Raw genomic sequence first — 54,967 nt, forward strand, 5'->3', positions numbered from 1 at the left:
CGAATCAACAGAGGGTCGCAATCATGCCGGGGTCAGCAGGCCAGCACACCCATATCCTGCACCAGGAAACGGGCTACGAAAAAGGTAACGAGGGTTGGCTGGAAGCCCGCGGGAGGTGAGAGAGGGTGGAGCTAGGCGATAACCCCGTCCACCAGCGCCTTGGCCTCTTCCTGAACCTGCTTCAAGTGGTCCGCGCCCTTGAAGGACTCGGCATAGATCTTGTAGACGTCCTCGGTGCCGGAGGGGCGGGCCGCGAACCAGGCGTTCTCGGTAACAACCTTCAGGCCGCCGATCGAGGCACCGTTGCCGGGGGCTTCGGTGAGCTTGGCCGTGATCTCTTCGCCGGCAAGGGACGTGGCGGTGACGTCGGAGGCGGAGAGCTTGCCCAGCTTGGACTTCTGTTCGCGCGTGGCGGCGGCGTCGATGCGGGCATAAACGGGAGCGCCGAACTGGTCCGTCAGTCCCTTGTAGAGCTGCGAAGGAGACTGGCCAGTGACGGCCGTGATCTCGGACGCCAGGAGGGCCAGCAGAATGCCGTCCTTGTCCGTGGTCCAAACACTGCCGTCGAGCTTGTTGAAGGAAGCGCCCGCCGATTCTTCGCCACCGAAGGCACCTTCGCCGGAGAGCAAGCCGGGCACGAACCACTTGAAGCCCACGGGAACCTCAACCAGCTTGCGGCCGAGTCCACCGGCAACGCGGTCGATGATCGAGGAGGAAACCAGGGTCTTGCCCACCACGGACTCCGGGTTCCAGCCGCTGCGGTTCCGGTACAGGTAGTCAATGGCGACGGCAAGGTAGTGGTTCGGGTTCATGAGCCCGCCGTCCGGGGTCACGATGCCGTGGCGATCGGCGTCGGCGTCGTTACCTGTGGCGACGTCGTAAGCGGCGGTGCCATCTGCACCAGCGGCCATCCGCTTGATCAGGGACGCCATGGCCGACGGCGACGAGCAATCCATGCGGATCTTCTCGTCCCAGTCGAGGGTCATGAAGGCCCACTGCGGATCGACGGTGGGGTTCACGACGGTGAGGTTGAGCTGGTGGCGCTCGCCGATTTCGCCCCAGTAATCCACGGACGCCCCGCCCATGGGGTCGGCTCCGATGCGGACGCCGGCGTTGCGGATGGCGTCGAGGTTGAGCACCGAGGGGAGATCGTCCACATAGCTGCTGAGGAAGTCGAACTTGCCGGTGGTGTCAGCACTCAGGGCATCATTCAACGGGATGCGCTTGACCCCACGGAGGCCATTTTCCAGGAGCTGGTTGGCGCGGTCGGCGATCCATCCGGTGGCATCCGTGTCGGCCGGGCCGCCGTGGGGAGGGTTGTATTTGAAGCCGCCGTCGCCGGGAGGGTTGTGGCTGGGGGTGACCACGATGCCGTCGGCCTGGGGGGTGCCCGGCGCAGCTTCGCGGTTGTACTTGAGGATCGCGTGGCTCAGGGCCGGGGTGGGAGTGTAGCCGTGGCGGGCGTCCACCAGGACGGTCACACCGTTGGCGGCCAGTACTTCGAGAGCGGAGTTCTGCGCTGGCTCGCTCAGCGCGTGGGTATCGCGGCCGATGAACAGCGGGCCGGTGATGCCCTGGCGACCACGGTATTCGACGATTGCCTGCGTGATCGCAAGGATGTGAGGCTCGTTGAATGACGCCTTCAAGCTGGATCCGCGGTGTCCCGACGTTCCAAATGCCACGCGCTGCGCGGGATCGCCCAAGTCCGGAGCTACGTCGAAATACGCGTCCAGCAGGGCTGTGATGTCAACAAGGTCCTGGGGAAGGGCAACTGTGCCCGCTCGGCTAGCCATGGGGTCCAGCATGCCAGACCTTGGCGTCAGCTGACACGAAATGTCCGGGATCCGGCCCCTGTGACGCCGAAAGGCGGTGATACGTCAGGACAAAAACCGCCAAGCCAGTAAAGATTCATTCCCCGTTAAGACCGCACCCGGTGCATCCGTTCCCGCCAGGCGCGCCACTCGTTTACCCGGGGCGCACCCTTTCGCGCGCTTCGCTCCAGAGGTTACGGGTGCGATCGGGGGTAACGGTGGCGATGCCCCACCCTTACCCCCGGAAACCCACTTTCGTTCGCGGCGCACCTCTTTCCGCCCGGTGCACCCGTTCAGACCGCACCCGGGTGCACCCGTTCCCGCCTGGCGCGCCACTCGTAGCCCCGGGGCGCACCCTTTCGCGCGCTTCGCTCCAGAGGTTACGGGTGCGATCAGGGGTAACGGTGGCGAACAACCCACCCTTACCCCCGGCGGGAGCGGTCTCAAACCAGTATTAGACGGCCGTGTAACCGCCATCGACCAGCACATAGGAGCCGGTCATGAAGCTGGCCTTGTCGGAAAGGAGGAACGTGGTGACGTTCGCGATCTCATCGGCCTTACCCAGCCGACCCAGAGGGTGCTTGGCCTCAAGTCCGTTGATGACTTCCTTCGGGGCAGCGGCCAGCAGGGGAGTGTCGATGTAACCAGGGCCGATGGCGTTGACGCGGAGACCCTGCGCGCCGTATTCGGCAGCAGCGTTCTTGGTCAAGCCCACCACGGCGTGCTTTGCAGCGGTGTAGGCGGCGTTGCCGGGGGCAGCGACGGCGCCATGGATCGAGGCCATGTTCACAATGGCACCTTCGGAAGCGCCCGCGGCGAGGATGGCTGGGATCTGATAGCGCATGCCGTACAGGACGCCGCTCAAGTTGATGGCGATGACCCGGTCCCAGTCCTCAATGTCGACGTCGCCCACCGGAGCGCTGGCGCCGCCGATGCCGGCGTTGTTCACGGCGTAGTTGAGGGCGCCGTACGTTTCCACGGCGAAGTCGACGGCCTTCTTGCTGTCTTCAGCCACCGCAGTGTTGGCCTGGAACGGTACCGCAGTGCCGCCGTCGGCCGTGATCTGGTTGGCCACGCGGGTGGCAGCGTCGAGGTTGACGTCAGTGACCACTACTTTGACGCCGTTTTTGGCGAGGTCCTTGCTGATCGCTTCCCCAAGCCCTGAGCCGCCGCCGGTGACGAGCGCGGTCTTGCCTTCGAAGTTACCCATGATTCCTCCTTCGCGGGACGGATCCCGCCGATTTCTTTGGTGAGCGCTGCTTAAGTCGCTATTCGTATAAACCGAGTCTGACTCGAAAATATTCCATGCTTATGCATGAATCTTTGCTGATGGGTTGTTGTGCCCATGCCATCAATGCGCGCAACCTTATGCGGCGCCCCGGACGGCGGTAGTGTTGGGAGCAAAGACCACTTTCAGGGGGATTCCTATGTCAGATCAACCATCCAAGGGCAACGAGGACAAGCCGGCGGGCTACGAACCGCCGCAGTACGTCCCGCCGGCACAGTTCAGCGCACCCGAGTCGGGCGCGCCAGGCCAGGGCGCACCAGGTCAGGGCGCACCGCACCAGGGCGCCTCGGACCAGGGTGCATCAAGCGAGGGCGCCAACGCCACGCAACCCCTCCCGCCCTACGAGCAGAGCGCGCAGGGGGACTCCTACGCACAGGACGCCTACACGCACAATGCCCAGGGCCAGAACGACTTCTACGCCCAGCCGCAGCCGCCGGCCAGCGCGTACACGCCGGGCGACTACAGCCAGCAGCCGCCGTCGCCGTACGGCCAGCCGCCCAGCCCGTACCAGCAGCAGCAGACGTTCGGTCAGCAGCCCTATGGCCAGCAGCCTTACGGCCAGCCGCAGTCACCGTACGGCCAGCCCGCGTACTACGCCATGCAGGCCGAGCCCAAGGGCTTGAGCATTGCCAGCATGTGCTGCGGTATCGCCATCTTTGTTGGGTTCGGATTCTTCATCCTGCCGCAGATCGCCGCGGTGATCCTGGGCCACCTCGGCCTCAAGCGCGAGCCTGCGGGCAAGGGCATGGCAATCGCCGGATTGGTGATGGGATACATCGGCATTGCGCTGACGGTGATCTTCGGCATCATCTTCTTCGCTGCGATCGGCGCCTCCAGCAGCGGCCGCTACAACTACTAAATAACCGCGTACGACGGCGGCCCTTGCTTCAGGTGGGAATCCCACCCAACGCAAGGGCCGCCGTCGTCGTTTAACGTCGGTCCGTTACGGCTGTTACCGCACGCCACCCATCAGCTTCTTGATCGCGGGCGATGCCGCAGCCATGCCAACAGCCAGGACCACAGCCACGCCACCAATGCCCAGGAAGTACGGGAGCTCATCCTCGGGGTTGTACAGTCCGGCGAGGATGCCGGCCAGTGTGGTGCCGAGCGAGACGGACAGGAAGAACAGGGCCACCATCTGCGTGTGGAACGCCTGCGGGGCGAGCTTGGTGCTCACGGACAGGCCGATGGGGGAGAGGAACAGTTCCGCCAAGGTGAACATGAACAGGATGCCCACTAGTGCCAGGAGCGGGGTCTTGCCGTCGCCGGCCAGCGGGATGAACGCCAGGAATGCCAGGCCCATGATCAACAGGCCCGCGGCGAACTTCAAGGGGGAGCTCGGCTGCTTGGAGCCCAGCTTGGTCCAGAGGGCAGCCATGACGCCGGCAAAAATGATGATGAACACCGGGTTGATGGACTGGACCCAAGCCGCCGGCATTTCCCAGCCGAAAAGGTTGCGGTCCAGCTTCTCCTGCGAGTACACAGCGATGAAGGTGAACTGCTGCTGGAACAGTGCCCAGAACCCGGCCGATGCGATGAACAAGGGGATGAAGGCGATTACGCGCTTGCGCTCGACGCCGGTGACCAGCGGGCTGCGGAAGATCAGGAACAGGTAGACCACCGCGGCGCCGATTGCGGCGTAGGCCATGCTGCTGGCCAGGTTGTTGGCGTTGACGAGCCCCGTGCCGAGCAGGACGCCAATGACAACCAGGATGGCCAGGAAAATCAGGCCGTACTTGGTGCGGTCCTTGGCGGGGAGGGGGTTGGGAACACGGTGCGCTTCCTCGGGGAGCCTCTTACGGCCCAAGGAGTAGATGACCAGGCCGATCGCCATGCCCACGGCCGCGGCGCCGAAGCCGACGTGGAAGCCGTAGCTCGTCTGAAGCCAGCCGGTGACCAACGGGCCGATGAGCCCACCGATGTTGATGCCCATGTAGAAGATGGAGAAGCCGGCGTCGCGGCGCTCATCCTTCTCGCCGTAGAGGCTGCCGACCAGCGCCGTGGCGTTTGCTTTCAGGCCACCGGAGCCGATGCCCACCAGCACCAGGCCCGCGATCAAGCCCGGAATGCCGGGAAGCAGGGCCAGTGCGATGTGGCCGGCCATGATCATGATGGCTGAGCCGAAAAGGACCTTTTCGGAGCCGAAGAGACGGTCGGCGAGCCAGGCGCCGAGGATCGTCGACAGGTAAACGCCGCCACCGTACGCGCCCACCAAACCAGCGGCGAGGCCCTGGTCAATGGAGAGACCGCCCTGCTCGGCGGTGAAGTACATGTAGTAAAGCAGGATTCCCTGCATGCCGTAGAAGGAGAATCGCTCCCACATTTCCACGGAGAAGAGGCTGGCCAACATCTTTGGGTGGCCGAAGAATGACGTATCGCCCGCTGGCTTTGCGGACTCAGCCGTGGTTTGAGGTGTGCTCATTTTCTCAATGCTGGCACTGACTGCGGGCATTGTCACATCGATATATGCCCCGGGCAACCACTTTCCATATGTTAGACGCGCGGCTCAGGCAGGCTCAGACACGCCCAGCCGGCCTCAGCGGATCTCCAGGACGGCCGCGAGCTGGAGGAGCACCAGCTCAGATCCAGGCCGGCCAATAAACTGAATGCCCATCGGCAGTCCGCCCTGCGTCCTGTGTACCGGAATGCTGATCGCCGGGAGACCGCACACGTTCACCATGGAGGACCACGGCGCGTACTCGCATTGCCGCTTGTAATCCTCGTCCGCGTCACCGGCCCACTCGCTCGGCCAGAGTTCACCACTGTGACCGCCACCGGTAAACCAACCGATCGGCCGCGGCGTTTGAGCCAGCGTCGGCATGAGCATCAGGTCCCAGTCCGAGTACTGCGCGACGGTGTCGTGCTCGAACTGCCTCAGGAAACCCAGGGCCTCGTTGACCTTCAGCGTGCTCCGCTGTTGTGCCCGACGCCGGAACGTCCGGGTCAGCGGGGTCAGCAACGCCTCGCGCTGGGGTGCTATCCGGGCACTTCCGACGCCGGCCGTCCAGGCCGTGGTGAATGCTTCGGGATAGCGGTTGTCGTAGCGGATTTCGGCTTCCGTAACGCTGTGGTCCGCCTTGTCCAGCAGTCGGATCCCCAGGGAGAGTGCGTCCATCGCTTCCTGCTCGATCTGGAACGGGTAGATGCCGGCCCACGGACTATCCAGGGTCACTCCGATCCTCAGGGGCCCCGGTGCCCGCCCCACGTTGGCGAGGTATCCGCCGTCGGGCGCTTGACCGCGGGGGACCAGCGCGTCCATCAGCAGCGCCGCATCTGCAGCTGTTTTTGCCAGCGGTCCGGCAACCACCAGCTTGGCGGCGTCTCCCGCACTCGCGCCCGAGGGCACCACGCCCCGCCCAGGCTTCAGGCCGACCAGTCCGCAGGCTCCTGCCGGGATCCGGATGGAGCCCCCGCCGTCGGTCCCCGGAGCGAACGGCACCAGACCCGCGGCCACTGCAGCAGCGCTGCCACCCGACGAGCCCCCTGAGCTTCGAGCCAGGGAATGCGGATTGCGCGACGGCGGTGCAACGCGGTTTTCGCTGTAGGCCGTCAGTCCGAACTCTGGAACCTGGGTCTTGCCCAGTGAGATGACGCCGTGCGCTTTCAGGGTTGCGGCGAGGGCTCCATCCTCCAGTGCGGGCTTGTGCTCAAGGGCCGCGCTGCCGTGGGTGGTGGGAACACCGGCAACATCGGTGAGGTCCTTGAAAGCGGTCGGCATGCCATGGAGGGGAGGCAGCTCGTTGCGTCGGCCGCTGCGGACAAACTGTGCGTGGAGTTCATCCGCAGACCTGGCGTCTGTCATCGCCTGATCCGCGGTGACAGTAAGGAACGCACCCAGCTGCTTGTTCGTGGAGTCGATGGCCGCAAGGAAGTGCGAGGTGGCTTCACGGGCAGAGACTTCGCCCGAAGCCAGGGCATCGCGGAGCTCAACAGCCGTCAGTTGGGAGAGGTCCTGCAAGGAAGGATCAGCCAAGGAAACGAGACTCCAACCGTTCCTCCACGGCGACAGCATCCACGCTCTCGCCCGCTCCGGCGGTCACCCGGAAGGCGGCCTTGTTTTTCACTTCAGATACCACCTCTACAAGTTCCGTGCCCCGGTAAACCAGCCCGACGCCGTCGTCCGTGCAGTGCGTCTCGCCCAGCGTGCCGTTGGCCACCAGCTGGTGAATGGCAGGCGCGCGGCGCAGTTCTGAATCGTAGTGGACCCCGTTGCCGTAAGGGAGGAAGCCCAGGGCGTTGGTAACGGGCTTGAGTTCCGGGCCGAAGGAATCAGTCACGCCGCCTTGGTACCAACAGATGGAGCCAGCGGAGACCCCGGCCAGCACCACTCCACTCTCCCAAGCCCGCCGCAGAATTCCGTCCAGGCCATGCGCACGCCATACGGCCAGCAGGTTCACCACCGAACCGCCATTGACCCACACCACGTCCTGCTCCAGGAGATGGGCCTCCGGGTCCTCGATGTTGGGCATGGTGAAAAGGTTGAGGTGGCTGAAATCGAACCCTGCGATGCGGGCGGCTTGGTCCATTTCCGCGGCCCACCATCGCTGGTCGCCGGAGGCGGTACCGATGTGTGTGACGCGGGGCGACCGGCCGGTGACGCCGGCCAGCTCCACGGCGTAATGCATCAGGTGGTTGAACTCGACCCTGGTCCGGTCGCCGGGCTTGTAGCCTCCGGATGTCGCCAGGATGGTGGGGTGCCCAGCAGCCATGGGGTACTCCTAACGCGCGAATGGTGGGGGAGTGCTTGGGTCCCAGTCTTAGCGTCCCGACGCCGGGACGCAAGCGCCGTCCGCCTGTGAAGTTACGGTGCCACGCGGCGGGGACTAGGGTGGATCCTGGACTTAATCGATGGGAAGGGACCGCCATGAGCGACTTCGATACCGTGCCTGTGGGCGACATTCCGGCAGACGCCAGCATTCTGGACGTCCGCGAAGACTACGAGTGGGTGGCAGGCCATGCCGAAGGTGCACGCCACATCCCCATGGACCAGCTTCCGGCACGCCTGGATGAGCTTGATCCGGACGACGACCTGTTTGTCATCTGCCGCACCGGCGGCCGCTCTTTCCGCGCCGTGCAGTGGCTCGTAGGGCAGGGCTACTCTGCCGTGAACGTAGCAGGGGGCATGGATATGTGGTTCGAGACCGGCAAGCCGATGGTGTCGGACAACGGACTGAAGCCGGTTGTTCTCTAAACCGCGTATATAACCAGCAAGGAATATCTCCAGATGTCACCAGTGACGTACACGTTCCTCGGCCCCGAGGGCACCTTTACCGAGGCAGCCCTCCTGCAGGTGCCGGGTGCTGCTGACGCCACACGGATTCCCTGCACCAACGTCAACGTGGCCCTGGATCGGGTTCGTGCCGGCGAGGCTGACGCAGCCATGGTCCCCATCGAGAACTCGGTGGAAGGCGGGGTCACTGCCACCTTGGACGCGATCGCCGCAGGCCAGGAGCTCCGGATCATCCGTGAGGCCCTTGTTCCCATCACCTTCGTGCTCGTGGCGAGGCCCGGCGTCGAACTTTCCGACATCAAGCGGATCTCGACGCACGGCCACGCCTGGGCGCAGTGCCGCTTGTGGGTGGATGAACACCTTCCGAACGCCGATTACGTTCCGGGGTCGTCGACGGCGGCCTCCGCAATGGGTCTGCTGGAGGACGACGCGCCGTATGAAGCCGCCATTTGTGCCCCGTTGGTCGCTGCGGAACAACCCGGCCTGAATGTTCTGGCGGAGGACATCGGCGACAACCCGGAGGCGGTCACGCGGTTCATCCTGGTGAGTCGGCCCGGTGTCCTTCCGGACCGAACCGGAGCTGACAAGACCACCGTTGTTGTCCCGCTGCCCGAGGACCACCCCGGGGCCCTCATGGAGATCCTGGACCAGTTCGCCTCCCGCGGAGTGAACCTCAGCCGCATCGAATCCCGCCCCACCGGACAGTACCTGGGCCACTACTTCTTCAGCATCGACGCCGACGGTCACGCCACGGATTCACGGGTAGGCGACGCTTTGGCCGGCCTTCACCGCATCAGCCCGGCCACGCGGTTCCTGGGCTCCTATGCCCGCGCCGACAAACAGCCAGCGGTGGTGGCCCCGCATACTTCCGACGCCGCCTTTGCCTCGGCGCACGCGTGGGTTGATTCGATAATCAAGGGCTCCTAGGCGCTGTCCACAGCGTGGAATGCCCGCCCTTTCGCAGTCATGCTTCTGTGCGTATGCTTGCCTGATCCATCAACCGATGGCTGAATGCCAAATGAAGGGAGCGGTCATGACTGTCCACAGCGATGACAAAGACGGCCAGGGCATGATCGTCAATCCCAAGCCCTCAAGTGAAAACAAGGATGACTGGGACGGGGACGACGCCGACCGTGCGGATCGCCTGCGCTTCGAAGAGGAGCAGGCCATGATCAAGGAGCAGTCCGAGGCCCGTGCCGCAGCCAAGGCAGCGGCTGAAGAAGCCGGGAAGAATGCAGCACAACCCGAAAAGGGCGCTGTTTAGACGGTCTTGGCTTTGGGCACGCGCACCAGCAGGGACCCTGGCGCCACCTGGACGGTGACCGTAGTAGCCTCACCCGAGGGGTCGCCGTCCAGTTGTGTTGCCATGGGTTCCTGGCTGCGGATGACCACCTTGCCGGAGCGGTAAAAGCTCATCATCGGCAGGTTCGCGTTGTGCTTGAACAGGACCTTCGTGTACATGGCGAGCCAGCCGAATGCGCTGCGGGGACTCATGACCACGATGTCCAGCATGCCGTCGTCCACCATGGCCTGGGGGATGAAGTCGATGCCGCCGGGGATCAAACCACAGTTGGCAAACAGTACGCTGCGGATCTTCCGGGCCTGCTCGGGCTGGTCATCCATGGTGATGGTGACGCGCTTGCGGCGGCCGGGAAGGTGGCGGACGCCGGCTTCGGTATAGGCCAGCCAACCGACGCTTTTCTTGAGCTTGTCCCTGGTATCGCCAACAACTTCGGCGTCCAGGCCCATGCCGGCGATGACCAGGAACGTGTGCTCGGCGGACTCGCCGGTGATGTCGTTGTCCACGCCCATGGTGGCGGTATCGATGTAGCGCTGGTGGCCGAACAGCGCCACCTGGATGCAGTCCTCGAGGTCCGTGACGTCCAAATCAACGTTGCGCGCCAGCAAGTTACCGGTGCCCAGCGGGATGAGGCCCATGGCAACGTTCTTGTGCGCCAGGGACTCAGCCACCACGCGCACTGTACCGTCGCCGCCGCACGCCAGAACGACGTCGGCCCCGTACGCCAGAGCCTCCCGGGACTGGCCGTAGCCGGGATCCTCCACGGTGGTTTCGTAGAATTTGGGGGCGTCCCATCCCGCGAGGTCGCAGGCGTCGATGATGGCCTGCCGGGCCGCATCCGCGTTGTTCTTGACGGGATTGAGGATGACAGCCACCCGCTGGTCCCCGGCGTCGGGCTTGTGCGTATCCTCCCGAACAGCGCTTCTGATGTGCCGGGCCCTCAACCGGCGCACACCCCACCAACTGGAGACGGCAAAGGCCACGCCCCCAGCGAGAATCACGTACAGGATCCAGTCGCTCATGGTGCTCCAACACTATCCTCCTGGGCAGGTCCCTCTGTGCCGCGTCTCCGGGACGGGGGGCCTTTGCCCGCTGCGGGCCGGAAATCCGCGGCGGATTCGATACTCTTGTCTGGTGATCGACGTAAAAGACCTCAGCGAAAATCCGGACAAGTTCCGTGCCAGCCAGCGCGCCCGTGGCGCCGACGAGTCCGTTGTGGACGCGATCATCTCCGCTGACTCCGATCGCCGTGCCGCGCTGATCCGCCACGAAACGCTCCGCGCAGAGCAAAACGCTTTCGGCAAGAAGGTGGCGCAGGCCAAAGGCGAGGAAAAGCAGGCGCTTCTTGCCGAGGTCAAGGAACTGGCCAACTCGGTCAAAGCCGCTGCCGCTGAAGCCTCAGCCGCCCAGGCAAAGCAGGAAGAACTGCTCCGGGTCATCCCCAACCTGGTGGTGGACGGTGTCCCCGAGGGTGGCGAGGATGACTACGTTGTGGTCAAGACCGTCGGTACTCCGCGTGAATTCAAGGACTTCGAGCCCAAGGACCACCTGGAAATCGGTGAACTGATTGGTGCGATCGACATGGAACGCGGTGCCAAGGTTTCCGGCTCGCGTTTCTACTTCCTCCGCGGCGTTGGCGCCCGGCTGGAAATGGCCTTGCTGCAGATGGCCATGGAGCAGGCCATCGACGCCGGCTTCGTCCCCATGATCACCCCCACTTTGGTGCGTCCCGAGACCATGCAGGGTACCGGTTTTGATGTCAAGCACGACGCCGAGATCTACCGTCTCGCCGAAGACGACCTTTACCTTGTGGGAACCTCGGAGGTGGCCCTCGCCGGCTACCACGCAGACGAGATCCTGGACCTCTCGGCGGGCCCCATCCGCTACGCGGGCCAGAGCTCCTGCTACCGCCGTGAGGCCGGTTCGCACGGCAAGGACACCCGCGGCATTATCCGCGTGCACCAGTTCAACAAGGTGGAGATGTTCATCTACACCACGGTTGAGGAAGCTGCTGCCGAACACGAGCGCCTGCTCGCATGGGAAGAGGAAATGCTGGCCAAGTGCGAGCTTCCCTACCGTGTGATCGACACTGCCGCCGGCGACCTCGGCATGTCCGCGGCCCGCAAGTTCGACTGTGAAGCGTGGGTTCCCACCCAGAGCGCCTACCGCGAGCTCACCTCGACGTCCAACTGCACCACGTTCCAGGCGCGCCGCCTCAACATCCGCGAACGCGTGATCAATGACGAAGGTGTTGCCAAGGGAACCCGCGCCGTGGCCACGCTGAACGGCACGCTGGCCACCACGCGCTGGATCGTTGCCATCCTTGAGCACCACCAGAACCCGGACGGCTCCGTCAACGTTCCCAAGGCACTGCAGAAGTACCTTGGCGGGCTTGAGGTTCTGCCGGTTCTTTAGTTTCCACTGATCCCGTCCTTGTTCGCTCCGCCGGCCGTTGTACGGCTCGCGTGGCGGACTAGGGCGGGATTTTCTGTTGCCACTTGTCCTCCACATCCTTGGTTGTGCACATAGCGGTATTCTGCAGCTGAATGACGGCCTGCGCCGGGGCAAGGTGGAGTGATGGACGTACCACCTGGCCTCATTGAAACCCCGGCGATTCTCCGCTCTCGGGGGCGGACGGATGCAATACACAGCAGCTTCATGGCGGGCACACTGGTGAGAATTCGCCGCGGCTACTACGTAGAGACATCCCGATGGTTGGCGGCTCAGCCGTGGATTCGCTTCGCTTGGACGGTTGCCGCAGCTGCCAGATCCATTCCAGGCCTTGTCCTTTGCCGGGAAACTGCTGCCTTCGCCATGGGGATACCGATCCTGCGGACCCCGTCCTATGTGGAATGTGTTGCTCCGAATCCAAGCCGCGCGGGACGACGCAGGCCCACGTTGTCCATGGTGAGTGCGGGCAATGACAGTCAGCAGGTCCTTAGGGATCGAGGCTTCCCCTTGCGATACCACGTGAATCCTGAGGTTGCCCCCGAAAGGGTCGGAGAATTCATGGGCACGGGACTCTTGAATACAGCCCTGGACGTAGCGTTCTCTTCGACGCTTAGCCAGTCCCTGGTGGTGGCAGACGGAGTAGCCCGGAAGCTCTGGAAGATGGGAAGGATGGCGCAGGAGTCCAACCTTCTGGATGTGGACCGGGTTGCTGCGGCCATCCAAGCTCACCCGCATGCTTCCGCCCGGCGTCGTGCGGAGTTGGCGTTGTCACTGGCGTCTCCTTTGACTGAATCTCCTGGAGAGTCGTTCAGCCGGGCAGCGTTTCAGTTTCTTGGCATCGAACAGCCGGAGCTACAGCACGATTTCAGCGATATAGACGGGTTCATTGGCCGAAGTGATTTTTGGTGGCGCGGAATGGACGGGCGGAAGGGTGTTGTGGGGGAGTTCGACGGAAAGGCGAAATACACCACTCCGGAACTACGCAACGGCGCCACGATTGAGGAAGCGGTGTACAACGAGAAGCTGCGGGAAGATCGGATTCGTGCTTTGGGCTTCGGATTCGCACGCTGGGGATGGGCAGACGTGGAGAACCCGGAGAGGCTACGCCGGAAGCTGATCGGTGCCGGACTGCTCCCGGGCGTCCGGACAGGACTGCTGTCGGCGGGCCGTGGATAACGCTCAAACCCTCATTCGTTCGTCACGCTCCATGTTGTGCGGCGGGGGATTCGAACCAGGGCGGGAATCTATGCGGGCTTGTGTGCAATCACGATCAGTTCGCCATTCCCACTTCCCACGTCCTCGCCGGCCCAGCCGCCGAACATGCGGTCCACCGCGAAGCCAGCCGAGCTCAGATCGTGGCGGAGCTGATCTTCCGTGCGGAACGCCAGGACCGAGGTCTCCGTGTCCTCGGTGCTCCCGTTCACCATGCGGTGCTCGGTAAGGGTAACGAGCCCATCTTTTTCTGCGGCGCTTTCGATCCAGGCTTCCACCCGGGAGCCATCAGGAAGAGTGTGTACGCGGCGCGTCGTGGCCGGAGTCCAGTCTTCCCACGCGCGCGCCGCAATGTCACGGGAATCGAAGGCCAACCTGCCTCCGGGGACGAGCGCACTGTGGACGTCGGCAAGCGTTCGGGACCAGTCGCCGTCGTCGTTAATCGCCTGGGCCACGTGCGCTGTCATGATTGCCACATCAAAAGTGGCCTCTTGGGGGATCGCCGCCGACGTACCGTCAATCCACGTGACGGCTTCTGCCCCGCGCTTCCTTTGGGCGGCCGCAAGGGAGTCAGGGTTGGGGTCGATGCCAACAACGGAGTGGCCTGCCGCGGCAACCGCCAGGGTGATCCGGCCGGTGCCGCAGCCCAGATCCAGCACCCGGCTGTTCGGCCGCTCATTCACGAAAGCCAGGAAAAAGTCGTCATCCTCGGCCCATTGATTCCCGGCGTCGTAGAGGGCTGATAGCTGAGCTCCGGTCATTCCTGAAGGCATCCGACTACCCTAGCCCGCGCCCCTTAAACTCGCTGCTGTTCGGCACGCTCGGCGTCGTGCGGCGGGGATTTCGAACAAGAGCGGGAAAGGGCACAAAAAAGGAAGGGAATAATCCCTTCCATACTCAATTTATAACGCACCCCGGGGCTTGCGGCAAGGCCCCCCACGTGCCGAACAATTGGTCCACGAACCCCATCGCCCAAAGAAAAGGGAGTCGTGCCGTGCCCGAAACCAGCCCCTTGAAAACCAGTGCCTTTGCCCTGCCTGCGCACCTCTCCCGCAAGGCCGATTCGAAGCTGATCAGCACCGACGAGCAGCAATTCGAAGCCATTGCAACGAGCCTGTCCGAATCTACGGAGGAGTTGTCCAGCCGCCTCGAAGCCGTACGTAAACAGCCTGGCCGCCGGGGCCAGGCCGCCTTGGACCGGGACCAGGAAATTCATCGGATCACGGCGCGGCTGCGGGCCCTGCGCCGGTTCGGCCTGGATCTTTGCCTGGGCCGTATGGTCACCGCTGACAGCCCGGAGCCCATCTACGTAGGTCGGCTGGGACTCAATGACACCGAGGGCCGCCGACTCCTGATCGATTGGCGGTCGCCGGCAGCAGAACCCTTCTTCGGAGCGACCCACGCCCACCCGATGGGCTTGGTAAGCCGCCGCCGCTACCGCTGGACCAGGGGACGAATCAGCGACTACTGGGACGAAGTGTTCACGGCGGATGGCTTGGAAGGCAATGCTGCCTTGGATGACCAGTCCGCTTTCATCGCCAGTTTGGGCAGCAGCCGCACGGCTCGAATGCGGGACGTGCTGGGGACGATGCAAGCTGACCAGGACCAGATCATCCGCGCCGGCTCCCGCGGTGCCTTGGTGGTGGACGGCGGCCCTGGTACAGGTAAGACGGTGGTCGCCCTGCACCGCGCGGCATACCTGCTCTATTCGGATCCCCGCCTGAGTCACCGCGGTAACCATCGAAGGAGCGATGTCCTGTTCGTCGGCCCGCACCAGCCCTACCTCGCCTACGTTGCGGACGTTCTTCCCAGCTTGGGCGAAGAGGGAGTGCAGACCTGCACGCTGAGGGACCTGGTCCCGGAAGGTGCCACGGCCGTCGTCGAAAGTAATCCCGACGTTGCCCGGCTCAAATCGTCCGTGGAGATGGTGAAAGCCATTGAGGCCGCTGTGAGGTTTTACGAGGAACCGCCGTCCGCGGGCATGGAGGTTGAGACGCCGTACGCCGACGTCTGGCTCAGCAGTGAAGACTGGGCCGAGGCCTTTGATGCCCCAGAGCCCGGCACCCCGCACAACGAAGCACGCGACGACGTGTGGGACGCGCTGCTGGAAATCCTCATGGACAAGCTGGCCGGGCACGACGTTCCCGCGAGCTTGGTCCGCAGGGTCTTCGCCCACCATGAGGAGCTGCGGGCAGCATTTGCCAAGGCATGGCCCCTCCTCGATTACGGGGCGCTGGTGGCCGACCTCTGGCGCGTACCTGCCTATCTGCAGCTGTGTGCACCATGGTTGCAGCCCGATGAAAGGGCGATACTGCGGCGTCAAGACCGGGAGGAATGGACGACGGCGGATCTGCCGCTTTTGGACGCAGCCCGCCAACGCCTGGGCGACCCTGAAGCCTCCCACCGCAGGCGAAAGCAGGAGGCCGCGCTGGCCGCCGAACGGGAGCTGATGGACCGGGTGGTTGATGACCTGATTGCAGCTGACGACTCAGAAAACCTGGAGATGTACATGTTGCGGGGCGATGACATGCGGGACAAGCTGGTGGGCGGTGATGCGGTACCCGCGGCTGATCCCGATGTCCTGGCAGGACCGTTCGCGCACATCGTGGTGGACGAGGCGCAGGAGTTGACCGACGCTGAGTGGCGCATGCTGCTTCTGCGCTGCCCTTCGCGGAGTTTTACCGTGGTGGGGGACCGCGCCCAAGCCAGGCACGGGTTCACTGGGACCTGGGAGGAACGCCTGGAGCGTGTGGGCCTGGGTGCCGTTACCGTGGCCAGCCTCAGCATCAACTACCGCACGCCGGAAGAAGTCATGGCGGAAGCTGCGCCGGTCATCAGGGCCGCCCTCCCGGACGCCAACGTGCCTGTTTCCGTCCGCAGCACTGGCATCCCTGTGCGCCACGGAAAGGTGCGCGAACTCCAGTCCGTCCTGGATGCGTGGCTCGCTGAAAACCCGGAGGGCACGGCCGCCGTCATCGGCCTGCCCGATGGGACAGCAGTGAACCAGGCCTTGGATGGCGTCAGCCGGCTTACTCCTGGGTTGTCCAAGGGCCTGGAGTTCGACCTCGTGGTCATCATCGATCCGGAGGACTTCGGGAAAGGTGCAGAAGGTGAGGGCATTGAAGGCGCCGTGGACCGGTACGTGGCCATGACGCGGGCCACCCGGCAACTCGTGATCCTGGGGAGTGACGGGCAACCACCCGAATGATTCATCGTCCGTTAATCCACAGCTGTGGCGCCGGTCCTAGTTCAGTGTCGGAGGTGTCTGCTCTACTGTAAGCATGACTATTTTGACTGATACTCCAGTTGCTGGCATCGATGACCAGCCAAATAACAACAACAACCTCATGATCGCTTTGGACGTTGACGGAACCCTGGTTGACCACGACGGCCACATGTCACCGGGTGTTCGCTCTGCCGCCCAGGCAGTAGTTGCCAGCGGCCACGACGTCATGATCGCCACGGGCCGCTCACTCAACGCAACGCTGCCCATTAGTGAACAGATCGGCCTTGAACGGGGTTACGCAGTGTGCTGCAACGGCGGCGTGACACTTCGACTGGATCCCTCGCTGGACAAGGGTTATGAGATCATCCACAAGGCCACCTTCGATCCTGCTCCGGCTCTGAGGGCACTGCGGGAACGCCTTCCCAACGCCAAGTACGCGCTGGAGGACGAGGACGGCAACTTCCTCTCCACCGAGCGATTCCAGGATGCCAGCTTCGGTGTGGAGTCCATCGGTGTGGATTTCCAGACCATGTTGGATGCCACCGCGGTCCGTGTGGTGGTCTTCAGCAGCGAGAACACCTCGGATGAATTCAACGAGGCCATCAAGCACATCGGCCTGTCCGGCGTGACCTACTCGGTGGGCTGGACCGCCTGGCTGGACATCGCCGCCGAGGGCGTCACCAAGGCAAGCGCCTTGGAAGCCCTGCGCCAGAGGCTCGGCACGGACAGGGCCAACACGGTGGCCGTCGGTGATGGCCGCAACGACATCGAGATGCTCACCTGGGCAGGCCGCGGCATTGCCATGGGCCAGGCCCCTGACGAGGTCCTCGCCGTTGCGGATGAGGTCACCGCGTCAGTGCTCGACGACGGCGCGGCGCAGGTTTTGCGCGGCCTCCTGTAACTGCGCATTAACGGGCGGCGGGGTACCTAGACTGGGGCTGTGTTCTACGAAGAGTGCCCCGCGCCGCCCGGACTGCAGCCGTTCGTTACCCAGCTGTGGTTTGTCCGTGCCCAGCCACAAGCCCGTTACGAGAAGATCCTCCCCGGACCTTCGGCGCACCTGATTCTGAATCTGTCTGACCCATACCGGCTGATCACCCCGGCTGAGGGCGGAACAGCCTCAACCCTGCCGGAGGCCGGTGCAACTGAAGTTTCCACGGGCTTCTACGCGGGCCTGCAACGCAGTTATGTCATCAGTGAAAACCCGGATCGGCTCTTCAACGTTGGTGCCCGCCTGACTCCCTATGGCCTGGCAGCGTTCACCCACCGGCCGCCGTCGGAATTCCAGAACCGGGTGGTGGATGCTGAAAGCATCTTTCCCGGCTTTTCCGAGCTCCGCTCTCAACTGACCACCGCAGAGCCTGAACAGGCGTTCACAACACTGGCAACTTTTCTGGAAGCGCAGCTCAGGCCGGGGTACACGGCCGACCCCCGGACGCTGAACGCCGTGGAAACCCTGGCCAAGGGGGACGTTGAAATCAGCGTGGTGGCTGCGGGATTGGGAATCAGTGCGTCCACGCTGGAGCGCATCATGATGAGGGACTGTGGGACCACAGCCAAGGCTTATTCGGACGTGTGCCGGTTCAACAGGCTCGTGAACCAGGCGGCGGCCCTGCCCATGGGCTCCATTCCGGGCCGGGAACTCCTTCACTTGGCGGATTACTACGACCAGCCCCATCTGATCCGGTCTTTCCGGCGCTTCAGTGGTTTCACTCCCACCGAGTACCTTCAGGTGGTGCAGAACTATGGCGCGGAATATGCCACGTTTGTCCCGCTCGAGGAAGTCGCCGGGTAGCCTGCGGGTTTTTTACAAGACCACGAGCTTGACCGGGCGTACTGTCCCTTCAGGAACTCACGTTGGAGAGGACACTGATGGACGTTCAGATCAATTGGCTCGCGGTGTTGTTGGCTGCGTTGGCCACGTTCGTCGTGGGTGGGCTCTGGTACTCGCTGCTGTTTGCCAAACCGTGGCAGAAGGCGGCCGGGGTGAGCGATGAACAGTTGAAGTCCGGAACGGCCCGCGTCTTTGTGGGCTCGTTCCTTCTGGCAGCTGTGATGGCCGTTTTCCTGGCAGCGTTCATTGGCCGGGGCGGGTTCGCGTTCGGGACCTTTGCGGGGTTGGCCGCGGGCTTGGGATGGGTAGCGACAGCGCTGGGCGTGAACTACCTGTTCGAGCGCCGTAGCCTCACACTTTTCGCCATCAACGGCAGCTACAACGTGGTGGTTTTCACGGTGATGGGCGCCATCATCGGAGCCATGCAGGGCTAGCGCCTGGCAGCAACAAGACCTATTTGAAGACCGTCTGGACCGGACCTCCTCCGGCGGACTCAACAATGGCCTGCGCAACCACCCGCAACTTGACGTTCCGGTTGCTGGAGGCCTTTTTGATGAGTTCAATGGCATCCTCCTGGGTACAGCGGTTTTGGGCGATGATGATGCCGGTGGCAATGTCGATCACCGTCCGCGATTCCATGGCCGCCCTCAGGTTGGCGGCGGTTTGGCTGTGCTGGGCAATCAACACGGCCAGCTGGAGACCCTTCGACGCCTGCTCAACGTAGTCGTTGGCGCGTTGTACGGCCGCTTGGTCGAAGGCGTTGGGGCGGTCGGAATACAAGTTGAGGCCTGCCCGGGAAGTGGCATCCGGAAGCGGGAATGGGACTGCCAGTACGGAGCGAAGCCCATGGCCGGTGATGGCCTCGTTGTAGTCGGGCCAGGTGTTGTCTTTCTCGAAGTCAGGCACGTGCACCTGGGTGCCTTCGCGGCAGGCGCGGAGGCAGGGCCCGTCGGCAAACGCGTACTGGACCTCGTCCAGTTGCCTTGCGCGTTCGCTGCTGCTGGCCACGGTGCCGGCTGTTCGATGACGCATGAGGGTGATGCCGCAGTAGACCTCGTGGTCGGGATTGCTGAACATACTGGCCGAGTGCCGGGCCAATTCCTCAAGGAATGCCTCGACGTCAGGCGTGCTCAGCAGCAAGTCCTGGATATCGGCCAGCACCGTTGCCTCGGCGAGTTGGGGGTCTTCCATGTGGATCTCCGATCCGTGGAGGTGGCTACCTTTCGAGACTAACTCCCGGCACCCGTTGAAAGCTAATAGTAAGTGTGCTTCTCTTTTTAAGGAGTCTTGCCGTGGGCTCACTTTCAGCCGGTCAGAGGATTGAAGCCCCATGGGACAGACCCAACTACTTGGCCTCCACAACAGGACAACTGCAGGAAAGCCTGAAGGCAGCATCCGCCAGAGTTTTCAGGACAGCTTGGTCCTGGACCACCTCAATCTGGCCAAGTCCATCGCTGCCAGATACTCAGCGCACACCCACGACCTCGACGACGTCAGGCAGGTCGCGTACATGGGCCTCATCAAAGCCGCACGCGGTTACGACGAGTCCAAGGGCGTCAGTTTCCCCGCCTACGCCGCACCTACCATCGCCGGGGAGGTCAAACGATATCTCCGCGACCATTGCTGGGTTGTCCGTCCGCCGCGGACCATCCAGGATGTCCGGCGCCAGGTGCTGGCGCGGACGGAGGAATTGACCCAAGCCCTGCAGCGGACGCCTTCCCCGGAGGAAGTGGCCGAAGACCTGCACCTGGAGCCGTGCCAGGTACGCGAGGCGCTCATGGCCGGAACCAGCAAGCGCCCGGATTCCCTGGACGCCCCGGCATCCGATGGCCGGGATGGCCTGCAGGGCACCCTTTCCGCCTTCGGCTGCCCGACTGACAGGCTCGAGGACGTGCTGGCTTTGCGCAACGTCATCCGGGAACTGAGCCCGGAGGACCGCCACCTGCTGTACAGGCGCTACTACCGCGAGGAAACGCAGTCCACCATCGCCGAAGCCCTGGGGATGTCGCAAATGCAGGTATCGCGCAAGCTCTCCAAGATCCTGGTGTCCCTCCAAACCCAACTCCTGGACAAAGAGGCCCACCTGCAGGACGGGACGGCTCCCTGACACGACGGCAGCCAAGGGCCGCTAGCAGCCCAGCCGCTCCACGGCGTCAACAACGTCGCCGACGCTGACGGCCAAAAGTGCCGGATCAGGATCGGCGGAGAACACGTCACCGCGGCGGAGTTCGACGGCGGTAAGCACCACGTGCGGCCCCGGCGGCGGACCCCACTCTTCGGCGGGCGCCGGTCCGAACAGCACCACGGAAGGACGTCCGTAGGCGGATGCGAGGTGTGCCGCGCCGGTGTCGGCCGAAACTACCAACCGGGCCCCGGCAATGGTGGCCGCAAATTCGGCGAGGCCCTGCCGCCCGGCCAGCAAGCCGTCGTCGAGGTTTGCTCCTTTGAGCTTGGCCAATGCGGCAGTCTCCTCTGCCCGGACGCGCTCGGAGGTGCCGCCCGTGAGGACAACCTGGTGCCCCGCCGCGGCGAGGTGGACGGCAACGTCCGCGAACCGCTCCACCGGCCACAAGCGGCTGCCATAGGCCGCGCCCACGTGGATTACGGTGGCACCGGGACGCGGCGAGGGAACAGCTGGACGGTTCAGCCGGTAGTCCAGAGGATCGGCGTCGATGCCGTGCCAGCCCAGCAGCCGGGTCCAGCGCTCGCGTTCGGGGATCCCGGTGATCCATGCGGGTCCGTCGATCCCCGGTGACTCATGGGCAATCACCCTGTTGGCCTGCAACTCCTCGATCCGGAGCCGGCTCTCAGGACCATTTCCGTGCAGGTTGATTGCGATGTCCACGGTTCCGCGGGGGACAGCCAGGGGGTCATCGAGCCCCGGCGTCGGCAGATGGTGGATGCCGCCCACCAGCTCCACGGCTTCGGCGATCCAGGCGGGCGCGGCGTACAGGATCCGGTGCCCGGGAAAGGCCCTGTGCAGGCCACGGAGGGCCGGAACTGCGACCAGGAGGTCGCCGAGTTTCAAAGCCCGCAGGGCAAGCAGCACGGGTTGATCTTTGCTCAAGTTACTGTCCGAAGCTGTGGTCATGGTGGCCTCCCGCTAGGAGTCTAACGGCATCAAACTTCTCGCCGCCGCACTGTTTAGCGTCCGGAGAACCGGGGAACGTTGCGGGTATGGGAGGATCCGGAACGTTGAAGGCGGTCCTGTTTGACCGCGACGGAACACTGGTTGTTGACGAGCCCTACAACGGCGATCCGCAGCTGGTGCGGCCCATGGACGGCGCGCTGTCCGCCCTCGAAAAAGTGCGCCGCGCGGGACTGGCCACCGGAGTGGTGACCAACCAGTCGGGCGTGGCGCGGGGGCTGCTCACGCTGGAACAAATGCACGCCGTCAACCAACGGGTGGAGCAGCTGCTGGGTCCGTTCGACGTATGGGAGTTCTGTCCGCACGGACCGGAGAACGGCTGCGACTGCCGCAAACCTCAGCCGGGAATGATCCTGGCGGCCTGCAGTGCTTTGGGCATCACCCCGGAAGAAGCTGCTGTTGTTGGCGACATCGGCGCTGACATGGAGGCGGCCGCCGCAGCGGGTGCCAGGGCTGTATTGGTGCCAACGGACGTCACCCGGCGTGAAGAGATCGAGGCCGCCGGCAGTGTTGCCGCGGACCTGGGGCATGCAGTGGAGCTACTGCTCTCCGGGGCACTGGAAGAACAGGATGCCCGTGTATGAGCCGCGTCCTGGTGGCCCGCTTGGACGGCATGGGAGACGTCCTGCTGTCAGGACCGGCCTTGCGCGCCGTGGCCAACGGAAGCAGGCCCGATGGCAGCCGTCCCAATGACGTAGTGCTGCTGTCCGGTCCCGAAGGATCGAGCGCGGCGGAGATGCTGCCCGGAGTGACCCAGGTGCACACGTGGGAGTGCCCGTGGATTGTGAACCCGGCACCCCCTGTCACGGAAGAGATGACGCGCGGCCTGATCGACTTTGTCCGCAGCTCCCGGATCCAGGAAGCCGTCATCCTTACGTCCTTCCACCAGTCCCCGCTTCCACTGGCGATGCTCCTGCGACTGGCCGGCGTCAAAAAGATCACGGGCGCGTCCACGGACTACGCAGGCTCCCTGCTGGACGTCCGGCTCAAACCGGGCGAGGACTTTCCGGAGGACCAGCCGGAAGTGGTCCGGGCGCTCACCATCGCAGCGGCCGGCGGCTACGTGCTCCCCAACGGTGACGACGGAAAGCTGCGCATCACCTCCGGCCCGGATCCTGAAGGGGTGGCCGGGCAACTGGCTGACGAAGGACCGTACATTGTGGTCCACCCGGGATCCGCTGCGCCGGCAAGGGCCTGGCCCGCGCTGCACCACGCAGCAACCGTGGAACTCCTGGAAGCCTACGGGCACCGGGTGGTGGTCACGGGCGGCCCGGGGGAGACCTCACTGACGGCAACAGTGGCCGGCCCCTCCGCCAGGAACCTCGGCGGTGGAACCAACCTGCGGACGCTGGCAGCGGTACTGGCGGGAGCCGCCGTCGTGGTCACCGGCAATACCGGTCCCGCGCATCTGGCAGCAGCGGTGGGAACGCCGGTGGTGTGCCTGTTCGCCCCGGTGGTTCCGGCCATCCGATGGGCGCCCTACGGGGTGCCGCTGGAACTGCTGGGCGACCAGGACGCTGCCTGCAAGAACTCCCGGGCCCGCCTCTGCCCGGTGCCCGGGCATCCCTGCCTGAGCTCGGTAACCCCGGAGCAGGTTGTCGAAGCCGTTGAAAGGCTCCTGGGAGGCGTGTCCTCCCTGTCCACCCGACGAAAGGTTTGGAAACCATGAGGATCCTGGTGTGGCACGTCCACGGCGGATGGATGGAGGCATTCGTCCGCGGCCGGCATGAGTACCTGCTGCCGGCATCGTCCGACGGCGGTGCGTGGGGTTTGGGGCGCGGCGGCCGTGAGTGGCCTGCCGCCGCCCAGGAAGTGGATTTGGACACGTTGGACCCTGCCAGTGTTGACGCTGTTGTCCTGCAGAGGCCCGAGGAAATCGCAGCGGTGGCCCGCTCACTCGGCCGCCGCCCGGGCGTGGACCTTCCCGCCGTGTACCTGGAACACAACACTCCCAAGGGCGACGTCCCGTTCACGCTGCACCCTTTGGCGGACCAGAGCACCATACCCGTGGTCCACGTGACCCATTTCAACCAGCTCTTCTGGGATATGGGGACGGCAACCACTACGGTAATCGAGCACGGCATCCCCGACCCCGGGCACCTGTACACGGGCGAACGGGAAGAGATGGCGGTGGTTGTCAACGAACCCGTCAGGCGTGGCCGTGTCACGGGAACCGATCTCCTGCCCGGATTCGCCGGGGTGGGGCCGTTGCGGGTCTTCGGGATGGGCACGGAAGAGCTGCCCGGGGCGCTGAACCTCAAGGGCTACGGGCTGAGCGAGGTCCGGCTGCACATTGCCGGCGACGTGCAGGCGCCCAAACTCCACCAGGAACTGGCCCGCTGCCGCCTGTATCTCCACCCGCTCCGCTGGACCTCGCTGGGCTTGGCGTTGCTTGAAGCGATGCACCTAGGCATGCCCATCCTGGCGCTGGCCACCACCGAGGCGGGCCGAGCCATCCCGCACGGTGCAGGCCTGGTCTCCAACGACGTCGACGATCTCCAAAAGTTCGCCCGGCGGCTGCTGGACGATCCGGACGACGCCTACGCCATGGGCATCGTTGCGCGCGAGGCGGCACTGCAGCGCTATGGGCTGAACAAGTTTCTTCGGGCCTGGGACGAACTCCTGGCCGAACTCCCCCAGGGCGCGCGACGGGGAAGCCGTCCGCAATCCGGAACAGCTCTCAGCTGCCACAACACCGACGCCCGGCATCATCCCGACGCCCGCCACGACACCGAGAGGACGCACCCATGAAAATCTCCATGGTCTCCGAACACGCCAGTCCGCTGGCTGCCTTGGGAGGCGTTGACGCCGGAGGACAGAACGTCCACGTGGCGGCCCTTTCATCCGCCTTGGCAGACCGCGGCCACCAGGTCACGGTGTACACGCGGCGCGACGATCCCGAACTCCCCGCGAAGGTGCAGGTTGGCCCGGGACTCACCGTGGTTCACGTGGACGCCGGCCCGCCCCGGCGCATCCCCAAGGACGACCTCCTGCCGTTCATGGGCGAACTGGCGGACGGTATCTGCGAGGACTGGGGAGAGCAGATCCCCGACGTCGTCCATGCCCACTTCTGGATGTCCGGCCTCGCCGCCATCCAGGCATCCAGGCGGGCAGGGGCTGCCAACCCCGTTCCCGTGGTGCAGACTTTCCACGCCCTCGGCTCCGTAAAACGCAGGCACCAGGGCGCTGCCGACACCAGCCCGCCGGCCAGGGCATGGCTGGAACCATGGGTGGGGCGCACCGCCGACTGGGTCATTGCCACCTGCCCGGACGAGGTCTTTGAACTTAAGGCCCTGGGCGTCAGCCGGTCCAAGATTTCCATCGCGCCCTGCGGCGTTGACCTCACCCTGTTCCCGGGAACGTCCGACGCCGAAACCAAGTCCCGCACGCATCGGATCCTGAGCGTGGGACGCCTCGTGCAACGCAAAGGCGTGGACCTGATCATCCAGGCCCTGCCCCTTCTGGCCGAGGCGGGCTTCACCGACGTCGAACTCCTGATTGTTGGCGGTTCCGGCGACGCCCTGACCCTCGAGGAAGACCCGGAGGCCCAACGGCTCCACGCCCTGGCGAAGGAGCTGGGCGTCGAGGACAAGGTGACCATGCGGGGACAGGTGCCCCGCGACGCCATGCCCGGCATTTTCCGGAGTGCGGACGCCGTGGTCTGTGCGCCCTGGTACGAACCGTTCGGCATTGTGCCCCTTGAAGCCATGGCGTGCGGGGTCCCGGTGGTGGCGGCAGCCGTGGGCGGCCTGCGGGAAACAGTGGTTGACCAGAAAACCGGCCTGCACGTCCCGCCGCGTGATCCGGAAGCCCTGGCCGGTGCGCTCGGAAGGCTGCTGGGCGACCCGGAGCTGCGGGCCGACATGGGCCGCGCCGGTGCACGCCGGGCACGCTCCCGCTACTCCTGGGAACGAATCGCAGCCGACACGGAGAAGGCGTACCGATCCGTCCTGGCGGCCGGGCTGTCCCGGCAGGCCGACGAAGGGTTGGAACCATTGGAAGGAACGGCACTGTGAACATCAAAGGCTCCTTGACCGTCACAAGCAGCGCTCCTTCCACCGGGGACAGCGTCCCGGACACTTTGCCAGCACGGTGGGCTCCCGATCCCACCGATTCCAACCACACGGCCGAGGTCACCAAGCACCTGGACAACGTCCTGCCCGCGCTGGACTCGCTGCGCTCGCAGTCAGGGCGATTAGCCGAGTGGGGAACGGAACTGGCCAAGCGGCTGCTGGCCGGGCAACGCCTGCTGGCGGCCGGCAACGGCGGTTCAGCGGCTGAGGCGCAGCACCTGACGGCCGAGCTCGTGGGCAGGTTTGATGAAGAACGCGCACCATTTTCCGCCATCTCGCTCCACGCCGAGTCCTCTGCCGTTACGGCACTCTCCAACGACTACGGCTACGAGGAAGTCTTTGCCCGCCAAGTCAGGGCCCACGGCCGCACAGGCGATGTCCTCATGCTGCTCTCCACCAGCGGACGCAGCCCCAACCTGCTCAAAGCCGTCCGTGCAGCCAAGGAACGCGGCATCACCACATGGGCACTGACCGGCAGCGGCCCCAACCCGCTGGCCGACTCCTGCGATCAAGCCGTCACCGTTGAGGCCATCTCCGCAAACGCCCAGGAAGGCCATCTCATCGCCATCCATGCCGTGTGCCGGGCCTTTGATGCCGAGGTCGCCAAGCGCGCGGGCTCGGGCCCACACACCTACGGAAAACGGCAGCCATGAGGATCACAGTGGTGGGCGACGTCCTCCTGGACGTGGACATCAACGGGGTCGCCACCCGGCTCAGCCCCGACGCGCCCGTGCCGGTGGTGGACGTCGCCGACATCCGGCGTCGTGCTGGAGGCGCTGGACTGGTGGCCACGGTGCTCGCGCAGGACGGCCACAGCGTCTCGCTGGTCACCGCGGTATCGGACGACGACGGCGCCAGCCACCTCCGGCGCGCACTGTCCGGTGTCTCGGTGCTCGCCGGCGCCCCGCTCGCCCCAACGCCCACCAAGACCCGGGTGCGGATCGGGACGCACCCCATGGTCAGGTTCGATGAAGGATGCGCACCCGCTCCCGCTCCCGCCAGCACAGGGGAGATGCTTGCAGCCATTACGTCGGCGGAGGCCATTGTGGTGGCCGACTACGGCCGGGGCATCACCGCCAATGCCGGGATTCGTGCCGCGCTTGCCGACGCCGTACACCGCGTCCCCGTGGTGTGGGACCCGCATCCTGCCGGTTCCGAGCCTGTGGCGGGGGTCGCCGTCGTGACGCCGAACCTTGCCGAGGCCATGGCGGCAGCGAAAGCGGCCGGGCTGGAACCGCCCACGGATGCCGAAGAAGCAGGCCGTTACCTCCTTGAAAAGTGGGGAAGTGGGGCCGTTTTGGTGACGAGGGGTGAGGACGGGGCGCTCCTGATGTCAGCCGGTGCCGTGCAGGGTATCCCCGCCCCCAAAACCAACGTCAGTGATCCCTGTGGAGCAGGCGACCGGCTGGCCGGCAGCCTTGCCGTTCACTTGGGATTCGGGCTGGACCTCGCGCAGGCGGCAACCAAGGCAGTGGGGGATGCGTCGGCGTTCCTGGCAGCGGGTGGGGCAGCGGCGTTGGCGGTGGTGACCGAAGCGGCAGCGTCGGATGAAGCGCCTGAAGTGAGTCCCGTCGTCGAACCCGGTCCTTTCGTCGAGCTGAAGGGCCTGGAATTGGTGGGCGCCGGCGACCTTGACCCCGACGGCGTCCGGCTGGCTCACGCCGTGCGGTCCACGGGCGGCACGGTGGTGGCCACCGGCGGATGCTTCGATCTCCTCCACGCCGGTCACGCCCGGACGCTGGCTGCCGCGCGCAGCATGGGCGACTGCCTCATCGTTTGCCTGAATTCCGATGAATCGGTCAGGCGGCTCAAGGGCGCACACCGGCCAATCGTCAGCGTGCAGGACCGGGCGGAGTTGCTGCTGGCTCTTGAGTGCGTTGACGCCGTGGTGGTGTTCGACGAGGACACTCCCGAAGCCTGCCTCGCTGAAATCAAGCCCGATATCTGGGTCAAGGGCGGCGACTATATCCCCGAAGAATTGCCGGAAGCCCGCTTGGTGGCGGGTTGGGGAGGGCGCTGCGTCACTGTGCCCTTCCATCCGGCACGCTCCACCAGTGGCCTGGCTGCAGCCCTGGCCAAGGTCAGCTGACAACAAGCAACCGATCAACCAAGCACCGATCAACCGAGAGGAACCGCATGAACACGCAAACACCTGGTCGCGTCATCGTCACTGGAGGCGGCTCCGGCCTTGGCGCTGCGATCGTGGAAGCCATCCGCGACGCCGGGGGCACGCCCTTCGTCTTCGACCGCGATGTCAGCAACGTGTCCGGGGCCAAAGCCCTGGAAGTGGACGTCTCCAACCGTGAAGCAGTGGAAGCCGCCGTCAAAGAGGCCGCCGAAACCCTGGGCGGCCTGGACGGAGTGGTGACGGCGGCGGGCATCGATCGCTGCGGCAAGCTGGGCGACGTCCCGGCGGAGGAATGGGAAAAGGTCATTGGAGTGAACCTCCTCGGCACGGTGTCCGTGGTCCGTGCGGCGCTGCCCTATTTGAAGGGATCCCGGGGCAGGGCCATCACCATCGCCTCCACGCTGGGTCTCCGGGCGCTGCCCGATGCCACGGCGTACTGCGCCTCGAAGTTCGGTGTCATTGGCTTCAGCCGTGCACTCGCCGCGGAAACCGGCGGCGTCATCGGCGTCACCACCATCATCCCCGGTGGCATGAAGACCCACTTCTTTGACGACCGCGACGAACAATACAAGCCACAGGACGACTCCAAGCTCAACGATCCCGCCAACGTAGCGCAAGCAGTGGTGTTTGCCCTCTCCCAGCCTTTCGGCAGCGAGGTCCGCGAACTCCTTATTTGCCCCGCAGAAGAAGGCTCGTGGCCGTAAGGTCCAGCACGTCCTGAACAACGTCGGCCACGGCGATCCCCTCAATGAGGGTGTCGTCGTGGCCGCAGTGCGGTGCGGTCCATCCCACCTGGGTGACGTCAGCTCCGCATCGTGGACACTCCGTAACCCACGACATCCGCACGCGGTGCAAACCCCTGCCGCGCGGCCCTGCATTGAGTACGTTTCCCACCCAGAAAATTCCCACTGTGGGCGTTCCCAGCGCTTGGGCCAGGTGCCGGGGACCGCTGTCACTGGCGAGCATGACTGTTGCCTCTGACAGGAGAGCCGCCAGGTCCCCCAGGTCCAGCTCGCCGGCCATGGAGCGCACGGCGTTCCGGTCACCCTCAGGCAGTTGGCGAACTGCCACTTCAGCTACTTCCTGCGCCAACGCCTTCTCGGTGTGGTCGCCCACGATCAGCACCTGGGCACCTTCCCGCGCCAACCCCGCCGCAGCTTCAGCAAAATACCACGCCGGCCACCGCCGTCGTGGATCGGTGGCACCCGGGTGGACCACCACCAGCGCTGTCCGCTGCGGGTCCCGTATTCCCGCCATGTTCTGCTGATGCTCAGGCCTGGGGCGCAAGGGAGGGGAGATGATGCTTGGAGCTCCGGCGAGACCCGCCACCTCCAGCCAGCGGTCCGGTTCATTCTGGTAGTAGACGTAGTCAAGGTTCCGCTCCAACGGCTCCGCGTCCTTGGTGCGCGTGCCCACGGTATGCCGTGCACCCAGACGAAGCAGGAACGGGTTGGAAAACCGTCCGCCGCCGTGCATTTGAAACGCAACATCGAATTCCCTGGACCGCATCGATTCGAAGAACACCTCCTGCGCAGCCAGGTCCTCAGCATCGTCCCCAAAGCGCTCGCCGTTGAGGGGACCGTCATGGACGCCGCGGGCGACGGGCAGCATCTCGACGGCGTCAACAGGACCTTCCGTCGCGGCAGCCAGGGCCGCATGGATCGGCGTGCCCAGAAGCGTGATGGCGGCGGCGGGGTACGCGTTCTTCACCGCGTGGAGCGCCGGGTAGAGGTACATCAGGTCGCCCAATCCACCGCCCCTGAGGACCGCAATCCGCGTGACGTTACTGAACTTTGCCAGCACGGGACCGATGCCGGGGCTCGCAGGAACATCCATGGGTGATTCCTTCTTCACGGTGGCGGAAACCAGCGTACCCGGCGTGTGAAGCCCGTGCCGCGGGGTACCTGAGGGGAACAGGAAACTGTAAGCCCAACCGGAAGGTACCCCATGGCACGCCTATCCAATCACGAGGGTCCGGACCATCAGGAAAGCCTGGCTCATCAGGAGGGCCTGGTCCATCAGGAGGGCCTGGCTGACTGGTTGCCGGGTCGCCTGGCCGAGGCGCATCCCGTGGTGACGGTCATCGGCGACTCCATCCTTGATGGCTGGTGGGATGGAACCATTGAGCGGTTCTGCCGCGAAGCCCCAGCCCCTGTGGTCCAGGTCCAGCGCCGTGACTTCGTCCCGGGAGGTGCGGCCAACACGGCGATGAACCTCGCCGCCATGGGTGCGAGGGTTCGTTTCGTGTCGCTCGTGGGAGAGGACGCAGGAGGCCGCACGCTCCTCGAGCAGCTCACGTCGGCCGGCGTGGACGTTTCGCAGGTGGTGTCCCATACCGGCATGACCACCACCACCAAATTCCGGGTGAGCAGCGGCGGGCAGGTGATGCTGCGCCTGGACGACGCCGCGGAAAAGGTTCCCGCAGATGGCCTACGGCAGGTGGCTGGTGCCATTCCCGAGGCACTCCGGGGAGCGTCAGCCGTGGTGCTCTGCGACTACGGGGCAGGGGCGTTGGAAGGTGCGGTACGGGACACGATTTTTGAGCACCTGGGTTCCCGGGGCTATAGCCCCGCTGAAGCCGGCCCTGCCAATGCCCGCCAGGACACCCTGGTAGTAGTGGACGCCCACTATCCAGGGCGCTGGGCCCAGCTCCATCCGGACTTGGCAACCCCCAATGCGCAGGAGGCCGCCAGGCTGCTGGGGGCTGAATTTCCCGGTGGTGCTGCCCGGTGCCCCTTTGTGGAAGCCCACGCGGCCCAGCTCCTGCGCGCCTCAGGTGCGGCCGCCGTCGTCGTGACGCTGGACCGGGAGGGGACGCTGACCATCGGCCCCAACGGTGACGCCCACAACCCGGCCACCCACCGGACGTGGGCGCGGCCGCAAGCGGAAAAGCAGGCTTCGGGCGCCGGCGATACGTTCGTGGCGGCTTTGACCATTGCCCGCGCCGGCGGACTGCCGCTGACCACCAGTGTGGATCTGGCCCAAGCCGCGGCCGATGTTGTGGTGCACCGGCCAGGTACCTCCGTCTGCACCACCGACGAGCTGGCGAAACACCTCGGCGGGTTCGCCGATACGGCACTAACCGACGCCGAGCTGGCGCGGTACGTGGAGGAGCATCGGCGGGAGGGCAAACGGATTGTGCTGACCAATGGGTGCTTCGATGTCCTGCATCGTGGCCACACCCGTTACCTCAACCAGGCCAAACAACTGGGCGACGTGTTGGTGGTGGCACTGAACAGCGATTCTTCCGTGCGGAAACTCAAAGGCCCGGACCGCCCGGTCAACCATGAGGCCGACCGCGCGGCAGTCATCGCCGCACTGAGCTGCGTGGACCATGTCACCGTGTTCGACACCCCTACGGCCATCCCGCTCATCGATCTCCTGCGGCCGGACGTTTATGCCAAAGGCGGCGATTACACGCCGGAAATGCTCCAGGAAACCGAAGCCGTGGAACGGTATGGCGGCACAGTGACCATCCTGGATTACGTGCCGGAGCACTCCACCACAGCAGTCCTGGAACGCATCCGTTCCACGGGCGAAACCCCGCAGGGCTAAGGAACCATCATGCGTATTGTGATCATCGGTGCAACAGGGCATGGCGGCACGGAACTGCTGAAGCGGCTCCAGAAGGCACGCTCAGAAGAAGGCGCGGATCTGGAACTCGTGGGCGTCGTCCGCCGACAACCGGATCCCGACGCCGCTCCCTATCACGGTGTGGAGTGGCACACCCTGGACATCAGCGACGCCGGAGATCAGCCCGCGCTGGAAGCAGCTTTGGCAGGAGCCGATGCTGTGGTTCATCTGGCGTGGCTCATCCAACCGAACCACAACCGGGAGATGCTTCGTCGGACCAATGTGGCCGGGACTTCCCACATGCTGGCCGCCGCGCGCAAAGCCCGGGTGGGACACGTCGTGTGCGCATCGTCCGTGGGTGCCTACTCGCCTGCTCCCAAAGACCAGCGGACCAAGGAAGACTGGCCGGTGGGTGGGATCAGCAGCTCGCACTACAGCGCTGACAAAGCAGCGCAGGAAAGGCTCCTGGACGGTTTCGCCGAGGAGAACCCGGACGTGGTGGTGGCGCGTCTCCGCCCGGCGCTGATGTTCAGCGCCGGAGGCGGCAGTGAGGTTGGCCGCTACTTCCTGGGCCGGGTTCTGCCCCGGCTGGTTCCGCGTAAGCCCTGGCTGCCGTTCCTCGCCATCCCCAAGGAAATGGTGTTCCAGGCCGTCCACACGGCCGACGTCGCTGATGCCTACTGGCGGGTGCTGGAGCGCAAGGCGGAAGGTGCCTTTAACATCGCCGCCGAGCCGGTCATCGACCCCAACGCCTTGGCGTGGATTCTCAACGCCAGGCGGGTCATGCAGTTCCCGCTGCCGGTGCTCCGCGCCGTCGTCGAGGTCAGTTGGCGGCTCCGGCTGCAGGTGACCGACGGCGGATGGGTGGACATGGCGGCCAACGCCCCCATCATGGACACGGCGCGGGCCCACGCTCTGTTGGGCTGGTCGCCCAAGCATTCCTCGCTGGAATCGCTGGCGGAAATGCTGGACGGAATCGGTGCAGGGAAGGGGCGGGAAGCCTCCCCTCCGCTGAAACCTCGATAGAACTTACTCGGAGGACAACACTACGGTCAGGATCCGGCGCAGGCTCATGGCCACCGAGGCCGGAGCGTTCACCGGGGCCTGGTCAGCGGCGGCCCCGGCCACGGCATCGCCAAGGGCCGTAATGCTGTCCTTCGCCTGCGCCAGCCGGTTGGCCAGCTCACCGTTCTCGGCGTCCCGCCAGTGGTCCACTACGGCCGCCACGGATTCCAGGGCTTCCGAGAGCGGGGCAACCACGGCGTCCGGGATGACTGTCCCCGCACCTTCTTCCCAGATGGCGCTGGCCAGGACGTCGGTGATGTCCTGGACGTGGAAGGTAAGCCGTTCAAGGGTTCGCAGGCCGGCGAGGTCGCTGGGCAGGCGGGTTGCACGACGACGGGACCTGGGGTTCGCTTTGGCGCTCAGTTCTGCTTGATGCACCGCAGTCCGGACCCCGGCTGCCGTGAGCGAGAGTTCGTCGCTTCGGCTGGCCCAGGCCTCATGGTTGGGCGGCCAGGACTCCTCCATGGCCTTGGCCATGTCCTTGAGCTGGCGGGACAAAGCACCTTGGTGTCCGGCGATGGCGGGATCGATGTCGTCCAGGTGCAGGGGCGGGAAGATCAGCCAGTTCACGGCAAACCCAACCGTGACACCCAAGGCCATCTGGAGGACGTAGGCAAAGGAGAATCCCTCCGCGTTGGAGTCGCCCAGCACCAGGACGAACAACGCCGCCATGGGAATCCATTCAGATGCTGTGCCCAGCCGGGGAAGGCCGCCGATGAGCACGCCAAGACCCACCACCACGGCAACAGCCAGTGCAGTAGGAGCGGCCACGGTGGTGATGGCGAAGGCCATGCCGATGCCCAACACCAGCCCCACCAGGCTCTGGAGCCCATGTTTGGCGGAGTCGGCCACGGTGGGGTGCATGCTGACCAGGGCGCCCAGCGGCGCGTAGTACGGGTAGGCGGCCGCGGGGCCGGGCATGAAGGGAGCAAGGTACCAAGCGAGGCCTGCTGCGACGGCCGTTTTGGCGGCGAACAGGAGTCGGTGGCGGGTGACAGTTTTTCGAAGCGCGGGAATCAGCCGTCGCCTCGCGGGCAGTTGGCTCATCACCCCAACATTCGCAGGTATGGTCCCGGCTGTCGAGCGGAAAGTGCAGAACGTGAGCAGGGACATCAATTCGTTCGATTGGGTGATTAGATCCCCGGCAAGCGGGTACACACCCATTGATAGTAACGATACTTACTATCCCGGCTGCTGTCCGCAGCCTGCCAACTGTGGAAAGAGAGCGATAATGACTGAGAGCAAATCGCCGCAGGACGGAAGCTTCGCGGCGCCAAACACCGGTGCCCATGCAGGTACCGAACCGTTCACGGGAAACTACTTGGACTCCGCCGATGGTGAGACTCACACTGCTGGAACCACGGGAATCAGTGGGACCCCCGCTGGTTCGGGAACCGGTTCCGACTATTCAGGCACTTCCGGCACGTCCGGCACGTCCGGCAAGGTGGACACGGCCAAGGAAGAAGCTGCGGGCGTAGCAGGCGCCGTCAGCGACGCCGCCGGGGGAGTCGTGGACACCGCCAAGACCGAGGCCGGACACGTTGCCCACGAAGTCAAGGTAAATGCCCGCCAACTGCTGACGCAGACCAAGGGTGAACTGACAGACCAAGCCCACGTCCAGCAGCAGCGCGTAGCCGAAGGCTTGCGGTCCATCTCCGACGAACTGTCCACCATGGCCAATTCAACGCAAAACGGCGGCGTCGCCACCGACCTGGTCCAGCAGGCAGCACAACGCTCCTCCTCCGTTGCCCAGTGGTTGGAAGGCCGCGATCCCGGCTCGCTGCTGGATGAAGTCAAGGGCTTCGCACGTCGTAAGCCAGGAACCTTCCTCCTGCTGGCAGCTGGAGCCGGTGTCCTCGCCGGTCGCCTCGGCCGGGGTATGGCAGGCAACGCCTCCGACGCAGGCTCCGCAAGCGGCACACCTGCCACCACGGAGACGCCTCGCGCCGTGTACTACCCGACTCAGGGTGGCGCGGTAACACCTCCGGCAGTGGACCTCCCGGGGCCGACGGCAACAACCGCCGGATACGGAGCGGCCACCACCACCGGCTATGACGCAGGTACTACGGGTGGCTATGACGGTTCCACGCTCCCTTACCCGGAGACTGAGGCCGGTGGCGTCAAGGCACAGGGCGATCCACTGGCAGGACCGATTGACCCGGAGAGCCCCCTTGATCCCGATGACCCCCAGTATGGAGGTCACCGATGAGCAGTCCCGCCGATCTACCTCCCACAGAAGCCCACGTGAAGGCGGAGACCCTTCCCCTCGGTGAGCTCCTGAGCGACCTGACGCGCGACGTTTCCACGTTGATGCGCCAGGAAGTGGAGCTGGCCAAAGCGGAACTCAAGGAGTCCGCCACCAAGGCCGGTAAGGGCGCGGGGATGCTGGGCGGAGCTGCATACGCCGGCCACATCACCGTGCTGTTCCTTTCCATTGCCCTGTGGTGGGCCTTGGGTCAGCTTGTTGGCCTGGGATGGTCCGCTGTCATCGTCGCGGTCATCTGGGGCATCGTGGCAGCAGTGCTGGCTGCCAAGGGCCGCAAGGAACTCAACACCATCAAGGGCATGCCACAGACCGCTGAGACGGTCAAAGAAATACCCCCCGCTTTGAAACCGAACACTGAGGAGACACGATGACGCAGAACCCCGACGCCCTGCGCGCCGATATCGAAGAAACTCGCCGGCGGCTCAGTACCAACGTTGATGCCGTGGCGGACAAGGTCACGCCTTCGCACATCGTCAATCGCAGGGTGGACAAGATCAAGTCCGCTGTGTTCGGCGCCCGCGACGACGTCAGTGACAGGGCCGGAAATGCGGCCCATCATGCACAGAATGCTGTTTCCGGAGCCGTCTCGGACATCGGTGATGCACCGCAGGTGATCACACGGAAGGCCCAGGGCAGCCCGATCGCCGCCGGCCTGATTGCGTTCGGCGCAGGCTTGCTGGTGTCCTCGCTGTTCCCGGCCTCGGAAAAGGAGCGGGAAGCCGCCCAGGCCGTCAAGGAAGCAGCCCAGCCCTTGACCGACGAACTGAGCCACGCGGCCCAGGAAGTTGCCGAGCATCTGCGCGAGCCCGCTCAGGACGCAATGCAGAACGTCAAGGACAGCGCCACGGAAGCCGCAGCCAACGTCAAGGATGAAGGCCAAGCCGCGGCAGCCGACGTCCAGGACCGCGCACACACGGCCAAGGACAACGTCAGCAACCAGTAAGTTCCCCCGCTGACCCAACTGAGTCGCAGCAGATGCCGTTTTGGGCCCTCAAAACGGCGTCAACTGCGACTCAGTTGGGTCAGTCTGTGCTCCGGGGATTTCGGGTGGGGTCTTGGATCAGCGCACTTCCAGGATCATGTGCAGCAAGCGGGCTGCGGCCGGCCGGGCGGCGTGTTCCTCGGACCACTGCGCACGGGCCAGGGCCTTGCTGACGGCCTGCGTGGTGATGCCCAGCTCCTGGGCCACGGCTTTTTGCTGGCCTCGGACGCCCGGTGTGAGCAGGTCAAGGACCCGCCATTCCGCCGCGCTGCGGTGTTGGACGATGTGTCCCAGGAGCCGCAGCACAGCTTCAGCTTCTGAAGCCAACGCGGTCAGAGGTCCGTCCACAGCCACCGGGATCCGCTCTTTGCCGTTACGCAGCCTGTCGACGGCCCGGCGCGCGTACACCAGGCCGTGGCCCGAGGCGTCCTTCACCAGGTTGGGCAGCGGCTCATTGATGGGTCCAACGCCGATTCCTACGTACCACTGGCTGGACCGAAGCGCGATCAAGGCAGTCTCCACGGCCTGGTGGCCCGATTCGACGATGCCCTGCACCTCATCCTCAACCGAGCGGTCAAAGTCGAGCCGCGCAGGAATGTGCCGCAGGTCCTTGAGCAGCTGCGGCACAAGGTCGCCGTCGCGGCGGCTGTCGCGTTGGTTGATGGTGAGAGTGAACATAGTGGATCACATGCTACCGGCTGGTAGACGGTCTGCAAGGGCAAAATTCGCCCATTGTTCAGTCCAGTCGGTCAGTCGAGCGCCATCCGCCCGGTAAGTACGACGGCGGGCAGGGCACCTGCCGCTGCCCGTGCGGCGCCGGGTGTTCCTGCATCATTCATGGCCCCGTGGACAGCGAGGACCAAGGGCGCGGGGTCCCGGTTCGAAGTGAAGACCCAGAACGTGTCGCGCGCTTGGAAAACCACGGCATTCCGGCCCCCGGCGCCCAGGGAAACTTTCCGGCGTGCCACCAATCGGCGGTCGGGATCAGTGCCGTCGGGAGTGGTCACGGCTTTGATGGTTCCGGGCGTGATGTCGGCCCAGGGGATCACCACGAGGGTGTGTTTCTGCGAGTACTTGGCGACCATCCCGCCGTCGAAGACCAGCAGCTTCCGGAAGCTGCCCAGGAGCGTCATGGACCACAGCACCAGACCCGTCAGAATGCTGGTCAGCACAAAGAAAGCGGGATCGTTGAAGTGCCCGGCTTCCCGGGAGGACCGGATGGGGCTGACAAACTCTGCGATGGTCCCGAAAATGAACCCCACCACGAGGCAGGGGATGAGGACCTTCCAGTAGAGGTGTCGTGAGGACGCTACATAGCGGAGCTGGCCCAGGTCGGGGGCGAGCTTCCGCTCGATACGGCGGACCAGCCAGTTACGGCCGTGCATCCGGACGCTGGCCATAGAGGTTGGGCAGGTTCTGCCGATCGGCCGCAGCGGCTTGTTCGGCGGCAGTGACCTTGGGGTCCGGAACCGGTGCCTGGCCTTGCGCAATGCCGGAGCGGCGGTCGATGGCGGCGAACTTTGGATCCCAGGTGTCGTCTCCGCCACCGCTGACGGCGGAGGCGATAAGCATCACCACGAAGAACGGAAAGAAGGACCAGCAGATGGCACGCCATCCGCCCAGCCAAGCGCCCGCCGTCGTGCCGTTCTTGATCCGAACCGAGCGCATGCCCGCAGCGGCGTCGCCCACGCTGCCCACGGTTCCCCAGATCATTCCGTAGACCAACAGGCCCACGAACCACAGGACAACGTAGAGGGTCAGCCACAAACCGTCGTTGTAACCGAGCGCCGAGCCGCTGTTCATCATGGACTCACGGACCACCGCGACAATCGCGGCCAGGATCACGTAGCCCACCAGGAAGACGACTGCGTCCAGGACGCGACCCCAGAAGTGGGCACTACCCGAAGCCTTGACGAAGTACGCGCCGGTCTCAGGATGGCGGCGAACAGGGCGGCCGTTGACAGGGTCAAGCAGCCCAGTGAGGGTGGTGGACTTGGAAGTACTCATGAGGGACTTTCAGCTCGACGGCGGTGTGCGGCTTGGGTGCAGAACGTCAGGCCAGTCCGGCCAGTCCGCCCAGGACGCGGGCCAACGATGCCGCGGAGGTTTCCTGCAGCTCGAACGTTACGGATTCTGCCTGCTCCGGGCCGGATTCAGGCGAGCCCTCCACGCGCGGGGTGAGCACGTGGACGCCGGACGGGCCGGTGTACACGGTGATCGTGGGGAATTCGTTGGTATTGGAATTGAAGGCCACGACGTTGCTTGCGGCCTGGGTGTCGGCCAAGGCGGTGGCGGCGTGCGCCTCGAACTGGGCTTCCGTGTAAAGGGCAGGTTCGGTGTCGCGGACGGCAGCTTGCTGGGGGTCCACGAATTCGGCCAGGCGCGGAACCAGCTGGTCGCGGGTCACCACGGTGAAGCCGTGCAGGCCGCTTTCGTCCACTTCCTCGAGCAGAACACCCTCGTCATGAAGGTAGCCGTAGAGCCAACGCTTGCCGGTGGAGACGGTGCGTTCCACCGAGACAACGCTGCTGCCGCTCCGGCGCAGGGTGAGGGCGCCGGTGATTTCCTCCGTGGCGTGCAAGCGGGACGGTTCAGTCTCGCCCTCGAAGACCACCGGATACACGATTTCCTTGGCGAGCAGGCCGCGTAAGGCGATGGCGCACATCAGTTCCTTGCTGGCGTCCTGGGCCGAAAGCCACGGCAGTGCCACCAGCTGTTCGTGCTGAACGCCGTCCAGGGCCACAACTTCTTCATCGGTCAGCGTAGGCAAAGGCGCGCCGACTGCGCTGGCCGAGGCCAGGACCTTGGCTGCGGCCTCGATGTCCCGCTGGGTCCATTTCATGGTGCTGGTGGTCATCCGAATATCCCTCCGACAAAGTTTCCGACTGACTTGGCGGCGTCACTGACCCCGTCTGCCACCTTACTGCCTACGTCCTTGGCGAAGCCCGCCACCTCTTTGGCGCCATCGGCGATGTAGCTGCCAGGGTTGCGTGCGAAGTTGCTGATGGAGTCCCAGTTGTCAGCTACGAGGTTGCCCAGTGCCCACGCTCCGGCGACGATGCCCGCACCGATCACGATCGGAGCGCCGATCGGCCCCAGCAGTGCCGCGCCGCCTGCCGTCATGAGCATGATGCTGCCTACGCCACCCACCACGGACAGGCCACCGGCAACGCGGTCGCCAGTGCCGCGCCATCCATCGTGCTGGGGGTTGATCATGTCGCTGATACCGCCCACGATGTTCAGCGGTGCCGCCAGCGCTCCGGCCACGCGGAGGCCCTTGGAGAACTTGCTGGCGTCCTGGAACGCCTGGCTGTAGGGGATGTTGGCTTTGAGGTCGGTGAGGACGTCAGTGACTTTCTCACCGTTCCGCAGCGCGGTCATGGCGTCGCGGACAACCGTTCCGCCGGCCCGCCAGTTGGTCAGGACCTCGCGGGTCTTCACCCATTCCGCATTGCCAAGCTTGAGGTATTTGTAGGCCGTCCACAGCGGGGCAGCCAGTCCCTTGACGCCCATCGCGGTGTCATAGACGTCCTTGAGGACACCTACCGACGAGCCCGAACCATCATTGTGGCTGGCGAACTCCTGCTGGTTGGCGTGCTTCTTCAGTTGGCTGGCATTCTCGCGCAGCATATTGGCGGCCTTGACCAGGCTCTGCCGATGCTGGGAGTTCCAATCGCCCTTGAACACCGTTGCGTCCCGGCCCTGCCACGCTGTTGTGGAATTGATGGCGTTGGACAACTGCGTGCTTTGCAGGCTGATGGCGTCGGCAGCTTTGCCCATGACGCCGGCCAGACTGCGAAGCTGCGTGATGTCCGCGCCGTAGAACCCAGCCATATGAACCCCCTGTGTAAGGCATCGAAAAGTCTCGTCCCAGCCTAAGCGGACCCGGGAGCTACCGCGATGGGGAGACATGCCCATGTGCACAACCCGGGTAAGGAACGTTAAAGAACGACGGCGGCTGGTGCGGTTCGCAGGGAACCGCACCAGCCGCCGTCGGGCATCACGTACAAGGCGCGCGACGCGGAAGCGTAAGCCTTAGTGTGCTGCCGGAACGTAGCGCTTGATGGAAGCTTCCAGCTCGGCTTCAGCAGCGGCGCGGTCGCCCCAACCCTCGGCCTTGACCCACTTGCCGGGCTCCAGGTCCTTGTAGCGCGTGAAGAAGTGCTCGATTTCCTTGATCAGGAATTCGCTGACGTCGCTGACTTCCTGGATGTGGTCGAAGCGTGCGTCAACGGGGACGCAGAGGACCTTGGCGTCTCCGCCGCCGTCGTCGGTCATGTTGAAGACGCCGATGGGGCGGGATTCAACGATGACGCCCGGGTGGAGGTCGAAGTCCTGCAGGAGCACCAGTGCGTCCAGCGGGTCGCCGTCTTCGCCCAGGGTGTTCTCGAAGAAACCGTAGTGCGTGGGGTACTGCATGGAGGTGAACAGGACGCGGTCCAGGCGGACACGGCCGGTTTCGTGGTCAACTTCGTACTTGACGCGCGATCCCTTGGGGATCTCGATGGTCACGTCGTGCTTCATGGAATGCTCCTTGACGGGTGTGGGTGGGGCGTCGCTCCGCCGAAGCGGCCGTCACGGGTGACGGTGCCTCAGGCAGGCTGCTCAGCCCGGGGCTGGCGGCAGGCAAAAGGACAGCCGGTGCCGCCGACTACTATTGAGGATATAGCGAGAGGCCCGGGTTTCTTGAACCGGCGGGGACATTTCAGGACTGACAGGACCAAGCAACTTACATGATGGGCGTTAAAAACGGGGGTGCCCGCTGGGTATCTTCGGCGTGGGGACGCTTGAAATGGCCGGTGCTGTTGGCCGGAGTCCTGCTGTGCCTCAGTGCCGTAGTGGTGGCCGGTATGGTGCCGGGCCTGCTGACCGCGCCCAAGCCGTCCCCTTCGGTTCCCGCTTGGCAGCAGGAGCCGGACCGCCTGGCTGACGTCAGCGGAGTGCTTCCCCTGAACGCCGATGCTCCACTTCCACTGCCCGACGAAGTTGCCCGGCAGCTTGATGCCACGCTGAAACCGGCCGGCGGGGGCAGTATCAGCGGCATGGTGATGGACGCTTCCACCGGCAAGGTCCTCTTTGACCGCGACGCCAACGCCAACCGGATCCCGGCCTCCAACATGAAGTTGCTGACCGCCGTGGCTGCGCTGAAAGCCCTCGGCCCCGAGTCCCGCTTCACCACGCGCGTTCTCGCTTCCGATGACCCCTCCACTGTGGTGCTGACCGGGGGAGGGGACGTCCTGCTGGGTGCTTCCGCGTCGGATCCGTCGGCGGTTCTTGGGCGTGCCGGTCTGGCTTCGCTGGCCTCGGATACTGCGGCGGCTTTGGCTGCAGCAGGCGTCAAGGGGCCGATCACCGTGAAAGTGGACGATTCCCTCTTCACCGGCGCACCTCTTAACCCTGCGTGGAGCCTGGACGACGTCGCCGCCGGCGAGACAGCACCGTTGTTTTCCCTCGCGCTGAACTCAGGCCGCTACGCTCCGGAGGTCTTGACCGGTCCGCGCCCCCAGGATTCCGCCGTCGCAACCGCACAGGCGTTCGCCGAGCAGTTGGCGGCTGCAGGCGTTGCGGTGGTTCCCGGCGTCGAACGCGGCAAAGGCCTCCCCGCCAAGGTGTTGGCGGCCGCGGAATCGGCGGCGGTCAGCGAGCAGGTGGACCTCATGCTCGAGTCCTCGGACAACTTCCTCGCCGAAGCACTGGGGCGGATGAGCGCCCTGGCTTCCGGTCAAAAGGCCACGTACGACGGCGCCACCGCGGCCGTGCGGCAACGGCTGGGGGAGTTGGGGATCGCCACCGGTTCGATGCTGTTGGCCGATGTCTCCGGACTTGCCTTGGAAAACCAGGTCAGTGCCCGCCAGTTTGTCGAGGTGGTCCGTGCGATCACCAGCGGACCGGACCTTTCTCTGCGCACCGCGCTGGACGGGTTCCCGGTGGCCGGGCTGACCGGAACCCTGGATGACAGATACGGGGATGCCTCTACCGCGGAGGGTGCCGGGTTGGTCCGGGCCAAGACGGGGACGCTCAATACGGTGATTGCGTTGAGCGGTTACGTGGTGGACGCCGACGGGCGTTTGCTGGTGTTCTCCTTTATCGGCAATGACCTTGAACCGGGATCTGCTGCCAACAAGGTGGCCATGGACCGGTCGGCGTCGGTGTTGGCTTCGTGCGGTTGCCGGGGCTGAAAGCTCCGCGTGGAGCGAACTTAAGAGCCCACTGTCAGTCTCGTGTGGTGTGATGGTCCGTATGGTGTCATCTGCCCGCGATTCGTCAGCAGGGGCCCCGTCCCTGATCAATTGGGACCTGGCCGCCTCTACGGCTGCCCGGCTTGCCCCTCCCGGTCCGGAGCTTAGCGCCGGGGAGATTGGCAAGGCGGTGGAGAACCTGCGCTTCAACGCGGATATCTCCGTCCCGCACGTCCACGACATCACCGGGCTGGACGCTGCCCGGGACCTGCGTGACTCGCACGTCCTGGTGGTGGACCGCGCTTCCTGGTCCAAGGCGAACACCCAGAGCTTCGCGGTCATGCTCCAACCCGCGTTGAAAACGATGCTGGACAGCCGCAGCGGAGTGTCCATGACCCCAGCCGCAGCCGCTGCCAGCGGTGCCATCACAGGCACACAGCTTGGCGCTGTGCTGGCCTTCCTTTCCAGCAAGGTCCTGGGCCAGTACGATCCCTTTGCCGCCCTGGCCCCTGGGTCCAACGTTCCGCCGGGCGGCCGGCTCCTGCTTGTAGCGCCGAACATCATCTCCGTGGAGCGCGAACTCAACGTCCACCCGGACGACTTCCGCCTCTGGGTCTGCCTGCATGAGCAAACCCACCGCGTGCAGTTCGCCGCTGCGCCGTGGCTCCGGCACCACATGCTCGACGAAATCGAGAAGCTCAGCGGCAACCTCCTGGGCAACATGGATTCCCTGGTGGAGCGTGCCGGCGCGGTGGCCAAGTCCCTGCGCGACCGCACTCCTTCAGACAAGACTCCGGGTCGCGGCGCCATCCTGGACCTCCTCCAGAACCCTGAGGAGAAGGCGTCCCTGTCCCACATCACGGCCGTCATGAGCCTCCTCGAGGGCCATGCCAACGTGGTGATGGATGCCGTTGATTCGAGCATCGTTCCGTCGGTAAAGACCATCCGCCAGCGCTTCAACGAGCGCGGCAAGGACCGCGGCGTGGTGGAGAAGTTCATCCGCAACCTCCTCGGCCTGGATGCCAAGATGCGCCAGTACACCGATGGCGCCAAGTTCGTGCGTGAAGTGGTTGCCGTGGCAGGCATGGAAGGGTTCAACCGGGTGTGGGAATCCGCCGAGTACCTCCCCACCGAAGAAGAGATCCACAACTCCAAGCTGTGGCTTGAGCGGATGGGGCTTTGAGCGGTTCGTCTGGTTCTGCTGTTGGTCCCGGCGTCGGTTCCGTTTCCGGGTCTGCCAGTAAGGGGCGACGGCGGCCTGGACGTCTGGCACCTGTCGTCGGCAAGGCGCGGAAGCAGTTGCAGAACGCCTTGGCTTCCGCCGGCTACCCTCAGCGGGTGCTCGTAGCATGCAGCGGCGGGCCGGATTCGTTGGCTTTGGCGGCCATCGCCGCATACTTCGGCCGACGCGGCCACGTTGATGGACATCCGGTGGCTGTTGCCGGTGTAGTGGTGGATCATCAGCTGCAGCCAGGTTCTGCAGAAGTCGCCTCCAGGACTGCCGAGGTGCTGCGGGAGTTGGGCTTGTCCCCAGTGGAGGTGCGCACTGTCGACGTCGCCGCCACCGGGTTTGGTCCCGAGGCCGCAGCCAGGGACGCCCGTCATGCTGCGCTGGATTCTGCCGCTGAGGATCTGGCCTGTGATGTGATCCTTCTGGGCCATACCTTGGACGACCAAGCCGAGCAGGTGTTGCTGGGGCTGGCCCGCGGTTCGGGAACCCGATCCCTGGCAGGGATGAGGCCCGCCCGTGGTCGCCTCCTCCGGCCTTTCCTTGGGCTTCGTCGCGAGGAGACCCTGCAAATCTGCGAGGTGGAGGAACTTTCCCCTTGGCACGACCCCAGCAACGCCGACCCTTCCTTTGCCAGGTCCCGGACCCGCGTGGAAGTTATGCCTGTCCTGGAAGCGAAGCTGGGGCCGGGGGTCGCCGAATCGCTTGCCCGGACCGCGGCAATCCTGCAGCAGGACGCCGATTTCCTCGAAGATCTGGCCAACGAGACCTATCTCTCACTGGTCCAGCGTGAAGACGCCGACGTATGGCTCCCGGAAGACGCCGTACGTGGGCTGCCGGCAGCGCTCAGGTTCCGTGTCATCGCGAAGGCTGCCGCCGACGTCGGGGGTCAACAACCCGGCTACGGGCGCCTCCAAGCTGCGGAAGCACTGCTTCGACGCCAGGGGTCAGCCGGGCCCGTGGAACTCCCCGGCCACGTCAGTGTTTACCGTTTGTCCCTCAGCGATTTGGAGCAGGAGCGTTCGGTTTCCGCCGGCGCTCCAGCCGCCAGTAGTACACGTGATTCGGCCGGCGTCGGTCCCCGCGAAGCCGCGCGCTGTGGGAAGCTAGTATTCCGGCATCAGAAACCGTCCCAACAGTAGCCGCACCCGAGCATCAAAACAGGAGCCATTGGTGGATTCAAACGACGTCCAGGCAGATCTCAAGCACGTTCTTTACACCAAAGAGCAGATCCAAACGCGCATCGCGGAACTCGCAACGCAGATCGACAAGGACTACGAGGGCCGCGACATCTTGGTCGTCGGTGTCCTCAAGGGTGCGGTCATGGTCATGGCTGACCTGGCGCGCGCACTGCACAGCCACGTCAGCATGGACTGGATGGCTGTCTCGTCCTACGGTTCCGGTACCCAGTCTTCCGGCGTTGTCCGGATCCTCAAGGACCTTGACACCGACCTCATGGGCAAGGATGTCCTGATTGTTGAGGACATCATCGATTCCGGACTGACTCTTTCCTGGCTCAAGTCCAACCTTGAATCCCGAGGCACGGCCAGCGTCGAGATCTGCACGGCCTTCCGCAAGCCGACAGCCGCCAAGGTGGAAATCGACGTCAAGTACGTCGGTTACGACATCCCCAACGAGTTCGTGGTGGGCTACGGCCTCGACTACGCCGAAAAATACCGCAACCTGGACTTCGTGGGCACCTTGGCCCCGCACGTTTACGAGTAAGCGCCCTTCTTCTCTTCACGCCGCCGCTCCCTTTTCCGCCGTTCGCGCCCGTAACCTCTGGTGCGTGTGGCGGGTGTGGGTGCGGTGTTTGCGTCTATGGGGTGCGCCCGGCGGGTGTGGGTGCGGTTGTTGGGTTCGTGAACCTGCCGTTGGGTTTTTTCGCCGTTGCGCCCTTTCCCGCCGTTCGCGCCCGTAACCTCTGGTGCGCCCGGCGGGTGTGGGTGCGGTGTTTGCGTTTATGGGGTGCGCCCGGCGGGTGTGGGTGCGGTTGTTGGGTTCCTGAACCTGCGGTTGGGTTCTTTCGCCGTTGCGCCCTTTTCCGCCGTTCGCGCCCGTAACCTCTGGTGCGTGTGGCGGATGTGGGTGCGGTGTTTGCGTTTATGGGGTGCGCCCGGCGGGTGTGGGTTCGGTTGTTGGGTTTCTGAACCTGCCGCCGCGCACCCTCTCGCGCTAAACTGGACCATGACCGGTGCTCCTGCCCGTCTTCTGGCGTGGCTCGCCGTCATGGCGACTCTCCTCACGGCCTGCACTCCTGCGGTCGATCTCGCTGAGCCCGCTTCCGGTCAACCAATCACGTCCGCTTCTGCTGCGCCAGCAGCGGGCCACCTTGAAGCGGCCCCGACACCGAGCGCCACGCAGGCTCCTGTGCCGCCGCAGCCCGCACCTCCGCCCGCGCCGCCCGCTGTGCCTCAGGCTTTTGCCCTGAACCTTTACCAAGATGGGGACTTCGTCCCGCAGTACACCTTTGACTGGTGTGTAGCTGCCAGCATCCAAATGGCACACAACCTTATTGATGACACCAGAGGCGGAACCTGGGCGTCCTCCGCACAGCAAAGTGAGCTGTGGGAGATGGCCCGTGCGAGGTCCTCGAATTCATTCAACGGCGCCAACCCCCGGGGCTGGGCGCAGGTGTTGACTGAGGTTGGATTGGGCCCTTACTCGGTGGTCAGCGTCGCAACCTACGAGGACACGCTGCAGACGGCGGCGCGCGCTATAGCTGAAACTGGCCGGCCGGTGGGATTGGTCATGTGGAGTGGTCGGCATGCTTGGGTTATGAGCGGCTTTGAGTCCATGGGTGATCCCGCGCAGTTCCCGGAATTTCAGGTAACGGGGATTCGCGTCCTGGATCCGCTCTATCCTCACGGCAGCGGGCAGTGGGGTCCCTCTCCAGAGCCCAATAGTCTGCTTACTCCTGAGCAGTTGTCCTCACAGTTCGTGGTCCGTGAGCCCCGGCGCTGGAGTACGGACCTGCCCACAGGTTATTTGCTGGTGCTTCCGGTCGCAGCCTGACCAACCCGTTGGCTTACGCTGCACGCAAGGAACGAAGCCCGCCATCGTTCAAAATACGTGCGAACACGCGTGGGTTCATCATCTCGGCCCAGTCCCAGCGCACGACAGTGAGGCCCAGCGCCCGCAGACCATTCTCGCGGGCCTTCTCTGCCATGACCGCCTGCTGGATGGTCTGGTTTCCCCGCAACCTTTTTCTTAGGTACTTTCCGTGTCCATCGAATTCCCCGACAAGGTCCAGTTCGGGCCACCAGAAATCAGTTCGGGCAGTGCGTCCGTTTCCCAGGGTAAAAGAACCTTGAAGGCTGGGTACGGGGAAGTTGAGCAAGATCATTTGTGCTCGGCTCATGGATTCCCCCACTGATTCGGATTTGTCTGAGGAAAGATCGAGAATCGACTCGGCCCGTCGCTTCCTCGAAACCCTGGTGAGAGCGGAGACAGCTTCAGCAAGTTCGTCGACGCCCGCCGGAGGACCCCACGCTTTATCCTTGTTCCAATTGTCGGCTTCTAAGTCGTCGCCCCACCCTTGGTTGCGTCGGCTGGAGTCCACTATGGCCAAGGCCTCAGCAAAATTGAGGGCGGCGGCAAGCTCTATTGTGGTGCGGACCTTGTCTGTGACTCGAAAGTCGCCAAGTTGGGCCACCCCGGCGTCAAGGGACCCGAAGCTTCTCCGGATCCCGTGCTTGGACCTGCCGCCTCTTGGGTCTTCAGTGACAGTGCATAAGCCCTTCGGTACGCCCACTACGCCGAGCCCCCATAGGAGTGCGGCCGTCTGCAAGTTGAACAGGGGCGGAGTCCTGGCTGCATTGACCAGCGCGGCTGCTTGGAGTCCGTGCCGCTGACGCTCGTTCAACTCCGCCCAATAAGCAGAGCGTGTATAAGCGCCCCGTCGGACCCGCACCAGCTCGCCACGCTTGGCCTGCTTCGCGAGGTGGCGCGCGTCATGCCCGATGCGTGTCGCATCTGCAGCGAGGATGAGTTCTGGAATGGTCATGGGTTCCACGCTTCCCGTTCTTGCGCGAAGTCGAAAGCACCCGTCCGAGCTATGTGGAAAAACAGCATCCAGTCCACACGGAAGTAATCAAGGTGGTGCCCTGCTAACAGCACTTAGGGGGGGCGACGCACCCCACGGGACCGCACCCGTTTCCGCCGTTCGCACCCGTTCCTCAGCACGCCCGCACCCTTTTCCGCCGTTCGCGCCCGTGGTTACGGGTGCGCATGGCGCTAACGGGTGCGCCGGGTGCGCTGGCGGCGCCGGGGTAGCTTTTTGGGCGAGGGTGGTCTTTGAGGGACGTCTTGGGCAGTACTCGCGTCCCAGGGACGGAATAAATGTAACGGGCGACGCACCCCACGGGACCGCACCCGTTTCCGCCGATCGCACCCGTTCCTCAGCACGCCCGCACCCTTTTCCGCCGTTCGCGCCCGTGGGTACGGGTGCGCATGGCGCTAACGGGTGCGCCGGAAGCGAAGGCCCGTGGGAAGCCGCCCGCCGACCAAGCACAAAACCCCTGTCCCATCGCCCCCGACGCGAGTATCCTGTGTACGCCCAGAGGGAACTTTTGGACTTTCCGGTGCGTGAATTACTGGGAACGGTGTATAGCTTGAAACTGAAGCAGCACCACTCGCGCGCAGAAGTTGCGCCTTGCAGCACTACCAGGAGGGACGGGGCAAAACCCCGATCAGATGAAAGCTAAGAGTTTCTTCAAGGGCCCGGGCATCTGGATTGTTGTCGTCGTTGGCTTGCTCCTGGTGGCATTCGCAACACTGGCCCCGGGCGGTTCAACGCGCATTGACACCAAGGAAGGCTTGGAACTCCTTTCCCAAAACGGGAAGGTTGAGCAGGCCAAGATTTTTGACGCCGAGAACCGCGTTGACCTGGTGCTCAAGGACAACCTGAACCTGGACGGCCAGGACAAGGGCAAGAACGTTCAGTTCTTCTACGTCACGGATCGTGGTCCGGATGTGGTGAAGGCAGTCACCAACGCCAACCCGGAAAAGGGCTTCACGGACCAGCCGATCGAGAACAACTGGTTCTCCGGCCTGTTCTCGCTGCTCATTCCGGTGCTGTTGCTCGGTGTGCTGTTCTGGTTCCTGCTTTCCCGTATGCAGGGTGGCGGCTCCAAGGTGATGCAGTTCGGCAAGTCCAAGGCCAAGCTGGTCAACAAGGACATGCCGCAGGTGACCTTCTCTGATGTTGCCGGTGCTGACGAAGCTGTGGAAGAGCTCCAGGAAATCAAGGAGTTTCTCCAGGAGCCGGCCAAGTTCCAGGCTGTCGGTGCCAAGATCCCCAAGGGCGTGCTGCTTTACGGCCCTCCAGGTACTGGTAAGACGCTGCTTGCCCGCGCTGTTGCCGGCGAGGCCGGCGTTCCGTTCTTCTCCATCTCCGGCTCGGACTTTGTTGAAATGTTCGTCGGTGTTGGTGCTTCCCGCGTCCGCGACCTGTTTGAACAGGCCAAGGCGAGCTCTCCCGCAATCATCTTCGTGGATGAGATCGACGCCGTTGGACGTCACCGTGGTGCCGGTATCGGCGGCGGAAACGATGAGCGTGAGCAGACGCTGAACCAGCTGCTCGTTGAGATGGACGGCTTCGACGTGAAGACCAACGTCATCCTCATCGCTGCCACCAACCGCCCGGACGTCCTGGACCCCGCGTTGCTGCGCCCGGGCCGTTTCGACCGCCAGATCACCGTGGAAGCCCCGGACATGATCGGCCGCGAGCAGATCCTGAACGTCCACGCCAAGGGCAAGCCCATGGCGCAGGGTATCGACCTCAAGGCTGTTGCCAAGAAGACCCCGGGTTACACGGGTGCTGACCTGGCGAACGTCCTGAACGAGGCCGCACTTCTTACCGCGCGTTCCAACGCCAACCTGATTGACGACCGCGCACTGGATGAGGCAATCGACCGTGTCATGGCCGGTCCGCAGAAACGCAGCCGCGTCATGAAGGAACTTGAACGCAAGATCACCGCTTACCACGAAGGCGGGCACGCTTTGGTTGCCGCTGCCCTGCGCAACTCGGCACCGGTCACCAAGATCACCATCCTTCCCCGTGGCCGCGCACTCGGCTACACCATGGTGATTCCCGAGGACGATAAGTACTCGATCACCCGTAACGAACTGCTGGACCAGATGGCCTACGCCATGGGCGGCCGCGTCGCTGAGGAAATCGTGTTCCACGACCCCTCCACCGGTGCTTCCAATGACATCGAGAAGGCAACGTCCACGGCCCGCAAGATGGTCACGCAGTACGGCATGAGCGAACGCGTTGGCGCTGTAAAGCTGGGCCAGGGCGGCGGCGAGCCGTTCCTCGGCCGCGACGCCGCACAGGAGCGCAACTTCTCCGACCAGATCGCGTACGTGGTGGACGAGGAAGTGCGCCGCCTCATTGACCAGGCCCACGACGAGGCCTACGCCATCCTCACGGAAAACCGGGACGTCCTGGACCGTTTGGCGCTGGAACTCCTGGAGCGGGAAACCTTGAACCAGGCTGAGATTGCCGAGATCTTCCATGACATCCGGAAGCGCGATTTCCGCGAGATCTGGCTGTCCAAGGAATCCCGTCCGGTCCAGTCCATCCCGCCAGTGGAAAGCCGGGCAGAAAAGGCTGAACGCGAAGCCCAGGAGGAAGCCAAGCAGGCGCGTCTGGACGAGCCGCTGGACGTCGTCGCTCCGCACGCCCAGGGGGTCAGCAGCCAGGACTCTTTCCAGGCACCGCGACCTGACGGCGGCAACGACTCCACGCATCACGGCTAAGCTATCTGCCGTGACTCATTTCGACGACGACGACGACCTCGCCGCCGCCCACGGTTCCGCCGCGGGCTCCACGCACTCCCACAAAGTGGACCGTCCGCGCATTGAAGCGGCGGTCCGCGAGATCCTCCTGGCTATCGGTGAAGACCCTGAGCGTGGCGGCCTCCAGGACACGCCAAAGCGCGTGGCCAAGGCGTACGCCGAGGTTTTTGCCGGGCTCCACCAGCACCCGGCGGATGTCCTTTCCACCACGTTCGACCTCGATCATGAAGAGCTTGTGCTGGTAAAGGACATTCCCTTCTACTCGACGTGTGAGCACCACCTGGTGCCGTTCCACGGAGTGGCACATGTCGGCTATATTCCGTCACATGACGGGAAGGTGACCGGCCTCAGCAAGCTGGCGCGGTTGGTCGACATCTACGCGCGCCGGCCGCAGGTGCAGGAGCGCCTCACTACGCAGATCGTTGAGGCGCTGGTGAAGCACCTCAACCCGCGCGGCGCGATTGTCGTCGTCGAATGTGAACACATGTGTATGTCCATGCGCGGCATCCGCAAGCCCGGCGCAAAGACCGTCACCAGTGCGGTGCGCGGTCAACTCCATGACCCGGCCACCCGCGCCGAGGCCATGAGCCTCATACTCGGAAGGTAAGCACTATGGACTCCCTCGCTGCAGCACCCGGAACCGGCCCGGCCACAAGCCCGCTGCCGGTTCTTCGCAAGCCGCGCCCCGCCGCCAGGTTTGAGGACCTGCCAACGGACCGCACGCTCGTCATGGGAATCCTCAATGTCACCCCGGATTCCTTTAGCGACGGCGGCACCCACCGGACGCCGGACACGGCCATCGCGCTCGGATTGCGCATGTTCTATGCCGGCGCGGACATCATCGACGTCGGGGGCGAATCCACGCGCTCGGGCGCCGAGCCGGTTTCCCCTGAGGAAGAACAGCGCCGTGTCATTCCGGTGATCCAGGCGTTGGTCAAGGCCGGCGCGCTGGTCAGCATCGACACGATGCACACGTCCACGGCCGCCGCGGCCGTGGAGGCTGGCGCGGCCATCATCAACGATGTTTCCGGGCTGACCATCGAGCCCGGTATGCCTGAGCTGGTGGCCCGGACCAAGGTTCCGTACATCCTCACGCACCGCCGCGGCGACGCCATGACCATGGACAACCTGACGGACTACAACAACGTGACCCAGGACGTGGTGGCTGAACTCAGCGGCGTCCGCGACAAGTTGTACGCAGCGGGCGTTGCCCCGGAGCAGATCATCATTGATCCCGGAGTCGGTTTCTCCAAGAACGAGGACCAGAACTGGGAAATCCTCAAGAACCTTGATCAGCTCTTCGGGCTGGGCCACAAGGTGATGGTTGCTGCTTCCCGCAAGCGGTTCCTCGGTTCGCTGCTCACTGTTGCGGGCAAGTCGGCTGCTCCGCTGGAACGCGATGCCGCCACCGCTGCAATCACCGCTTTGAGCGCCACCAAGGGCGCCTGGGCTGTCCGCGTCCACGACGTCGGCCCCAGCCTTGACGCCGTCAAGGTCGCCGCCCGCATCGCACGCTGATAGGAAACGCTGTGGACAGGATCACGCTGACCGGCGTCACCGCCGTCGGTTATCACGGAGTGTTCGATTTCGAACGCCGTGACGGCCAGCCTTTCGTGGTGGACGCCGTGCTCCACACGGATTTCACCAAGGCCGCGGAGACAGATGACCTGCAGTACACAGCGCACTACGGTGAAGTTGCCGAGCTGATCACCCGGCACATCGAGGGCGAGCCCTTGAACCTGATTGAGGGTCTGGCCGTCAGGATCGCGGAGGGCATCCTCGCGAACTACAGCGTGGCCGCCGTCGACGTCACCGTCCACAAGCCCAAGGCCCCCATTGAGGTGCCGTTTGGCGACGTTACTGTCAGTGTGCACCGGGAGCGATCATGACATCCGGCTACACCAAGGCCATCCTGGCCCTTGGCAGCAACCTGGGGGAGCGCAACGACACCCTTTCCACTGCAGTTGCGGCCTTGGTGGATCCGCCGGAGGTGCGGCTCCTTGGAGTTTCCCCGGTGGTGCAGACCAAGGCAGTCGGTGGTCCGGAAGGACAGCCGGACTTCCTGAACATGGTCATGGCTGTAGAAACCACTCTGACCCCGCTGGAACTCTTGAAGCATTGCCACGACGTTGAACAGCAGCACCACCGTACGCGCGAGGTCCGCTGGGGTCCCAGGACGCTGGATGTGGACATCGTCGTGTTCGGCGACGTCGTCAGTGACGATCCCATCCTCACGATTCCGCATCCCCGGGCCGCTGAGCGCGCTTTCGTGCTCTATCCGTGGTCGTTGTTGGAACCGCACGCACAGTTGAACGGGCGCAGTGTTGCAGAGTTGGCCGCCGTCGCCGCTGACATGCCGGATATCCGGCGTTTCGATGGCTATGGCGACGTCGCCGGCGTGCCTGCGACGGGAGCGGTGGAGCAGCCATGAAAGCAATGCGCCCGGTGGTTCTGGTGCTCATCGCCGTCATCGCTGCGGTCATTGGCTGGTTGGCAACCGCCACCACCAACCGCTTCAGCATGCCCACCCCGGTCCTGCCGGTATCCGCGCTGGTGACCATGGCCGTCATCGCCGGCCTCACCCTCATCATGGGCATTCGCGTGCTGCGCTGGCGCAACGGCAAAAAGAAGAACTTGCTCAATCCGATTCTGGCGGCCAGGACGTTGATCCTTGCCCAGGCCTGCGCTTATGCGGGAACCTTGCTCCTTGGCTGGCATGCCGGAATTTCGATGGACCTTCTCCGCATCGGCAGCTTGCGCGGCGGCGAAGGAATACTGTGGAACGCACTGCTGATGGGCGGCGGTGGCGTGGTGATGGTGGTGGTTGGGCTCGTGGTGGAGCGTTTCTGCCGGATCCCGCCCGAGGATCTTGAAGGTGGCACTGCCGGACCGGGGACCCGTCGCGGCGAAACCAAGGGCGAAGGCGAGTATGCATACCGAGGCGATTGATCCTCCCGGCGTCCAGTGGATGCGGGTTTCCCCAAAGTACGTCACCGTGCGCTTGGTGGAGTGGGCCATCGGCAATGTCCTGATGTTGGCGGTCCTCAGCCTGCCGCTGATTTTCGTGCTGCTCGGGTGGTGGCGCTGGCCTCCGTTGTGGCTCGCCATCACGGTGCCTGCGGTGATGTTCGTCCTGGCGCTGTGGCGGCTGGCGTTAATTCCCCGCCAGGTGCGCGCCATTGGCTACGCAGAACGCGACGACGACCTCCTCATCCGCCGCGGCATCTTCTTCCAGCGCACCATGGTGGTTCCCTACGGCCGGATGCAGTATGTGGACGTTGCAGTTGGACCTGTTGAGCGCAGCTTGGGACTGTGCACGCTCAAACTCCACACGGCATCGACCGGCACCAACGCACACTTGCCGGGACTTCCCGCCGAGGAAGGCGCACGGTTGCGCGAACAGCTTTCGGCCCGTGGAGAAGCCAGGCTGGCCGGGCTGTGAGCCCGGAAGACAGTGCAGCGGTGAGCCTGCCGGATCAACCGGAAGCAAAGGTCGACGGCGACTGGAACCGCGTCCACCCGGCATCACCTTTCGTTCGCGGCTGGGTGGCGCTTGCCGCCGTCGGGTTCTTCTTTGGCCGTGACGCTTTCGAACGCATGTTGCAGGGCAGGGATTTTCTGGATCCGAACCTGAACGGCCGGGTGCCGTGGCTTTTGGCAGGCGGCGCCGTGGTGCTGCTGCTGACGGTGGGCAGCTTCATCCTGAGTTGGTACTTCACGCGGTACCAAGTGGCCGAAGGGTACGTGCGCGTCAACACTGGGTTCCTGTTCAAGCAACAGCGGCAGGCCAGATTGGATCGTGTCCAGGCCATCGACATCGTTCAGCCGCTTTTGGCCCGGATCTTTGGCCTCGCTGAACTCAAGTTTGAAGTGGCCGACGCCGGCGAGTCGGCGGTGCGGCTCGCTTACCTTCCGCTCGCCCAGGCGAAGCAACTGCGTGCCACCATCCTTGCGCGGGCCGCCGGCGTTGTCAGCGAGCCCGGCAAGGAGGAGGAAATTCCTGAGGCGCCGGAGCATGTGGTGCTGTCCGTGCCCCCGGCACGGCTCATCGGTTCTCTCGTGCTAAGCGAGCAAACCGTCGGGATCCTGATCGGTGCCGCAGTGGTGGTGACCGTCTCTGTTTTCACCGAGAACCAGACGCTGTTTTTGGCGCTCATCCCCGGCATCCTGGGCATCGGTGCCGCGTACTGGAACTCCTTCAACAAGGGCTATAACTTCACGGCAGCCATTTCACCTGACGGTATCCGCCTCCGATACGGTCTCTTGGATACCCAGGCACAGACGCTGCCTCCCGGTCGCATTCAGGCCGTTATGGTGACGCAGCCGCCCCTTTGGAGGATCTTCGGCTGGTACCGCATGGCCGTCAATGTTGCGGGCTACGGATTGTCAGGCTCTACCGAAGGTGCTGCCCGGACCATGCTGCTTCCCGTTGGCATGAAGCCCGATGTCCTCCGAATGATGTCGCTGGTGCTGCCGGACCCGGGAGTCGAAGACCCCGAGCGCGTCTTCACGGCCGGACTGGATGGTCTGGCCCCGGCCGGGCCCGATGCCGCCCCGACGGATGGATTCGTCACCACACCCCGCCGCGCACGGTTGCTGGCTCCGCTTGGCCGGCGCCGCAACGGATTCCTTGCCACGCGCACGGCCCTGTTGATCCGATCCGGCCGTTGGTGGCACACGCTGGTCCTGGTGCCGCATCAGCGGACACAGTCCATGGCGCTCCATCAGGGTCCGCTGGCCCGCCGCTTCGGAGTGGCCGATCTTGTCCTCCACACCACCGCCGGTCCTGTTTCTCCCCGGGTGTTCCAAGCTGATGCCGCCCAGGCCGTGGAGCTGTTCGACCAACAGGCTGCCCGCGCCCGCGAAGCCCGGAAACGGCAAACGAGCGAGCAGTGGCTGGCGGAGGTGGCACCGCAGGCTCCGGAGATTGCAGCCGCAGCGGAACAGCCCACCCAACCCGCCCAGCCCGCCCAACCCTCCCAACCCGCCCAGCCCGCACAATCCGCGCAGCCCGCCCGGCCAATCCAGCCGGAATACCCCCGCACTTCACCGCAACAGGAGGACCGCCACGATGGCTAGGCCAGGACGACTCGGAGTCGGAATCATCGGCGCCGGCAAGGTGGGTGCCGTGTTGGGTGCCGCTTTGCGCGCGGCCGAGCACGCCGTCGT

At 64.6% G+C, this 54,967-nt stretch carries 55 protein-coding genes (1 of these 55 cut by a window edge); 37 read left to right on the forward strand and 18 right to left on the reverse strand.

Annotation, left to right across the window (positions count from 1 at the left end):
• Positions 1-131 precede the first annotated feature (131 nt).
• Entirely contained in the window at positions 132-1,793 is a 1,662-nt protein-coding gene (gene pgm, locus ACIQLI_RS21710) for a phosphoglucomutase (alpha-D-glucose-1,6-bisphosphate-dependent) (protein WP_400392333.1), read from the reverse strand.
• A gap of 472 nt (positions 1,794-2,265) precedes the next feature.
• Positions 2,266-3,021 carry an SDR family NAD(P)-dependent oxidoreductase gene (locus ACIQLI_RS21715; protein WP_207595695.1) on the reverse strand — a complete coding sequence of 252 codons (756 nt, stop codon included), beginning with the start codon at positions 3,019-3,021 and terminating at the stop codon, positions 2,266-2,268.
• A 217-nt stretch (positions 3,022-3,238) separates the two neighbouring features.
• On the opposite strand from ACIQLI_RS21715, the gene ACIQLI_RS21720 reads away from it, so the two are divergent.
• Positions 3,239-3,958 (forward strand): DUF4190 domain-containing protein, encoded by a 720-nt coding sequence (locus ACIQLI_RS21720; protein WP_400392337.1) that lies wholly within the window; start codon positions 3,239-3,241, stop codon positions 3,956-3,958.
• Between the two features lie 93 nt (positions 3,959-4,051).
• On the opposite strand, the gene ACIQLI_RS21725 is transcribed toward ACIQLI_RS21720, so the two are convergent.
• From ACIQLI_RS21725 to ACIQLI_RS21735, 3 genes are all read right to left on the reverse strand, one after another.
• Positions 4,052-5,551 carry a peptide MFS transporter gene (locus tag ACIQLI_RS21725; RefSeq protein WP_400392340.1) on the reverse strand — a complete coding sequence of 500 codons (1,500 nt, stop codon included), beginning with the start codon at positions 5,549-5,551 and terminating at the stop codon, positions 4,052-4,054.
• Between the two features lie 84 nt (positions 5,552-5,635).
• Positions 5,636-7,072 carry an amidase gene (locus tag ACIQLI_RS21730; protein WP_400392342.1) on the reverse strand — a complete coding sequence of 479 codons (1,437 nt, stop codon included), beginning with the start codon at positions 7,070-7,072 and terminating at the stop codon, positions 5,636-5,638.
• Positions 7,065-7,808 (reverse strand): Type 1 glutamine amidotransferase-like domain-containing protein, encoded by a 744-nt coding sequence (locus tag ACIQLI_RS21735; RefSeq protein ID WP_400392344.1) that lies wholly within the window; start codon positions 7,806-7,808, stop codon positions 7,065-7,067. The genes ACIQLI_RS21730 and ACIQLI_RS21735 overlap by 8 nt, the downstream gene beginning before the upstream one ends.
• A 155-nt stretch (positions 7,809-7,963) precedes the next feature.
• Between ACIQLI_RS21735 and ACIQLI_RS21740 the strand changes: the two genes are divergently transcribed.
• From ACIQLI_RS21740 to ACIQLI_RS21750, 3 genes are all read left to right on the forward strand, one after another.
• Complete coding sequence (locus ACIQLI_RS21740) at positions 7,964-8,290, forward strand: rhodanese-like domain-containing protein (protein ID WP_024818941.1); 327 nt, start codon at positions 7,964-7,966, stop codon at positions 8,288-8,290.
• A 33-nt stretch (positions 8,291-8,323) separates the two neighbouring features.
• Complete coding sequence (gene pheA / locus ACIQLI_RS21745; RefSeq protein WP_400392347.1) at positions 8,324-9,256, forward strand: prephenate dehydratase; 933 nt, start codon at positions 8,324-8,326, stop codon at positions 9,254-9,256.
• A 106-nt stretch (positions 9,257-9,362) separates the two neighbouring features.
• Positions 9,363-9,593, forward strand: a complete 231-nt coding sequence (locus tag ACIQLI_RS21750; protein ID WP_280625687.1) for a hypothetical protein — start codon at positions 9,363-9,365, stop codon at positions 9,591-9,593.
• Here the strand turns inward: ACIQLI_RS21750 and ACIQLI_RS21755 are convergent.
• Complete coding sequence (locus tag ACIQLI_RS21755) at positions 9,590-10,651, reverse strand: diacylglycerol kinase family protein (protein ID WP_354232924.1); 1,062 nt, start codon at positions 10,649-10,651, stop codon at positions 9,590-9,592. The genes ACIQLI_RS21750 and ACIQLI_RS21755 overlap by 4 nt on opposite strands.
• A 112-nt stretch (positions 10,652-10,763) precedes the next feature.
• Between ACIQLI_RS21755 and serS the strand changes: the two genes are divergently transcribed.
• The gene (gene serS / locus ACIQLI_RS21760) at positions 10,764-12,044 is read left to right on the forward strand and encodes a serine--tRNA ligase (protein WP_400392351.1); all 1,281 of its coding nucleotides are present in this window, start codon (positions 10,764-10,766) and stop codon (positions 12,042-12,044) included.
• 162 nt (positions 12,045-12,206) lie between these two features.
• Positions 12,207-13,256, forward strand: coding sequence for a hypothetical protein (locus ACIQLI_RS21765; protein ID WP_400392354.1), 1,050 nt, complete (start codon positions 12,207-12,209; stop codon positions 13,254-13,256).
• A 68-nt stretch (positions 13,257-13,324) separates the two neighbouring features.
• Here ACIQLI_RS21765 and ACIQLI_RS21770 read toward each other — a convergent pair whose 3' ends face one another.
• Positions 13,325-14,065, reverse strand: coding sequence for a class I SAM-dependent methyltransferase (locus ACIQLI_RS21770; RefSeq protein WP_400392357.1), 741 nt, complete (start codon positions 14,063-14,065; stop codon positions 13,325-13,327).
• 221 nt (positions 14,066-14,286) lie between these two features.
• On the opposite strand from ACIQLI_RS21770, the gene helR reads away from it, so the two are divergent.
• From helR to ACIQLI_RS21790, 4 genes are all read left to right on the forward strand, one after another.
• Entirely contained in the window at positions 14,287-16,500 is a 2,214-nt protein-coding gene (helR, locus tag ACIQLI_RS21775) for an RNA polymerase recycling motor ATPase HelR (protein WP_400392360.1), read from the forward strand.
• Positions 16,501-16,573: 73 nt separating this feature from the next.
• Positions 16,574-17,419 (forward strand): HAD family hydrolase, encoded by an 846-nt coding sequence (locus ACIQLI_RS21780; RefSeq protein ID WP_400392363.1) that lies wholly within the window; start codon positions 16,574-16,576, stop codon positions 17,417-17,419.
• 39 nt (positions 17,420-17,458) lie between these two features.
• Positions 17,459-18,313: a DUF6597 domain-containing transcriptional factor gene (locus tag ACIQLI_RS21785; RefSeq protein WP_400392366.1), complete on the forward strand. Its 855-nt coding sequence runs from the start codon at positions 17,459-17,461 to the stop codon at positions 18,311-18,313.
• Positions 18,314-18,390: 77 nt separating this feature from the next.
• A complete protein-coding gene (locus ACIQLI_RS21790) occupies positions 18,391-18,786 on the forward strand; it encodes a DUF1761 domain-containing protein (RefSeq protein WP_354232917.1) in 396 nt (131 codons plus the stop codon).
• A gap of 19 nt (positions 18,787-18,805) precedes the next feature.
• Here the strand turns inward: ACIQLI_RS21790 and ACIQLI_RS21795 are convergent, their stop codons facing one another.
• Positions 18,806-19,543: a GAF and ANTAR domain-containing protein gene (locus tag ACIQLI_RS21795; protein WP_354232916.1), complete on the reverse strand. Its 738-nt coding sequence runs from the start codon at positions 19,541-19,543 to the stop codon at positions 18,806-18,808.
• Positions 19,544-19,682: 139 nt separating this feature from the next.
• On the opposite strand from ACIQLI_RS21795, the gene ACIQLI_RS21800 reads away from it, so the two are divergent.
• Positions 19,683-20,459, forward strand: a complete 777-nt coding sequence (locus ACIQLI_RS21800; protein WP_400392370.1) for a sigma-70 family RNA polymerase sigma factor — start codon at positions 19,683-19,685, stop codon at positions 20,457-20,459.
• A gap of 21 nt (positions 20,460-20,480) precedes the next feature.
• Here the strand turns inward: ACIQLI_RS21800 and ACIQLI_RS21805 are convergent, their stop codons facing one another.
• Positions 20,481-21,443 carry a glycosyltransferase family 9 protein gene (locus ACIQLI_RS21805; RefSeq protein WP_400392373.1) on the reverse strand — a complete coding sequence of 321 codons (963 nt, stop codon included), beginning with the start codon at positions 21,441-21,443 and terminating at the stop codon, positions 20,481-20,483.
• A gap of 86 nt (positions 21,444-21,529) precedes the next feature.
• Here ACIQLI_RS21805 and ACIQLI_RS21810 point away from each other — a divergent pair, with 86 nt between their 5' ends.
• From ACIQLI_RS21810 to ACIQLI_RS21840, 7 genes are all read left to right on the forward strand, one after another.
• Positions 21,530-22,084 carry a D-glycero-alpha-D-manno-heptose-1,7-bisphosphate 7-phosphatase gene (locus ACIQLI_RS21810; RefSeq protein WP_400392375.1) on the forward strand — a complete coding sequence of 185 codons (555 nt, stop codon included), beginning with the start codon at positions 21,530-21,532 and terminating at the stop codon, positions 22,082-22,084.
• Complete coding sequence (locus tag ACIQLI_RS21815) at positions 22,081-23,169, forward strand: glycosyltransferase family 9 protein (RefSeq protein ID WP_400392378.1); 1,089 nt, start codon at positions 22,081-22,083, stop codon at positions 23,167-23,169. Before ACIQLI_RS21810 ends, ACIQLI_RS21815 begins: the two co-directional genes overlap by 4 nt.
• Complete coding sequence (locus ACIQLI_RS21820) at positions 23,166-24,251, forward strand: glycosyltransferase (protein ID WP_400392381.1); 1,086 nt, start codon at positions 23,166-23,168, stop codon at positions 24,249-24,251. Before ACIQLI_RS21815 ends, ACIQLI_RS21820 begins: the two co-directional genes overlap by 4 nt.
• Entirely contained in the window at positions 24,248-25,516 is a 1,269-nt protein-coding gene (locus ACIQLI_RS21825; RefSeq protein WP_400392384.1) for a glycosyltransferase, read from the forward strand. The genes ACIQLI_RS21820 and ACIQLI_RS21825 overlap by 4 nt, the downstream gene beginning before the upstream one ends.
• A gap of 65 nt (positions 25,517-25,581) precedes the next feature.
• Complete coding sequence (locus ACIQLI_RS21830; protein WP_400392440.1) at positions 25,582-26,226, forward strand: SIS domain-containing protein; 645 nt, start codon at positions 25,582-25,584, stop codon at positions 26,224-26,226.
• Positions 26,223-27,662 (forward strand): PfkB family carbohydrate kinase, encoded by a 1,440-nt coding sequence (locus tag ACIQLI_RS21835; protein ID WP_400392387.1) that lies wholly within the window; start codon positions 26,223-26,225, stop codon positions 27,660-27,662. The genes ACIQLI_RS21830 and ACIQLI_RS21835 overlap by 4 nt, the downstream gene beginning before the upstream one ends.
• A gap of 47 nt (positions 27,663-27,709) precedes the next feature.
• Complete coding sequence (locus tag ACIQLI_RS21840) at positions 27,710-28,405, forward strand: SDR family oxidoreductase (protein WP_091464488.1); 696 nt, start codon at positions 27,710-27,712, stop codon at positions 28,403-28,405.
• Here the strand turns inward: ACIQLI_RS21840 and ACIQLI_RS21845 are convergent.
• Positions 28,371-29,537 (reverse strand): glycosyltransferase family 9 protein, encoded by a 1,167-nt coding sequence (locus ACIQLI_RS21845; protein WP_400392390.1) that lies wholly within the window; start codon positions 29,535-29,537, stop codon positions 28,371-28,373. The two genes, ACIQLI_RS21840 and ACIQLI_RS21845, sit on opposite strands and share 35 nt — an antisense overlap.
• A 111-nt stretch (positions 29,538-29,648) precedes the next feature.
• Between ACIQLI_RS21845 and rfaE2 the strand changes: the two genes are divergently transcribed.
• A complete protein-coding gene (rfaE2, locus tag ACIQLI_RS21850; RefSeq protein WP_400392392.1) occupies positions 29,649-31,256 on the forward strand; it encodes a D-glycero-beta-D-manno-heptose 1-phosphate adenylyltransferase in 1,608 nt (535 codons plus the stop codon).
• A gap of 9 nt (positions 31,257-31,265) precedes the next feature.
• Positions 31,266-32,300, forward strand: coding sequence for an NAD-dependent epimerase/dehydratase family protein (locus ACIQLI_RS21855; RefSeq protein WP_400392395.1), 1,035 nt, complete (start codon positions 31,266-31,268; stop codon positions 32,298-32,300).
• Between the two features lie 3 nt (positions 32,301-32,303).
• Here the strand turns inward: ACIQLI_RS21855 and ACIQLI_RS21860 are convergent, their stop codons facing one another.
• Entirely contained in the window at positions 32,304-33,386 is a 1,083-nt protein-coding gene (locus ACIQLI_RS21860; protein ID WP_354232905.1) for an aromatic acid exporter family protein, read from the reverse strand.
• Between the two features lie 184 nt (positions 33,387-33,570).
• Between ACIQLI_RS21860 and ACIQLI_RS21865 the strand changes: the two genes are divergently transcribed.
• Genes ACIQLI_RS21865 through ACIQLI_RS21875 form a run of 3 tightly spaced genes read left to right on the forward strand, consistent with a single transcriptional unit; the run spans position 33,571 to position 35,548 of the window.
• Positions 33,571-34,548 carry a hypothetical protein gene (locus ACIQLI_RS21865; protein ID WP_400392398.1) on the forward strand — a complete coding sequence of 326 codons (978 nt, stop codon included), beginning with the start codon at positions 33,571-33,573 and terminating at the stop codon, positions 34,546-34,548.
• Positions 34,545-34,976 carry a phage holin family protein gene (locus tag ACIQLI_RS21870; RefSeq protein ID WP_011772900.1) on the forward strand — a complete coding sequence of 144 codons (432 nt, stop codon included), beginning with the start codon at positions 34,545-34,547 and terminating at the stop codon, positions 34,974-34,976. Before ACIQLI_RS21865 ends, ACIQLI_RS21870 begins: the two co-directional genes overlap by 4 nt.
• Positions 34,973-35,548, forward strand: coding sequence for a DUF3618 domain-containing protein (locus ACIQLI_RS21875; RefSeq protein WP_400392401.1), 576 nt, complete (start codon positions 34,973-34,975; stop codon positions 35,546-35,548). The genes ACIQLI_RS21870 and ACIQLI_RS21875 overlap by 4 nt, the downstream gene beginning before the upstream one ends.
• Before the next feature lie 117 nt (positions 35,549-35,665).
• On the opposite strand, the gene ACIQLI_RS21880 is transcribed toward ACIQLI_RS21875, so the two are convergent.
• The 6 genes from ACIQLI_RS21880 to ACIQLI_RS21905 form a co-directional block, all read right to left on the reverse strand.
• A complete protein-coding gene (locus ACIQLI_RS21880; protein ID WP_354232902.1) occupies positions 35,666-36,265 on the reverse strand; it encodes a hypothetical protein in 600 nt (199 codons plus the stop codon).
• A gap of 71 nt (positions 36,266-36,336) precedes the next feature.
• Positions 36,337-36,987, reverse strand: coding sequence for a hypothetical protein (locus tag ACIQLI_RS21885; protein ID WP_400392404.1), 651 nt, complete (start codon positions 36,985-36,987; stop codon positions 36,337-36,339).
• Positions 36,959-37,594, reverse strand: coding sequence for a hypothetical protein (locus tag ACIQLI_RS21890; protein ID WP_400392407.1), 636 nt, complete (start codon positions 37,592-37,594; stop codon positions 36,959-36,961). Before ACIQLI_RS21890 ends, ACIQLI_RS21885 begins: the two co-directional genes overlap by 29 nt.
• 46 nt (positions 37,595-37,640) lie before the next feature.
• Positions 37,641-38,444, reverse strand: coding sequence for a hypothetical protein (locus tag ACIQLI_RS21895; protein WP_400392410.1), 804 nt, complete (start codon positions 38,442-38,444; stop codon positions 37,641-37,643).
• Positions 38,441-39,421: a hypothetical protein gene (locus ACIQLI_RS21900; protein ID WP_311212639.1), complete on the reverse strand. Its 981-nt coding sequence runs from the start codon at positions 39,419-39,421 to the stop codon at positions 38,441-38,443. The genes ACIQLI_RS21895 and ACIQLI_RS21900 overlap by 4 nt, the downstream gene beginning before the upstream one ends.
• A gap of 201 nt (positions 39,422-39,622) precedes the next feature.
• Positions 39,623-40,111: an inorganic diphosphatase gene (locus ACIQLI_RS21905; protein ID WP_024818962.1), complete on the reverse strand. Its 489-nt coding sequence runs from the start codon at positions 40,109-40,111 to the stop codon at positions 39,623-39,625.
• Positions 40,112-40,323: 212 nt separating this feature from the next.
• Here ACIQLI_RS21905 and dacB point away from each other — a divergent pair, with 212 nt between their 5' ends.
• From dacB to ACIQLI_RS21930, 5 genes are all read left to right on the forward strand, one after another.
• Positions 40,324-41,766 (forward strand): D-alanyl-D-alanine carboxypeptidase/D-alanyl-D-alanine-endopeptidase, encoded by a 1,443-nt coding sequence (gene dacB / locus ACIQLI_RS21910; RefSeq protein ID WP_400392443.1) that lies wholly within the window; start codon positions 40,324-40,326, stop codon positions 41,764-41,766.
• 61 nt (positions 41,767-41,827) lie between these two features.
• On the forward strand, positions 41,828-42,949 hold the full coding sequence (locus ACIQLI_RS21915; RefSeq protein ID WP_354232897.1) for a zinc-dependent metalloprotease: 1,122 nt from the start codon (positions 41,828-41,830) through the stop codon (positions 42,947-42,949).
• Between the two features lie 116 nt (positions 42,950-43,065).
• Positions 43,066-44,136 carry a tRNA lysidine(34) synthetase TilS gene (tilS, locus tag ACIQLI_RS21920; RefSeq protein ID WP_400392446.1) on the forward strand — a complete coding sequence of 357 codons (1,071 nt, stop codon included), beginning with the start codon at positions 43,066-43,068 and terminating at the stop codon, positions 44,134-44,136.
• Between the two features lie 31 nt (positions 44,137-44,167).
• Positions 44,168-44,719, forward strand: coding sequence for a hypoxanthine phosphoribosyltransferase (gene hpt, locus ACIQLI_RS21925; protein WP_400392415.1), 552 nt, complete (start codon positions 44,168-44,170; stop codon positions 44,717-44,719).
• A gap of 462 nt (positions 44,720-45,181) precedes the next feature.
• Positions 45,182-46,009, forward strand: a complete 828-nt coding sequence (locus ACIQLI_RS21930) for a hypothetical protein (RefSeq protein WP_354232896.1) — start codon at positions 45,182-45,184, stop codon at positions 46,007-46,009.
• A 13-nt stretch (positions 46,010-46,022) separates the two neighbouring features.
• On the opposite strand, the gene ACIQLI_RS21935 is transcribed toward ACIQLI_RS21930, so the two are convergent.
• On the reverse strand, positions 46,023-47,000 hold the full coding sequence (locus ACIQLI_RS21935) for a hypothetical protein (RefSeq protein ID WP_400392418.1): 978 nt from the start codon (positions 46,998-47,000) through the stop codon (positions 46,023-46,025).
• 689 nt (positions 47,001-47,689) lie between these two features.
• On the opposite strand from ACIQLI_RS21935, the gene ftsH reads away from it, so the two are divergent.
• The 9 genes in view from ftsH to ACIQLI_RS21980 are tightly spaced (at most 11 nt apart) and all read left to right on the forward strand, a layout consistent with a single transcriptional unit that may run on beyond the window.
• The gene (ftsH, locus tag ACIQLI_RS21940; RefSeq protein WP_354232894.1) at positions 47,690-49,759 is read left to right on the forward strand and encodes an ATP-dependent zinc metalloprotease FtsH; all 2,070 of its coding nucleotides are present in this window, start codon (positions 47,690-47,692) and stop codon (positions 49,757-49,759) included.
• A gap of 10 nt (positions 49,760-49,769) precedes the next feature.
• On the forward strand, positions 49,770-50,405 hold the full coding sequence (gene folE, locus ACIQLI_RS21945; protein WP_311215416.1) for a GTP cyclohydrolase I FolE: 636 nt from the start codon (positions 49,770-49,772) through the stop codon (positions 50,403-50,405).
• 5 nt (positions 50,406-50,410) lie between these two features.
• Positions 50,411-51,316 carry a dihydropteroate synthase gene (folP, locus tag ACIQLI_RS21950; protein ID WP_400392423.1) on the forward strand — a complete coding sequence of 302 codons (906 nt, stop codon included), beginning with the start codon at positions 50,411-50,413 and terminating at the stop codon, positions 51,314-51,316.
• 11 nt (positions 51,317-51,327) lie between these two features.
• Positions 51,328-51,687 (forward strand): dihydroneopterin aldolase, encoded by a 360-nt coding sequence (folB, locus tag ACIQLI_RS21955; protein WP_207595733.1) that lies wholly within the window; start codon positions 51,328-51,330, stop codon positions 51,685-51,687.
• A complete protein-coding gene (gene folK, locus ACIQLI_RS21960; protein ID WP_354232892.1) occupies positions 51,684-52,229 on the forward strand; it encodes a 2-amino-4-hydroxy-6-hydroxymethyldihydropteridine diphosphokinase in 546 nt (181 codons plus the stop codon). Before folB ends, folK begins: the two co-directional genes overlap by 4 nt.
• Positions 52,226-52,747, forward strand: coding sequence for a DUF3180 domain-containing protein (locus ACIQLI_RS21965; protein WP_354232891.1), 522 nt, complete (start codon positions 52,226-52,228; stop codon positions 52,745-52,747). Before folK ends, ACIQLI_RS21965 begins: the two co-directional genes overlap by 4 nt.
• Positions 52,728-53,240, forward strand: a complete 513-nt coding sequence (locus ACIQLI_RS21970; protein WP_400392428.1) for a PH domain-containing protein — start codon at positions 52,728-52,730, stop codon at positions 53,238-53,240. The genes ACIQLI_RS21965 and ACIQLI_RS21970 overlap by 20 nt, the downstream gene beginning before the upstream one ends.
• Positions 53,237-54,877, forward strand: a complete 1,641-nt coding sequence (locus ACIQLI_RS21975) for a PH domain-containing protein (protein WP_400392431.1) — start codon at positions 53,237-53,239, stop codon at positions 54,875-54,877. The genes ACIQLI_RS21970 and ACIQLI_RS21975 overlap by 4 nt, the downstream gene beginning before the upstream one ends.
• A protein-coding gene (locus ACIQLI_RS21980; RefSeq protein ID WP_354232889.1) for a DUF2520 domain-containing protein crosses the window boundary here: on the forward strand, positions 54,870-54,967 show its 5' end (the start). It continues 811 nt past the right edge of the window; 98 of the gene's 909 nt are visible here — the first part of the coding sequence; it begins with the start codon at positions 54,870-54,872; its stop codon lies off the right edge, out of view. Before ACIQLI_RS21975 ends, ACIQLI_RS21980 begins: the two co-directional genes overlap by 8 nt.

This window comes from Paenarthrobacter sp. NPDC091669 (assembly GCF_044756725.1).
GTDB classification, from domain to species: domain Bacteria; phylum Actinomycetota; class Actinomycetes; order Actinomycetales; family Micrococcaceae; genus Arthrobacter; species Arthrobacter bambusae_C.

What these genes read in the sequence shown, in the direction of transcription:
- pgm (WP_400392333.1), bottom strand. Translation starts at nt 1,793, where the DNA reads ATGGCTAGCCGAGCGGGCACAGTTGCCCTTCCCCAGGACCTTGTTGAC.
- ACIQLI_RS21715 (WP_207595695.1), bottom strand. Translation starts at nt 3,021, where the DNA reads ATGGGTAACTTCGAAGGCAAGACCGCGCTCGTCACCGGCGGCGGCTCA.
- ACIQLI_RS21720 (WP_400392337.1), top strand. Translation starts at nt 3,239, where the DNA reads ATGTCAGATCAACCATCCAAGGGCAACGAGGACAAGCCGGCGGGCTAC.
- ACIQLI_RS21725 (WP_400392340.1), bottom strand. Translation starts at nt 5,551, where the DNA reads ATGCCCGCAGTCAGTGCCAGCATTGAGAAAATGAGCACACCTCAAACC.
- ACIQLI_RS21735 (WP_400392344.1), bottom strand. Translation starts at nt 7,808, where the DNA reads ATGGCTGCTGGGCACCCCACCATCCTGGCGACATCCGGAGGCTACAAG.
- ACIQLI_RS21740 (WP_024818941.1), top strand. Translation starts at nt 7,964, where the DNA reads ATGAGCGACTTCGATACCGTGCCTGTGGGCGACATTCCGGCAGACGCC.
- pheA (WP_400392347.1), top strand. Translation starts at nt 8,324, where the DNA reads ATGTCACCAGTGACGTACACGTTCCTCGGCCCCGAGGGCACCTTTACC.
- ACIQLI_RS21750 (WP_280625687.1), top strand. Translation starts at nt 9,363, where the DNA reads ATGACTGTCCACAGCGATGACAAAGACGGCCAGGGCATGATCGTCAAT.
- ACIQLI_RS21755 (WP_354232924.1), bottom strand. Translation starts at nt 10,651, where the DNA reads ATGAGCGACTGGATCCTGTACGTGATTCTCGCTGGGGGCGTGGCCTTT.
- ACIQLI_RS21765 (WP_400392354.1), top strand. Translation starts at nt 12,207, where the DNA reads ATGGACGTACCACCTGGCCTCATTGAAACCCCGGCGATTCTCCGCTCT.
- ACIQLI_RS21770 (WP_400392357.1), bottom strand. Translation starts at nt 14,065, where the DNA reads ATGCCTTCAGGAATGACCGGAGCTCAGCTATCAGCCCTCTACGACGCC.
- ACIQLI_RS21780 (WP_400392363.1), top strand. Translation starts at nt 16,574, where the DNA reads ATGACTATTTTGACTGATACTCCAGTTGCTGGCATCGATGACCAGCCA.
- ACIQLI_RS21790 (WP_354232917.1), top strand. Translation starts at nt 18,391, where the DNA reads ATGGACGTTCAGATCAATTGGCTCGCGGTGTTGTTGGCTGCGTTGGCC.
- ACIQLI_RS21795 (WP_354232916.1), bottom strand. Translation starts at nt 19,543, where the DNA reads ATGGAAGACCCCCAACTCGCCGAGGCAACGGTGCTGGCCGATATCCAG.
- ACIQLI_RS21800 (WP_400392370.1), top strand. Translation starts at nt 19,683, where the DNA reads ATGGGACAGACCCAACTACTTGGCCTCCACAACAGGACAACTGCAGGA.
- ACIQLI_RS21805 (WP_400392373.1), bottom strand. Translation starts at nt 21,443, where the DNA reads ATGACCACAGCTTCGGACAGTAACTTGAGCAAAGATCAACCCGTGCTG.
- ACIQLI_RS21810 (WP_400392375.1), top strand. Translation starts at nt 21,530, where the DNA reads ATGGGAGGATCCGGAACGTTGAAGGCGGTCCTGTTTGACCGCGACGGA.
- ACIQLI_RS21815 (WP_400392378.1), top strand. Translation starts at nt 22,081, where the DNA reads ATGAGCCGCGTCCTGGTGGCCCGCTTGGACGGCATGGGAGACGTCCTG.
- ACIQLI_RS21820 (WP_400392381.1), top strand. Translation starts at nt 23,166, where the DNA reads ATGAGGATCCTGGTGTGGCACGTCCACGGCGGATGGATGGAGGCATTC.
- ACIQLI_RS21825 (WP_400392384.1), top strand. Translation starts at nt 24,248, where the DNA reads ATGAAAATCTCCATGGTCTCCGAACACGCCAGTCCGCTGGCTGCCTTG.
- ACIQLI_RS21835 (WP_400392387.1), top strand. Translation starts at nt 26,223, where the DNA reads ATGAGGATCACAGTGGTGGGCGACGTCCTCCTGGACGTGGACATCAAC.
- ACIQLI_RS21840 (WP_091464488.1), top strand. Translation starts at nt 27,710, where the DNA reads ATGAACACGCAAACACCTGGTCGCGTCATCGTCACTGGAGGCGGCTCC.
- ACIQLI_RS21845 (WP_400392390.1), bottom strand. Translation starts at nt 29,537, where the DNA reads ATGGATGTTCCTGCGAGCCCCGGCATCGGTCCCGTGCTGGCAAAGTTC.
- rfaE2 (WP_400392392.1), top strand. Translation starts at nt 29,649, where the DNA reads ATGGCACGCCTATCCAATCACGAGGGTCCGGACCATCAGGAAAGCCTG.
- ACIQLI_RS21855 (WP_400392395.1), top strand. Translation starts at nt 31,266, where the DNA reads ATGCGTATTGTGATCATCGGTGCAACAGGGCATGGCGGCACGGAACTG.
- ACIQLI_RS21860 (WP_354232905.1), bottom strand. Translation starts at nt 33,386, where the DNA reads ATGAGCCAACTGCCCGCGAGGCGACGGCTGATTCCCGCGCTTCGAAAA.
- ACIQLI_RS21865 (WP_400392398.1), top strand. Translation starts at nt 33,571, where the DNA reads ATGACTGAGAGCAAATCGCCGCAGGACGGAAGCTTCGCGGCGCCAAAC.
- ACIQLI_RS21870 (WP_011772900.1), top strand. Translation starts at nt 34,545, where the DNA reads ATGAGCAGTCCCGCCGATCTACCTCCCACAGAAGCCCACGTGAAGGCG.
- ACIQLI_RS21875 (WP_400392401.1), top strand. Translation starts at nt 34,973, where the DNA reads ATGACGCAGAACCCCGACGCCCTGCGCGCCGATATCGAAGAAACTCGC.
- ACIQLI_RS21880 (WP_354232902.1), bottom strand. Translation starts at nt 36,265, where the DNA reads ATGTTCACTCTCACCATCAACCAACGCGACAGCCGCCGCGACGGCGAC.
- ACIQLI_RS21885 (WP_400392404.1), bottom strand. Translation starts at nt 36,987, where the DNA reads ATGGCCAGCGTCCGGATGCACGGCCGTAACTGGCTGGTCCGCCGTATC.
- ACIQLI_RS21890 (WP_400392407.1), bottom strand. Translation starts at nt 37,594, where the DNA reads ATGAGTACTTCCAAGTCCACCACCCTCACTGGGCTGCTTGACCCTGTC.
- ACIQLI_RS21895 (WP_400392410.1), bottom strand. Translation starts at nt 38,444, where the DNA reads ATGACCACCAGCACCATGAAATGGACCCAGCGGGACATCGAGGCCGCA.
- ACIQLI_RS21900 (WP_311212639.1), bottom strand. Translation starts at nt 39,421, where the DNA reads ATGGCTGGGTTCTACGGCGCGGACATCACGCAGCTTCGCAGTCTGGCC.
- ACIQLI_RS21905 (WP_024818962.1), bottom strand. Translation starts at nt 40,111, where the DNA reads ATGAAGCACGACGTGACCATCGAGATCCCCAAGGGATCGCGCGTCAAG.
- dacB (WP_400392443.1), top strand. Translation starts at nt 40,324, where the DNA reads ATGGGCGTTAAAAACGGGGGTGCCCGCTGGGTATCTTCGGCGTGGGGA.
- ACIQLI_RS21915 (WP_354232897.1), top strand. Translation starts at nt 41,828, where the DNA reads ATGGTGTCATCTGCCCGCGATTCGTCAGCAGGGGCCCCGTCCCTGATC.
- ACIQLI_RS21930 (WP_354232896.1), top strand. Translation starts at nt 45,182, where the DNA reads ATGACCGGTGCTCCTGCCCGTCTTCTGGCGTGGCTCGCCGTCATGGCG.
- ACIQLI_RS21935 (WP_400392418.1), bottom strand. Translation starts at nt 47,000, where the DNA reads ATGACCATTCCAGAACTCATCCTCGCTGCAGATGCGACACGCATCGGG.
- ftsH (WP_354232894.1), top strand. Translation starts at nt 47,690, where the DNA reads ATGAAAGCTAAGAGTTTCTTCAAGGGCCCGGGCATCTGGATTGTTGTC.
- folP (WP_400392423.1), top strand. Translation starts at nt 50,411, where the DNA reads ATGGACTCCCTCGCTGCAGCACCCGGAACCGGCCCGGCCACAAGCCCG.
- folK (WP_354232892.1), top strand. Translation starts at nt 51,684, where the DNA reads ATGACATCCGGCTACACCAAGGCCATCCTGGCCCTTGGCAGCAACCTG.
- ACIQLI_RS21965 (WP_354232891.1), top strand. Translation starts at nt 52,226, where the DNA reads ATGAAAGCAATGCGCCCGGTGGTTCTGGTGCTCATCGCCGTCATCGCT.
- ACIQLI_RS21970 (WP_400392428.1), top strand. Translation starts at nt 52,728, where the DNA reads ATGCATACCGAGGCGATTGATCCTCCCGGCGTCCAGTGGATGCGGGTT.